The sequence below is a fragment of the Scopulibacillus daqui genome (genome assembly GCF_016908855.1).
GTDB classification, from domain to species: domain Bacteria; phylum Bacillota; class Bacilli; order Bacillales; family Sporolactobacillaceae; genus Scopulibacillus_A; species Scopulibacillus_A daqui.
Genome location: NZ_JAFBER010000017.1, coordinates 1 through 57,671, shown reverse-complemented (window position 1 = coordinate 57,671; position 57,671 = coordinate 1). Strand labels below are relative to the sequence as shown.

At 39.7% G+C, this 57,671-nt stretch carries 51 protein-coding genes, 2 rRNA genes and 4 pseudogenes (1 of these 57 running past the window's edge); 20 read left to right on the top strand and 37 right to left on the bottom strand.

Going from position 1 to position 57,671, the window contains the following annotated elements; translation table 11 throughout:
* The 7 genes from JOD45_RS11930 to JOD45_RS11900 form a co-directional block, all read right to left on the bottom strand.
* Nucleotides 1-277, bottom strand: the start of a protein-coding gene (locus JOD45_RS11930) for a purine-nucleoside phosphorylase (protein WP_380897285.1). The gene continues 533 nt to the left of window position 1, outside the view; only the first 277 of its 810 coding nucleotides appear in the window; the start codon lies at nt 275-277; the stop codon falls past the left edge of the window.
* 33 nt (nt 278-310) lie between these two features.
* Entirely contained in the window at nt 311-1,495 is a 1,185-nt protein-coding gene (gene deoB / locus JOD45_RS11925; protein ID WP_205004120.1) for a phosphopentomutase, read from the bottom strand.
* A 146-nt stretch (nt 1,496-1,641) separates the two neighbouring features.
* Nucleotides 1,642-2,532, bottom strand: a complete 891-nt coding sequence (gene xerD, locus JOD45_RS11920; RefSeq protein WP_205004119.1) for a site-specific tyrosine recombinase XerD — start codon at nt 2,530-2,532, stop codon at nt 1,642-1,644.
* A 4-nt stretch (nt 2,533-2,536) separates the two neighbouring features.
* The gene (locus JOD45_RS11915; RefSeq protein WP_205004118.1) at nt 2,537-2,767 is read right to left on the bottom strand and encodes a YqzK family protein; all 231 of its coding nucleotides are present in this window, start codon (nt 2,765-2,767) and stop codon (nt 2,537-2,539) included.
* A gap of 125 nt (nt 2,768-2,892) precedes the next feature.
* Nucleotides 2,893-3,345, bottom strand: a complete 453-nt coding sequence (fur, locus tag JOD45_RS11910) for a ferric iron uptake transcriptional regulator (RefSeq protein WP_205004117.1) — start codon at nt 3,343-3,345, stop codon at nt 2,893-2,895.
* Between the two features lie 113 nt (nt 3,346-3,458).
* Complete coding sequence (gene spoIIM, locus JOD45_RS11905) at nt 3,459-4,091, bottom strand: stage II sporulation protein M (RefSeq protein WP_205004116.1); 633 nt, start codon at nt 4,089-4,091, stop codon at nt 3,459-3,461.
* 94 nt (nt 4,092-4,185) lie between these two features.
* Nucleotides 4,186-5,355 carry an endonuclease Q family protein gene (locus JOD45_RS11900; RefSeq protein WP_205004115.1) on the bottom strand — a complete coding sequence of 390 codons (1,170 nt, stop codon included), beginning with the start codon at nt 5,353-5,355 and terminating at the stop codon, nt 4,186-4,188.
* A gap of 301 nt (nt 5,356-5,656) precedes the next feature.
* Between JOD45_RS11900 and JOD45_RS11895 the strand changes: the two genes are divergently transcribed.
* Nucleotides 5,657-6,664 (top strand): hypothetical protein, encoded by a 1,008-nt coding sequence (locus JOD45_RS11895; protein ID WP_205004114.1) that lies wholly within the window; start codon nt 5,657-5,659, stop codon nt 6,662-6,664.
* Between the two features lie 216 nt (nt 6,665-6,880).
* Here JOD45_RS11895 and JOD45_RS11890 read toward each other — a convergent pair whose 3' ends face one another.
* From JOD45_RS11890 to JOD45_RS11880, 3 genes are all read right to left on the bottom strand, one after another.
* Nucleotides 6,881-7,417, bottom strand: coding sequence for an NUDIX domain-containing protein (locus tag JOD45_RS11890; RefSeq protein ID WP_205004113.1), 537 nt, complete (start codon nt 7,415-7,417; stop codon nt 6,881-6,883).
* Nucleotides 7,418-7,585: 168 nt separating this feature from the next.
* A complete protein-coding gene (locus JOD45_RS11885; RefSeq protein WP_205004112.1) occupies nt 7,586-7,729 on the bottom strand; it encodes a hypothetical protein in 144 nt (47 codons plus the stop codon).
* Nucleotides 7,714-7,857 (bottom strand): hypothetical protein, encoded by a 144-nt coding sequence (locus tag JOD45_RS11880; protein ID WP_205004111.1) that lies wholly within the window; start codon nt 7,855-7,857, stop codon nt 7,714-7,716. The genes JOD45_RS11885 and JOD45_RS11880 overlap by 16 nt, the downstream gene beginning before the upstream one ends.
* 212 nt (nt 7,858-8,069) lie before the next feature.
* Between JOD45_RS11880 and rarD the strand changes: the two genes are divergently transcribed.
* Nucleotides 8,070-9,035 carry an EamA family transporter RarD gene (gene rarD / locus JOD45_RS11875; RefSeq protein WP_205004110.1) on the top strand — a complete coding sequence of 322 codons (966 nt, stop codon included), beginning with the start codon at nt 8,070-8,072 and terminating at the stop codon, nt 9,033-9,035.
* Between the two features lie 53 nt (nt 9,036-9,088).
* Here rarD and JOD45_RS11870 read toward each other — a convergent pair whose 3' ends face one another.
* Entirely contained in the window at nt 9,089-10,576 is a 1,488-nt protein-coding gene (locus tag JOD45_RS11870; protein ID WP_205004109.1) for a peptide MFS transporter, read from the bottom strand.
* Between the two features lie 243 nt (nt 10,577-10,819).
* Nucleotides 10,820-11,023 (bottom strand): annotated as a pseudogene (locus tag JOD45_RS16610) (antibiotic biosynthesis monooxygenase family protein); the annotation flags it as partial.
* Between the two features lie 513 nt (nt 11,024-11,536).
* On the opposite strand from JOD45_RS16610, the gene JOD45_RS11865 reads away from it, so the two are divergent.
* A complete protein-coding gene (locus tag JOD45_RS11865; RefSeq protein WP_205004108.1) occupies nt 11,537-12,448 on the top strand; it encodes an aldo/keto reductase in 912 nt (303 codons plus the stop codon).
* Nucleotides 12,449-12,534: 86 nt separating this feature from the next.
* On the opposite strand, the gene JOD45_RS11860 is transcribed toward JOD45_RS11865, so the two are convergent.
* Entirely contained in the window at nt 12,535-13,101 is a 567-nt protein-coding gene (locus JOD45_RS11860) for an MOSC domain-containing protein (protein ID WP_205004107.1), read from the bottom strand.
* A gap of 144 nt (nt 13,102-13,245) precedes the next feature.
* Between JOD45_RS11860 and JOD45_RS11855 the strand changes: the two genes are divergently transcribed.
* On the top strand, nt 13,246-13,827 hold the full coding sequence (locus tag JOD45_RS11855) for a GNAT family N-acetyltransferase (protein WP_205004106.1): 582 nt from the start codon (nt 13,246-13,248) through the stop codon (nt 13,825-13,827).
* A 310-nt stretch (nt 13,828-14,137) separates the two neighbouring features.
* Here the strand turns inward: JOD45_RS11855 and JOD45_RS11850 are convergent, their stop codons facing one another.
* Nucleotides 14,138-14,845: an ArsR/SmtB family transcription factor gene (locus JOD45_RS11850; protein WP_239549242.1), complete on the bottom strand. Its 708-nt coding sequence runs from the start codon at nt 14,843-14,845 to the stop codon at nt 14,138-14,140.
* Nucleotides 14,846-14,962: 117 nt separating this feature from the next.
* On the opposite strand from JOD45_RS11850, the gene JOD45_RS11845 reads away from it, so the two are divergent.
* On the top strand, nt 14,963-15,259 hold the full coding sequence (locus JOD45_RS11845) for an MFS transporter (RefSeq protein WP_205004105.1): 297 nt from the start codon (nt 14,963-14,965) through the stop codon (nt 15,257-15,259).
* A gap of 59 nt (nt 15,260-15,318) precedes the next feature.
* Nucleotides 15,319-16,146: an HAD family hydrolase gene (locus JOD45_RS11840; protein WP_205004104.1), complete on the top strand. Its 828-nt coding sequence runs from the start codon at nt 15,319-15,321 to the stop codon at nt 16,144-16,146.
* Nucleotides 16,147-16,245: 99 nt separating this feature from the next.
* On the opposite strand, the gene JOD45_RS11835 is transcribed toward JOD45_RS11840, so the two are convergent.
* The gene (locus tag JOD45_RS11835) at nt 16,246-17,607 is read right to left on the bottom strand and encodes an aspartate kinase (RefSeq protein WP_205004103.1); all 1,362 of its coding nucleotides are present in this window, start codon (nt 17,605-17,607) and stop codon (nt 16,246-16,248) included.
* 226 nt (nt 17,608-17,833) lie between these two features.
* Nucleotides 17,834-18,398, bottom strand: a pseudogene (locus JOD45_RS11830) (cysteine hydrolase family protein).
* Nucleotides 18,399-18,560: 162 nt separating this feature from the next.
* Between JOD45_RS11830 and JOD45_RS11825 the strand changes: the two are divergent.
* The 3 genes from JOD45_RS11825 (at nt 18,561) to JOD45_RS11815 (ending at nt 22,721) form a co-directional block, all read left to right on the top strand.
* The gene (locus JOD45_RS11825) at nt 18,561-19,553 is read left to right on the top strand and encodes a zinc-binding dehydrogenase (RefSeq protein ID WP_205004102.1); all 993 of its coding nucleotides are present in this window, start codon (nt 18,561-18,563) and stop codon (nt 19,551-19,553) included.
* Between the two features lie 755 nt (nt 19,554-20,308).
* A complete protein-coding gene (gene glpT / locus JOD45_RS11820) occupies nt 20,309-21,682 on the top strand; it encodes a glycerol-3-phosphate transporter (RefSeq protein ID WP_205004101.1) in 1,374 nt (457 codons plus the stop codon).
* Between the two features lie 103 nt (nt 21,683-21,785).
* The gene (locus JOD45_RS11815; protein WP_205004100.1) at nt 21,786-22,721 is read left to right on the top strand and encodes a glycerophosphodiester phosphodiesterase; all 936 of its coding nucleotides are present in this window, start codon (nt 21,786-21,788) and stop codon (nt 22,719-22,721) included.
* Nucleotides 22,722-22,811: 90 nt separating this feature from the next.
* Here JOD45_RS11815 and JOD45_RS11810 read toward each other — a convergent pair whose 3' ends face one another.
* Both JOD45_RS11810 and JOD45_RS16605 read right to left on the bottom strand, forming a co-directional pair.
* Entirely contained in the window at nt 22,812-23,267 is a 456-nt protein-coding gene (locus tag JOD45_RS11810) for a site-2 protease family protein (RefSeq protein ID WP_205004099.1), read from the bottom strand.
* Between the two features lie 229 nt (nt 23,268-23,496).
* The gene (locus JOD45_RS16605; RefSeq protein ID WP_380897259.1) at nt 23,497-23,613 is read right to left on the bottom strand and encodes an Imm70 family immunity protein; all 117 of its coding nucleotides are present in this window, start codon (nt 23,611-23,613) and stop codon (nt 23,497-23,499) included.
* A 1,625-nt stretch (nt 23,614-25,238) separates the two neighbouring features.
* Between JOD45_RS16605 and JOD45_RS11805 the strand changes: the two genes are divergently transcribed.
* On the top strand, nt 25,239-25,925 hold the full coding sequence (locus JOD45_RS11805; protein ID WP_205004098.1) for an MBL fold metallo-hydrolase: 687 nt from the start codon (nt 25,239-25,241) through the stop codon (nt 25,923-25,925).
* Between the two features lie 114 nt (nt 25,926-26,039).
* Here JOD45_RS11805 and JOD45_RS11800 read toward each other — a convergent pair whose 3' ends face one another.
* The 5 genes and pseudogenes from JOD45_RS11800 to JOD45_RS11780 form a co-directional block, all read right to left on the bottom strand.
* Nucleotides 26,040-26,408: a VOC family protein gene (locus tag JOD45_RS11800; protein ID WP_205004133.1), complete on the bottom strand. Its 369-nt coding sequence runs from the start codon at nt 26,406-26,408 to the stop codon at nt 26,040-26,042.
* A gap of 272 nt (nt 26,409-26,680) precedes the next feature.
* Entirely contained in the window at nt 26,681-27,343 is a 663-nt protein-coding gene (locus tag JOD45_RS11795; protein WP_205004097.1) for an MOSC domain-containing protein, read from the bottom strand.
* 26 nt (nt 27,344-27,369) lie between these two features.
* A pseudogene (locus JOD45_RS11790) lies at nt 27,370-27,887 on the bottom strand (alpha/beta fold hydrolase).
* A gap of 223 nt (nt 27,888-28,110) precedes the next feature.
* A complete protein-coding gene (locus tag JOD45_RS11785) occupies nt 28,111-29,502 on the bottom strand; it encodes an MFS transporter (RefSeq protein ID WP_205004096.1) in 1,392 nt (463 codons plus the stop codon).
* Between the two features lie 382 nt (nt 29,503-29,884).
* Nucleotides 29,885-30,223 (bottom strand): VOC family protein, encoded by a 339-nt coding sequence (locus tag JOD45_RS11780; RefSeq protein ID WP_205004095.1) that lies wholly within the window; start codon nt 30,221-30,223, stop codon nt 29,885-29,887.
* A 316-nt stretch (nt 30,224-30,539) separates the two neighbouring features.
* Between JOD45_RS11780 and JOD45_RS11775 the strand changes: the two genes are divergently transcribed.
* A complete protein-coding gene (locus JOD45_RS11775) occupies nt 30,540-31,451 on the top strand; it encodes a hydroxymethylglutaryl-CoA lyase (RefSeq protein WP_205004094.1) in 912 nt (303 codons plus the stop codon).
* Nucleotides 31,452-31,565: 114 nt separating this feature from the next.
* On the opposite strand, the gene JOD45_RS11770 is transcribed toward JOD45_RS11775, so the two are convergent.
* Nucleotides 31,566-31,892: an iron-sulfur cluster biosynthesis family protein gene (locus JOD45_RS11770; RefSeq protein WP_205004093.1), complete on the bottom strand. Its 327-nt coding sequence runs from the start codon at nt 31,890-31,892 to the stop codon at nt 31,566-31,568.
* A gap of 223 nt (nt 31,893-32,115) precedes the next feature.
* On the opposite strand from JOD45_RS11770, the gene JOD45_RS11765 reads away from it, so the two are divergent.
* From JOD45_RS11765 to deoD, 4 genes and pseudogenes are all read left to right on the top strand, one after another.
* Nucleotides 32,116-35,244, top strand: a complete 3,129-nt coding sequence (locus JOD45_RS11765; RefSeq protein WP_205004092.1) for an efflux RND transporter permease subunit — start codon at nt 32,116-32,118, stop codon at nt 35,242-35,244.
* A 90-nt stretch (nt 35,245-35,334) separates the two neighbouring features.
* On the top strand, nt 35,335-35,652 hold the full coding sequence (locus JOD45_RS11760) for a thioredoxin family protein (protein ID WP_205004091.1): 318 nt from the start codon (nt 35,335-35,337) through the stop codon (nt 35,650-35,652).
* A 426-nt stretch (nt 35,653-36,078) separates the two neighbouring features.
* Nucleotides 36,079-37,590, top strand: a complete 1,512-nt coding sequence (locus tag JOD45_RS11755) for a class I adenylate-forming enzyme family protein (protein WP_205004090.1) — start codon at nt 36,079-36,081, stop codon at nt 37,588-37,590.
* Nucleotides 37,591-37,747: 157 nt separating this feature from the next.
* Nucleotides 37,748-38,453 (top strand): annotated as a pseudogene (deoD, locus tag JOD45_RS11750) (purine-nucleoside phosphorylase).
* A 19-nt stretch (nt 38,454-38,472) separates the two neighbouring features.
* Here deoD and argH read toward each other — a convergent pair.
* From argH to JOD45_RS11705, 9 genes are all read right to left on the bottom strand, one after another.
* Nucleotides 38,473-39,966 (bottom strand): argininosuccinate lyase, encoded by a 1,494-nt coding sequence (gene argH, locus JOD45_RS11745; protein ID WP_205004089.1) that lies wholly within the window; start codon nt 39,964-39,966, stop codon nt 38,473-38,475.
* Between the two features lie 61 nt (nt 39,967-40,027).
* Nucleotides 40,028-40,855 carry a carbohydrate ABC transporter permease gene (locus JOD45_RS11740; RefSeq protein WP_205004088.1) on the bottom strand — a complete coding sequence of 276 codons (828 nt, stop codon included), beginning with the start codon at nt 40,853-40,855 and terminating at the stop codon, nt 40,028-40,030.
* 26 nt (nt 40,856-40,881) lie between these two features.
* Nucleotides 40,882-41,796 carry a carbohydrate ABC transporter permease gene (locus JOD45_RS11735; RefSeq protein ID WP_205004087.1) on the bottom strand — a complete coding sequence of 305 codons (915 nt, stop codon included), beginning with the start codon at nt 41,794-41,796 and terminating at the stop codon, nt 40,882-40,884.
* Between the two features lie 72 nt (nt 41,797-41,868).
* Nucleotides 41,869-43,167, bottom strand: a complete 1,299-nt coding sequence (locus tag JOD45_RS11730) for an extracellular solute-binding protein (RefSeq protein ID WP_205004086.1) — start codon at nt 43,165-43,167, stop codon at nt 41,869-41,871.
* A gap of 123 nt (nt 43,168-43,290) precedes the next feature.
* The gene (locus JOD45_RS11725; protein ID WP_205004085.1) at nt 43,291-44,085 is read right to left on the bottom strand and encodes a BadF/BadG/BcrA/BcrD ATPase family protein; all 795 of its coding nucleotides are present in this window, start codon (nt 44,083-44,085) and stop codon (nt 43,291-43,293) included.
* 293 nt (nt 44,086-44,378) lie between these two features.
* Nucleotides 44,379-45,530, bottom strand: coding sequence for a thiolase family protein (locus JOD45_RS11720; protein WP_205004084.1), 1,152 nt, complete (start codon nt 45,528-45,530; stop codon nt 44,379-44,381).
* Between the two features lie 354 nt (nt 45,531-45,884).
* On the bottom strand, nt 45,885-46,772 hold the full coding sequence (locus JOD45_RS11715) for a serine hydrolase (RefSeq protein ID WP_205004083.1): 888 nt from the start codon (nt 46,770-46,772) through the stop codon (nt 45,885-45,887).
* Nucleotides 46,773-46,892: 120 nt separating this feature from the next.
* Nucleotides 46,893-47,819, bottom strand: a complete 927-nt coding sequence (locus JOD45_RS11710) for a cation diffusion facilitator family transporter (RefSeq protein WP_205004082.1) — start codon at nt 47,817-47,819, stop codon at nt 46,893-46,895.
* A gap of 299 nt (nt 47,820-48,118) precedes the next feature.
* A complete protein-coding gene (locus JOD45_RS11705; RefSeq protein WP_380897282.1) occupies nt 48,119-49,051 on the bottom strand; it encodes an ABC transporter substrate-binding protein in 933 nt (310 codons plus the stop codon).
* Between the two features lie 231 nt (nt 49,052-49,282).
* On the opposite strand from JOD45_RS11705, the gene JOD45_RS11700 reads away from it, so the two are divergent.
* The 3 genes from JOD45_RS11700 to JOD45_RS11690 are packed head-to-tail and all read left to right on the top strand — an operon-like array spanning nt 49,283 to nt 52,184.
* Nucleotides 49,283-50,290: a FecCD family ABC transporter permease gene (locus tag JOD45_RS11700; RefSeq protein WP_205004080.1), complete on the top strand. Its 1,008-nt coding sequence runs from the start codon at nt 49,283-49,285 to the stop codon at nt 50,288-50,290.
* A complete protein-coding gene (locus tag JOD45_RS11695; RefSeq protein WP_205004079.1) occupies nt 50,287-51,339 on the top strand; it encodes a FecCD family ABC transporter permease in 1,053 nt (350 codons plus the stop codon). Before JOD45_RS11700 ends, JOD45_RS11695 begins: the two co-directional genes overlap by 4 nt.
* Before the next feature lie 14 nt (nt 51,340-51,353).
* Nucleotides 51,354-52,184, top strand: coding sequence for an ABC transporter ATP-binding protein (locus JOD45_RS11690; protein WP_205004078.1), 831 nt, complete (start codon nt 51,354-51,356; stop codon nt 52,182-52,184).
* 326 nt (nt 52,185-52,510) lie between these two features.
* Here JOD45_RS11690 and JOD45_RS11685 read toward each other — a convergent pair whose 3' ends face one another.
* The gene (locus JOD45_RS11685; RefSeq protein ID WP_205004077.1) at nt 52,511-53,614 is read right to left on the bottom strand and encodes an AI-2E family transporter; all 1,104 of its coding nucleotides are present in this window, start codon (nt 53,612-53,614) and stop codon (nt 52,511-52,513) included.
* Between the two features lie 267 nt (nt 53,615-53,881).
* On the opposite strand from JOD45_RS11685, the gene JOD45_RS11680 reads away from it, so the two are divergent.
* Nucleotides 53,882-54,640 (top strand): DeoR/GlpR family DNA-binding transcription regulator, encoded by a 759-nt coding sequence (locus tag JOD45_RS11680; RefSeq protein WP_205004076.1) that lies wholly within the window; start codon nt 53,882-53,884, stop codon nt 54,638-54,640.
* Between the two features lie 14 nt (nt 54,641-54,654).
* Nucleotides 54,655-55,704 (top strand): oxidoreductase, encoded by a 1,050-nt coding sequence (locus JOD45_RS11675; protein ID WP_205004075.1) that lies wholly within the window; start codon nt 54,655-54,657, stop codon nt 55,702-55,704.
* Between the two features lie 194 nt (nt 55,705-55,898).
* Here the strand turns inward: JOD45_RS11675 and spoIIP are convergent, their stop codons facing one another.
* The 3 genes from spoIIP to JOD45_RS11660 form a co-directional block, all read right to left on the bottom strand.
* The gene (spoIIP, locus tag JOD45_RS11670; RefSeq protein ID WP_205004074.1) at nt 55,899-57,038 is read right to left on the bottom strand and encodes a stage II sporulation protein P; all 1,140 of its coding nucleotides are present in this window, start codon (nt 57,036-57,038) and stop codon (nt 55,899-55,901) included.
* Nucleotides 57,039-57,296: 258 nt separating this feature from the next.
* A 5S ribosomal RNA gene (gene rrf, locus JOD45_RS11665) occupies nt 57,297-57,412 on the bottom strand.
* A 59-nt stretch (nt 57,413-57,471) separates the two neighbouring features.
* Nucleotides 57,472-57,671, bottom strand: a 23S ribosomal RNA gene (locus JOD45_RS11660); the annotation flags it as partial.

Below are 57,671 nucleotides of genomic sequence, written 5' to 3'. Positions count from 1 at the left end.
GGACAGGAAAAGTGACTTGTGTTAAGTCATACCCTTCATAAAAGTGGTAACGCCCTTGCATAGCAACTACCGGTACACCTTGAAGCTTGCCAAAAACGAATTGTCCCGCATGGCCTTCAACCGTTGATTCAGGAAAATAAGGAATCTTTTCATAAGGAATGGCAACAGATTCATCCAGTTCATCTGCTAATACACCTAAACCTGAGCCTAAAATCAAACCAATTTTGGGTTGTTCCTTCAATTGCGGCTTAATGACTTCAAGCGCTTTATTGATCATTGTTTCTACTGACATCTTTATTTCCCCCACTATTTATATTTCCTTTAAAAAGCTTGTCCCGTGTTCTGGCATCGGAATATCAAAATGATCGCTGATTGTAGCGCCGAGATCTGCGAAAGTATGGCGAAGAGGTATCTCATGGCCTTCTTTAATGCCATTATAATAAACAAATAAAGGCACAAATTCCCTCGTATGATCGGTTCCCGTATACGTTGGATCATTGCCGTGATCGGCAGTAATGATTAAACAGTCTTCGTCAGTTAATTTTTCGAGAATTTCTGGCATTCGGCGATCAAATGCTTCAAGCGCTTCACCGTAGCCGATTGGATCACGGCGGTGGCCATATTTGGCGTCAAAGTCAACAAGATTCAAGAAAGACAACCCGTGAAACGGTTTATCCATGACTTCAAGAAGCTTGTCTACACCATCCATATTATCTTTAGTTCTAATGGCTTCCGTTACACCCTCGCCATCATAGATATCGCTAATTTTTCCTAATGCAATCACATCGAAATGCTGATCCTCGAGTTCATTCATAACCGTATGGCCAAATGGTTTTAAAGCATAATCATGACGGTTGGCCGTTCTTTCAAATTGACCCGGTTTTCCGATAAACGGCCGGGCAATGACTCTGCCGACCATATATTTCTCGTCTTTTGTCAACTCACGTGCGATTTCACAAATGCGATATTGTTCATCAATTGGAATAATGTCTTCGTGTGCCGCAATTTGCAAAACTGAATCAGCGGATGTATAAACAATGAGAGCGCCTGTTTCCATATGTTCAGCACCAAGTTCTTTAATAATTTCCGTACCGGATGCCGGTTTATTTCCAATTACTTTTCTTCCTGTCTTTTCTTCAAGCTGTTTAATTAACTCATCTGGAAAACCTTCCGGAAAAGTAATAAATGGTTTTTCGATTTTAAGACCCATAATCTCCCAGTGTCCGGTCATGGTATCCTTGCCATTTGATGCTTCCTGCATGCGGCCGTAATGAGCTTTCGGATGTTGAACAGGGGAAACGCCTTTGATATCGCCTCTGATATTGCCAAGTCCAAATGACTCTAAATGAGGCAGCTTAAGGCCGTTCATCTTCTCGGCTATATGGCCGATAGTGTCTGCGCCCTTATCGCCAAACTTTTCGGCATCCGGCGCTTCACCGATCCCGACTGAATCTAATACGATTAAAAAAATACGTTTAAAAGCATTTTTTTTCATAACAATAACTCCATTCCTTGACTAATCTTTAAATCGTTTAGCACAGTTATGTTACGCTTTCATTTTATAAGGAGTTCCCATCAAGAGAAAAGCGGACAATGGCTTGCGGACTGTCCGCTTGGCCTGCCGATATCTAAATCATGCCGTTAAGCCCTGGGATGATAATTGGTATAAATTTCTTTTAAGCGCTGCTTTGTCACGTGTGTATAGATTTGCGTTGTTGATATATCTGCATGTCCAAGCATTTCTTGGACGGAGCGCAAATCAGCGCCGTTTTCAAGCAGATGAGTGGCAAAGGAATGTCTTAAGGTATGCGGTGTAATTGATTTTGTGATACCAGCATTTAATGATAGCTGTTTTAAAATTTTCCAAAAACCTTGTCTCGTTAAACGATTGCCATGATGATTCAGGAATAAAGCTTCCTGCTGCTTATTCCTTAACAGTTTCGGCCGCCCTTCCTCTATATACTGCTTCATAGCTTTTAAAGCCATGCGTCCAAGAGGAATAATTCTTTCTTTGCTTCCCTTGCCCATGCATCGAAGAAATCCCATTGTCAGATGGATATCTTCTATATTAAGCCCCATGAGTTCAGAAACACGAATGCCGGTTGCATACAGTGTTTCCAGCATGGCTTGATCTCTTAATCCTATAGGAGTATTAGCCTCTGGGGAAGAAAGCAAAGCCTCAACTTCACTGAGTGACAGAACCTTTGGCAGCCGCCGCTCTGCTTTGGGGACACCAACATGATGCGACGGGTCATGATTAACAATATTTTCTCTTAATAAAAACTGGTGAAAGCTGCGAATACTTGCGGTTTGCCGGGCTAAAGTAGCAGGCGCCTTTCCTTCGTCTTTCAGATTATATAAATATTTAGTAATCATTGTCCGGCTGACATCTTGCCAATGAGTGACTTTTTCTGCGTCCCGTATGTATGCTAAATATTGGTTAAGATCCCTTCGATACGATTGAATTGTGTTATTTGCCAAACCGCGTTCTACATGCAAATAATGAATAAAATCCTCTACTTGGTCTTTCATGATTTTATTCCCCATTTCTGAAAAACTCGATCAACCGCCCAGACCAATCCATTTTTTTATTGGAATCAATAGGTTCATAGACCTTCACAGCACGTCCGCTTGGCTCATCATACTTATGGTAACTTTCATAATTGTGATCAAGCCACTTCAAACCAAAATAAAAGGCTGCTGTACATATAGTAAATAATACAGTTACTTTTATTGTATCAAAAATCACTTTTAAAGGCTCTTTCATATGCACACCCCATTGTTGGCAAAAATCATGATTAGTACAAGATATGCCAAATTTAATAGGGTTTATACATTAAAAAACCTTCTCCCTTATGGAAAAGGCATTCTGTCAATGATTCATCTGCTTATTTATTTTTCTTTATGCGCATCTTGACAGCGGTGGCATATACCGTGAAAAGTTAATCTATGATCTTTTATCTTAAACTGCCATTCCTTCTCAACAACTTTCTCAACATCGCCTAATAAATCTTCTTGGATTTCATCAACCGCCCCGCATTCAATGCATACGAGATGATGATGAAAGTGCGCCGCTCCTTCTTTTCTTAAATCATAGCGCGAGACGCCGTCACCGAAGTTGATCTTATCCACGACCTTTAATTCCGTTAGCAGTTCAAGCGTTCGATATACTGTGGCTAATCCGATTTCAGGCGCTTTTTCTTTTACGAGGAGGTAAACATCTTCTGCACTGAGATGGTCTTCTTCATTTTCCAATAGTACCCTAACAGTTGCTTCACGTTGGGGTGTCAGTTTGTACTTTTGTGAATGCAATTGCTTTTTAATCCGGTCTATGCGACTTTCCATACCCTAACCTCCCTCGCATTCTTTACAAAAATTATTATAGACTTTACGAAAGAAGGTGTCAAATTAAAATAATTTTAATTTATTTTTTATAATAATTATAATCTGAGACCGGATCAGCCAATAATCCCGCGAATGAATACAGGCGAAAGATAAGCTTCGTAGACTGAAACGACAAACATCAGGATGCTTACAGCCAACATTAACAAAGCATAGCGTATAAACTGCGGCAGGAGCGGTTTTTTACGGGTTTTCATTAACAATTGCCGGAACATTTTAAGAGAAAAGCTGACGGAGACTGCCCCCATAATGATAAAAGCCGGAATAACAATAAGATTCTGCGGAAAAACACTGGCCATGGCCACCCAAAAACCGTGGAACCCCATTTGATTGACTAGAAACCCAACGGTAAATCCAATAACAATGCCTTTTAAAAATAAAAGAATAAAAATGACAGGCAAGCCGATTACTGATAAACCGAGCACCCACATAAATCCAAGATACTGGACATACTGCAAGAAACTTTCACTTAACATAGCAGAAGGACCTGCTATTTTCCCGCCTGATAGTTCCTTGAAAAACTGATTTAAATAATCAAATAAATTTTGCTTCACTTCATAAGGCAAACTGTTAACGATAACCGCCCCGAAAATAATGCCCGTGAAAAAAAGAACAATAACAAACGTATAGATTGAAAGGTTATCTTGAATATGTTTTGCCATCCATTTTTTAATTTCCCTGCTGTTCATGAGTAAAGCCCCCTCTCAATAGACTTATAAAGAGTCTATGAGAGAGGCCGAAATCTATGACAAAAATCTAGTAAAAATTAATATAACATCCGCGCTACCGCCCTTTCACCTTACCGTACCTTCCAGCTCCGCCTGTTTCTAGCGACAAGCGGCCTTCCCTTGCTTTAATAATCAAATCCGCCGTTTTTTCTCCTGCGGTCCTTTTTAATTCTTCTTCACTGGCCTGATGAATCACGGCCATTTCCGTTCCAAAACGGCGAAGCAGCTTTTCTAAAGTTTTCGGTCCAACGCTTGGAATAAATTCCAGCGGCACTTGATGAATATAAGGCGGCCGTTCCGGCGGATGACCTGCTTGTTTTAATTCCATCAGGCGATCATAAACACCTTTGATCACCCGTTTATCCCCGCAATCAGGGCAGCGTTCGCCTTGTTTGTGGTTATTAAGGACTGTATAACAATTGGCGCAGCAAGTGCGGTGATATTTGCCCAAACGGGGATCGAGCCCATAATTAGCTGCGATTTTGCGTCCGTTAATGCCCTTTAAAGCATAGGAGAACTCTTTAAATGTCGGTTCTTTTAATAGAAGTTTTTGATATTCCCTTGCTATTTTCTTTAATGAATGTGCATCTGAATTGGTTAAGAAAGGATAACGGTATAGTTCAGGAATTTGATCAGCCATAGACGTATCCGAACTCAAGCCCAATTCAACCGCATCAATCAAATCAGGATCGAACACTTCCGTTAAGGAATAGGAAACCCCGCATCCGTATAAGCTTTTAAATGGTGTAAAAATGTGTGCGGGAATAAATAAGCCGCCCAGCGATTTCACTTTTTTCTGCAAAACTTTTGCCGTTCCTGAAAAGCGTTGTGTGCTAAGCGATATATTAGTCATATAACGAGATAGCCAAGCGCTGAAAGCCCGCATTTGCTCAAGCGTCGGCATAAAGGCCAAAATATGAATAGGCCCTTTCGTTGTTTCATCATTAACTTCAATTTCCGATCCTAAAAGCAAAGTGGTTGACCCGTATTTAAGCCCGCCGTCCGCAAGCTCTTTCACTAATTGATTATCTATCATCTTCTCTAATTGATGAATAACTTCTGGAACATGCGAATCAATAACGCCGATGATATCGATCCCTTTCCGATTCGACGCTTCTTCTAAAATCCGGTCTATTGTTAATGTTTTTGCACCGGTAATTTTGACAGGCTTACCGCTTTCCGTCCTGCCGATATGAATATGTAAATCTGCAAAAAAATTCTTCATTCAAGTTCTTTCCTTATATAAAGTTCAATAAAAGACATATTTTCCTTTACTCCGCCCATCGAGTATTTTTTAACTTTAACGATTGCTTGTAATTATAGATTAACAAATTTTAAAACTTTTATACAAAAACGTTGATTTTTTATCATATTGGGATTGTCGGCTTTATTCCAGTTATACCCGAAATTTTGAAGAGAGTTTGACAAACGAGGTATATTTACGAAAATAACCCTGAAAAAGTATTGAGAAGTTAGTATTGGTAATGTAGGTTATTGTTGAAGCAGATATTAAGGAGGAGCATGAGTTGAAAAAGATCTCATTTAGTTTTATGGCTTTATTTTTTGTTATTATCTTGTCAGCTTGCGGGAGTGAGAAAGCAGAAGCTGATAGTAAAAAGGAAACAACAGCATCCAGGGTTAATGGGGATGACTCGGGTTCGCGCCCTTATGCTAAATTAGATCATGCAAATGTTGATATGGCATTGGCATCTGATATAAAAGAAAAAGCGAAAAAAGTCCCTTATCATCGGTTAGGCCATACTGCAGAAGGAACAAAAATAATCATCGAGGGAAAAGCTTATCCAATAAATATGAATAATTATAAAGATAATGTAGGAAAAGATGACCAATTCAAAGTACGCGATCGAGATGGCAACGAATATATTATTAAGAACGAAGACTTGTCATATATAAATACTCACCAATATAAACGGGTTCGCCTCTACGGAACATATGAAGGCCAAGAAAAAGAAATTAAAGCCGACCCTAATAAACAAACAAGTACACCTCCTAGAAGCTTACCAACGATTACTGCCTACATCATTGAAAACAAACCACGTACAGCTGAAGAAATAGCTAAAGATAAGGCTATTAAAGACAGAATACAAAAAGACTTTAAAATCAATTCTGTTATAGATGAGGTTTCCGAAGCTGTTCATAAACAGTTTGGGGATAAAAACACCTTTAATAATGAAGAAAGTATTATTGGCATTAGCTATAATAAGGATAACGAAATATCAATAAAAGTTTTTGGAAGAGATAATCCATCTAAAAACTTGATAAAAAAAGGCATGTGGAAGGATATAGCTGACACATTAGCGGATTTAAAAGATCATACGGATATTAACAATATAGCATTTAACATTGTTTTCCCTATGAAAGGCAAAAACGGAAACACCTCTAATGATATTGTTATGAAAGCATCATTTGATAGAGATACATTAGATCAGATTAACCGGGATAATCCCCCATCCGATAATATTCCAAACACAGCAGATGATTATTGGGAACACCCTTCATTTAAGAAGAATTAGCCACCATCATACAGGTGGCTTTTCTTTTTGAAATATCCATATGTAATAACAAATAACAGCAGCGGCTATTATTCCCAGACTGTTTTATTCTCCTTATTTTTTGTCATACAAATTATAAAAAAACTAAAGGCTTTGAAAAAGAACTGTCCAAAGGTTCGCTTCTTGCTTTGATTGCAAGCAAATAGCCTCCCCTAAGAAATCAAGGGATTTTAACGATTAACTGCTTATCAATTGCATATATTGAACGGCATAAACAGTCTTTGCATCAAATATGCGTTGATCCCTTATCATATCAACAGCTGCTTCTAAATCCACTTCTATATTTTCTAAAAACTCGTCTTCATCCAAGTGCTTCTGTCCTTCAATTAACGAATCTGTAAAATAAATGTGAACAAGTTCATTGGCGAAGCCGGGTGATGTATAAAAGGAAACAACATGGCTCATTTCCTTGCATTTATACCCCGTCTCCTCTTCAAGTTCCCGCAGAGCAGTTTGCTTCGGATCTTCGCCAGGTTCGAGTTTTCCTGCAGGAATTTCATAAATAACCTTTTCGAGCGGTTTTCTGAATTGTTTAACCAATAGAAGCTTTCCTTCTGAATTCAGAGCGATAACCGCCACTGCCCCCGGATGATCGACGATTTCTCTTTTGCTTGTTCCTCCATTTGGAAGGGTCACATCATCTACTCTGACCTTTATAATTTTCCCTTCATAAATTGTTTTAGAATGAATTGTTTTTTCATTTAATGTGTCCAAATAAAGACATTCCCTTCTTTAAAACTCTTTTTATATACTTTTACTGTTTTTAATGTGCTGCGAATGAAAGTATAAGCGCTACTAGGCCTCTGTCTTCGCCTTTCGGCTCGCCAATCGGCAAGTTTTCTTTATACGTTAGATTGATTTATTGGCTGACCGCGGGCTGGTTCACCGTTGTTGCCAATCTAAGGTTCTAAGTATAAGTGCAACTAAGCCTCTGTCTTCGCCTCCCGGCTCGCCAATCGGCAAGTTTTCTTTATACGTTAGTTTGGTCAATTGGCTGACCGCGGGCTGGTTCACCGTTGTTGCCAATTGAAGGTTCTAAGTATAAGCGCAACTACGCCTCTGTCTTCGCCTCTCGGCTCGCCAATCGGCAAGTTTTCTTTATACGTTAGTATGATCAATTGGCTAACCTGGAGCCTTCTCGACGTTGTAGCCAATTAAAGGAACTAAGTATAAGCGCAACTAAGCCTCTGTCTTCGCCGCCGGCTCGCCAATCGGCAAGTTTTCTTTATTGTAACATAATTAATGGTTTCGTTTGAAAAATAATTTCTCTGTGTATAATTTTGAATTCATTGAATTTTATCCTTGAAAATTTTGGTTTGCATCTCTAAAATTAATTTTATCATTAAAGAGAAATGGGGTTAGAATGATGAGATCTTCCCAATCAAACGAACTGATGCTTGGCTCATTGGCAGCTATTGGCGCCTATTTCTTATGGGGCATTTTGCCTGCCTATTGGAAATTAATCGATGGCGCTGGCGCCGAAGAAGTGCTTGCCCAAAGGATTATTTGGTCTTTTGTTTTTATGTTGATTATTATTTTAATAACTAAGAACACAGTTCATCTAATTAACGACATAAAACAATTGTTTGCCAAACCAATAAAATTGCTGACTATTATCGCAGCGTCTCTTCTCATTACATTAAACTGGTATATATTTATTTGGGCTGTAGAACACGGTCATGTCGTACAATCCAGTCTCGGTTATTACATTAATCCGCTAATCAGCGTTTTACTGGGGATTGTCTTTTTAAAAGAAAAACTTTCAATGTGGCAAATGGTGTCCTTTATCACCGCGCTTATCGGCGTTGTATTAATGACCGTTCAGACAGGGACTTTCCCTTGGATTTCGTTAGGCCTTGCCTTGACTTTTGGCTTATACGGCCTCCTTAAAAAAACTGTCCGCTTAAGAGCGATGACGGGATTAACCATTGAGACATTTATTGTCACACCCGTTGCCTTATTATATTTAGCCTTCTTCGATGCTCACGCGGACCGGTTATTTAGTTTTAGCGATCCAACCTTAACTTTGTTGCTAATAGGGGCTGGCGTTGTTACTGCTGTACCTTTATTGCTGTTTGCCGCTGGAGCTAATCGGATTTCACTAACAATGGTCGGATTTTTCCAATATATTGCACCGACACTTATGCTGATTCTTGGTACACTTTTCTATCATGAGCCGTTCGACCGTCATAACCTTTTATCATTTATTCTCATCTGGTTATCACTCATCCTTTACGCTTTCTCACGATCAAAATGGCTTGTCGGTATTGAAGACAAAATCTTTCATAGAAAGCACAGCCCTTATCCGAATGAAAAATGCAGAAGCCAATAAGACTTCTGCATTTTCATGCCTTTTAAAAGATTTATAGATTTCTCAGTGTACAATCAATCGACTCCGCTCATTAAGCTATGAATTTTCTTAGATAAGAAGAGAAGGATGATCCCAATCACAATAGACACAATGCCTATAACGGTAAAGTACAAGATTTCTGTATTGGCATTAAATAACTTTACTAATTGCGCATTAATGGCTTGTGCCGAAGCATTTGATAAATACCATACACTCATTGTCTGCGAAGCAAAGGCAGCCGGCGCAAGCTTAGTGGTTGCGGAGGCTCCTACAGGAGATAAGAAAAGTTCTCCTAAAGTCACAAACAAGAAGCTGACGACAAGCCAGAGCGGACTAATCTTATGATCGGTTCCAGACATAAAAGGAATGACCATGATCAAGAAAGATATACCGGCCAAGATAACACCGATGGAAAATTTCACAGGTGTAGAAGGCTGACGTTTGCCTAATTTTGTCCACACAACCGCAAACACAGGAGCTAAAATAACAATATATAACGGATTAATGGATTGGAACCAAGATGACTGGATATGCAGCCAGCCAAGATCAAGTTTCGTTTGAGAATCAGCCACTTGAGAAAAAATAGTTGAACCTTGCTCTTGAATGGACCAGAAACAGATGGCTGTAATAAATAACGGTATATAAGCGATAAGCCTTGATTTTTCAACTTGAGTCGTTTTTTTGCTTGTGTACATCACAATAAAATAAGCTAACGGAATAACAACTCCTAAACCACTGACAACATAAGTAAACCTATTAATGGTTAACAGTCCATTTGGAATTGTTGCAATTAACAAAATAATAATCACTATAGCCCCAATGCCGAAACGTATAAACACTTTCGATTTTTCTTCCGTCGTTAAAGGGTTAGGAACATATCGGCCAGCTTGCCCCAAAGTTTTTCTTGATGTTAAGATGTACCAAATAAGGCCTATGATCATGCCAACGGCCGCAATAGCAAACCCAAGGTGGAAGCTGTAAACTTGTCCGACAGTTCCAACAATAAGCGGTGCCAATAGCGAACCTGCGTTGGCTCCGGCATAAAAAATACTGAAACCGGCATCTCGGCGATAGTCGGTTTTGGAATACAAATCACCTACGATATTGGATAGATTAGGTTTTAAAATCCCGGAGCCTAAAATGATAAGTGCCATCGAAACATATAATGCCGGCACACTTCCTGGAATCGATAAAACCAAATGTCCAAATGCAATCAGCAGGCCGCCAAATATAATTGTCGATCTGCTGCCTAAAATCCGGTCGGCCAGCCAGCCGCCGATAATGCTTGACATATATACCAGTGATCCGTAAATAGACATAATAGATGCTGCGGTCGCTTTATCAAGACCCAAACCGCCTTTAGTTGTTGAATAATAAATATAAAATAATAGAATGGCGCGCATGCCGTAATAAGAAAAGCGTTCCCAAAACTCAATTGAAAACAGGGTTGCGAGACCTCTAGGATGACCAAAAAAACCGGTCTGAGGTATGGTCTCCAGCCTTTTTTGTTTATCATCTGCCATATCAGTTGCTCCTTTTTCACGAGAAATTCTATGATGTTGTTTTTATCACTCAACAGATAATAGTGTGAAAATTCTCGATACACCCCCTGATAATCTACCTTCTCTATTTTGCCATTTCTCTATATTAACTTTCAAGAGAATGGAATAAATTTGTTAAATAAGGAAAATAACGAAAACAAGAATTATTAAAAAAGAATCGTAACTCAGATAGTTGCGATTCTTTAATAATTATAAATTTCCTTTTTATTTTTCGGTGAATGCATGCTCCCTTTCGATTTTGCATATCCGTATGACGCAGTGTTCATACCAGTCACTTTTCCCCTTTTCCTGAGCGGCCTTATGCATCACATGTTCTTTCCATTGATGAATAGCCTCCAAAGATTCCCAATATGAAACAGTTATCCCGAGGCCTGTTTCGTCTCTAACACTTTCAACATCTATAAATCCATTAGGTTTTCATATATTAACCTCTCAATCATTCAAAAATGTAAAAGGTAATGAAAATATTCGTTATCTTTTATTATTCATAGAGGTGCTGGGTAAGTCCTAAGGCTGGTAATTCCCGTTTTGTTCTCCTTCAGCCCCTTAAGAAAGTGCCTGCCTTCTGGTCTATTGGATGACGGGTGTAAAAAACTCTGTACTTATCAAAGACCGGCGTAATGAGATCAAGATCTTTGACTCCCGCTCTAATGGCTTTTTTATATGGTTCTATATAGCATCAAGATATATTATCCAATTTTCCCTACAACGTGAATGTCGATCGTTCGACTTTTCATTCTATATCCTTATATAATAAAATCAAGGATTAACAGTGGGATTTTGTTCTTTCCTACTGGTGATGACTTGAACTTATCGGTATCTTTACTGTCCGATAGCATAATCTTTCGTTTTCAGACAGGAGTCTGGCGGACAGCTGCACGGCTAAGAAGTATAAAAAAGTGATGGACAGGAGGAAAAAGCATGAAGAAAAATCAGCTAGGCACCTCTGACCTTTATGTCAGTGAAATTGGTTATGGCACAATGTCTCTTCCAAAAAGCGAACGGAATGCTGTTTACCTTGTAAATAAAGCGATTGATGAAGGCGTTAATTTTTTTGATACTGCGGACTTATACGATTATGGGCGGATTGAAGAAGTTTTAGGCAAAGCCATAAAAGGAAAAAGGGATCAGATCATTCTTGCTACAAAAGCCGGCAACCATTGGGAACCCGGAAAAGAAGGATGGTTTTGGGACCCTTCTAAAGCTTACATAAAAGAAGCTGTTAAAAAAAGCTGTCAACGGTTAAACACTGATTATATTGATCTCTTTCAGCTGCACGGCGGTACGATTGAAGATCCTATCGACGAAACCATTGAAGCTTTCGAAGAATTAGTTCAAGAAGGCATTATACGTTATTACGGTATCAGCTCCATCCGGCCAAATGTAATACGCGAATACGTAAAGAAATCTTCAATTGTCAGTGTCATGATGCAATACAGTATCTTAGACCGGCGGCCCGAAGAAGAAATGCTGGACTTTCTAAAAGAGAATAATGTCAGTGTTATAGCCCGCGGCCCTGTCGGCAAAGGGATTTTATCTGATAATGGCTTAAACAAAATACCGGAAAAAGGTTATCTTGATTATACAAGCGAAGAATGCCGGACGCTGGTGGCCCAACTCAAAGAGAAAACAAACAGCGCACGTCTTCTGTCTCATACAGCTATTCGATATGTATTAGCCCATCCGGCGGTAGCTGCGACCATACCTGGAGCAAGTCGTGAAGAGCAATTGATCAGTAACCTTCAAGCCGCCGATTCTCCAGATTTATCTGACCAAGAAATCCAAATGATTAAAGAGCTGTCAAAGGCAAATCAATATAAACAGCACCGATAGGCAGATGGCGTATTCGTGTAAGCCGCAAAGAAAGGCTCCTTTCCTTGCGGCTTATTGATATTGAAATAGAGTGATGCAAGTCTTAACTATTGCATTGGATTTGAAAAGTCATTAACTAGTATTTTGACTCGGTCCCCTTGCTGAATTTTCCCAGGCCTTTCTACAGCACAAACGATGCCTCTGCGTTTGAAGGCTGCGCTGACAAATTGAGCGGCGAGCTTAGGACGGCTGCCGTGAATGTTTTGAATCACTTTACCGGGTAAAACGCATGGCTGGTTTTCTCCCATGCAAATTAACCCTGTCCCATTTGGAAATAGAATTCGCGATCCCATAGGCAGTTGAGTCAATTCGGCATAACCGCTGAGCAATAGATTAGCCCCCAGCCATTCAGGCAGTATATTTTCTAATGACAACTTTTCAGCTATTAATAAACATTCTTCAGCTGATAATATTGAGATCTGCCTTCGGTTTAAGATTTCTGTCCCTTTCGGATACATTGGCTGACGAGAGTTTGAAGCGATCGTCATTCCGAAATGCCTGTCGCCTGGAATGCCGCCAAATTCAAGGGTGGCTTCTTCAAGCCGGCGCGTGATGAATGATTCTGGATGATCGCCTATAAGTACAGCTTCAACAACAGCCTCTAATGTTTTCATTTTGGTCCTCCATGGTAACTTATGGCTTTATTTATATTTTAACTTAATTATTTTTGACAAAAAAGAATTGATTGCATTTTCAGATAACAAATAATATACTTTTAAATAAAAGCGTTCGTAGTTTAAAAGAAGGAGCAAAAGTCATTGGTTAACAATCAAGTTAATATTCAAGGCAATAAAGTGATTTTACGAGATTTAACTGAAGATGACGTGAAACACATTTATTACTGGATTTATGAAGCCGAAGACCGAGAGCATATGAAATGGAACGGTCCTTACATACCCGTTGAACCGAAAACATATGAAACGTTTTATAATGATTACAAAGATGATCTGAAGATTGCCGGTACAAAAGACCCCCGTTCGACATTAGTCATAGAAGCTGATCAGAAGCTCATAGGCACCGTGGGATGGTATTGGGTCAGCAAACATACAAATTGGCTGGAAAACGGCATTGTCATTTATGATTCAACTTATTGGTCCGGCGGTTATGGAACGGATGCTTTTAGTCTATGGACAGATTATATTTTCGAAAATATGGATGTTGTTCGGGTCGGCATAACGACTTGGTCAGGAAACGAACGAATGATCAGGCTGGCTGAGAAAGTGGGTATGATTGAAGAAGGGCGCATTAGAAAGGCGAGAATTGTAGATGGCAAGTATTACGACTCGGTAAAAATGGGAATTTTACGAGTAGAATGGAAATCAAGGAAAAGCAGCCGCTAAATACAAGGCTGCTGACCATCACCTTACCATTCTATTTTCCGATTATCCCCACAAACCCCCAGAAGCAATGGTTTAATTTGCATTTTCCTGCCAACATGTTCAATAGTTTATTCAATAAATGATTCTTGATCTTTTTAATTAATGTTTCTTCGTTTTTATGAGTTTTCATTTATAGATATCTCTTTTTCTCCCTCATTTTTCGCCTTTTTACATGACGTTTCCTTATGAAATATGAAATATAACAAAAGATACTTAATTGCAATTCTCAATATTCTATATTTTTCTCCACACCAATATGAAAGCATTATTGTTAGAAGTTTTTTTGCTGTAAAGCGTCTGTGTCTATGCCAAAAGTTTCAAGCATTTTGGTGTGTCCAATTTCTGTAATCTGTACTGATCTTTGAATAGATCCCCTCTTAATCCACCCAAGTTCAAACAGCCGTTCAGTGATGGCCAGCGCCAGCGGCCCTGCGATATGGTGTTTTCTGACTGTCCAATCAATGTGATGCGGAACAGCATTGAAATCTATGTTTTTCGGTAAAGGATCAATGCCGAATTGACGCAGCCATTGCTTTCCCTCTCCAGTCACTTCGTAAACTTCTCCCAAATCCCGAAAATAGCCATGCTTAAGCAACGCATTTGTTAGAGCTACCCCCAGCTTCCCGGCAAGATGGCCGTAGCAAGTGCGTGCAAAACTAAGGGCTTTCTTGCGGCTTGATTCTCTTAACGACCTCACTTGCAGCGGCGGTGAAATAGCGGCTACAGCTTCAATTGCATGCGCAACCTCCTGGCTGGCAAGGCTGTAATAACGATGCCTTCCTTGCGTCTCAACAGTGATAAGCGACCCTTGCACCAATTTTGAAAGATGCGCGCTCGCCGTCTGCGGCGTTACTTTTGCCATTTTCGCAAGTTCGCTTGCCGTTAACGCCCGTCCATCAGCCAATGATATCAATATAGACAAACGGGTCGGATCACCAATTAACGAAGCTGTATCAGAAATACCAGAGTACATTTCCATTCCGCTCACCCCCAAAGAAATATCTTATATAAAAGTATACCATCACAATATTTCGATGCCACGTGAAATATCAAGGATATACAATGATGACAGTAAACGAAATGGAGTGATTCGAACATGAAGGAGACCTTGAAGCGAAATATATCCGATCAAATGATTATTTTTACGGCGAGCATCGGTTTGTTTCTGTCTACCTTAGATACTGGTATTATTAATGTTGTCCTGCCGGCGCTTGTAAAAAGCTTTCATTCTCCAATTTCAGTTATGGCTTGGACAGTTACACTGTATACCCTGACATTGACCAGCACCATCATTTTATTTGGACGATTAAGCGATAACATCGGCCGCTTAAGAATTTATTCCTTTTTGAATACTCATATGATTTCCGCCTTTTTATCGATGGTGTCTTTCTGATATGATAATAGAATAATAGGCGATTTCAGATAACTCACAATTATACGAGGGGTGGACAGATGAAAGCCGTTTTCTTTGATCTTGATGATACTTTGCTTTGGGATTCCAAATGCATTAAAGAAGCTTTTGAAACAACTTGTACCATAGCCGCCGATAAAATTGGGATCGATCCAGAGACAATCGAAAAACATGTAAGAAATAAAGCGAGAACCATATATGCCGAGTATGATGTATATCCTTTTACAAAAATGATCGGGATTAATCCCTTTGAGGGGTTATGGGGAACCTTTCACGACGGAACATTAGAATTCCCTGAATTGGAACGAATAGCACCTGAATATCAAATCCGTGTTTGGACAGAGAGTCTTCAGGAACTTGGTATGAATGATGGGCATCTTGGCAAAACACTAGCCGGTATTTTTAAGGAAACGAGACAACAGCTTGCCTATCTTTATCCGGATACATTAGATGTATTGAGACATTTAAAAGAAGAATACCGGCTTGTTCTGATTACGAACGGCGCTCCGACACTGCAAAATCAGAAACTAACATCTGCGCATGAGCTCCCGCCATTCTTTGAAAAAATTGTGATTTCCGGTGATTTTGGAAAAGGAAAGCCAGATCCAGCTTTATTTGAATATGTCCTTTCTGAAACCGGTCTTAATCATAAAGAAGCGGTGATGGTTGGCGATAATTTAAACGCTGATATAAAAGGGGCCAACGCCGTCGGCATGAAGTCCATTTGGATTAATCATCATGGTGCAGCCGCCCCCGGCGACAACCAGCCGACATACGAAGTCAAGCGGTTGAAAGATGTTCTTTCTATCCTTCGGCACCTTAAGGATACTTCCCATAGATCATCTATGTCGCCTGAACAGGAATATTGAAAACGTAAAATCATAAGCAGAACCCTTCATCACTATGGGTTCTGCTTAAAATGCCAATATACAGCGTCTAGGGCCGGGCGTTAGACAAGTTTTAGATGATTAAACCGGAACACTTGCAAAAAACTCCTCATATAGCGCTTGAACAGCCCGATATTCATCCACTTCCTTAACGCCGAACATCATGCTTACTTCTGAAGAGCCTTGATTAATCATTTCAATGTTAACGCCTTCTCGCGCCAGCGCATTTGATGCTCTGGCAGCTGTGCCGACATTTCGCCTCATCCCCTCGCCTACGACCATAATAATGGCTAAATCATATTCAACTTTTACATCATCTGCTTGAAGTTCATCCTTAATCCGCATCATAATATGCTCTTCTTGTTTACGGTCTATTTGATCTTGCCTTAAAATAATTGAAATGTCGTCAATTCCTGAAGGCATATGCTCGAAAGATAAGTTAAAGTCCTCTAAAATATGTAAAAGCCTGCGCCCAAATCCAATTTCCCTATTGAGCAGATATTTACTGACATATATGCTGCAAAAGCCGTTGTCACTGGCAATGCCAATAACAGGCGTATCTGTATGCTCACGCTCATTCACAATTTTCGTCCCTGTTTTGGATGGATCATTCGTATTTTTGATATTGACGGGTATGCCGGCACGGAAAGCAGGCATGAGCGCCTCATCATGGAAGACAGAAAAACCTGCATAGGATAATTCCCGCATTTCCCGATAAGTTAGTTCCCGAAGTTCTTTAGGATTGGCAATGATAGCAGGATTAACAGAATATACAGCATCGACATCGGTGAAGTTTTCATAAAGATCGGCTTTGGTTCCGTTGGCCAATATAGAGCCTGTAATATCCGAACCGCTTCTGGAAAATGTAACGACTTCCCCCTTCTTGTTGTAACCGAAAAAACCTGGAAAAATAAGAACCCCTGAACGTTCGCGCAGTTTATACAAAGACTTGTAAGATTCAGGCAGCACTTGTGCACAACCCGGCTCATCGCTGACAATCAGCCCAGCTTCTTTCGGATTCACATAGTGAGCCTCGATGCCTCTTTGTTTAAAGTAGGTGCTAATAAGCTTTGCGTTGTTATCCTCACCGCTCGCTTTAACGGCATCTAAGTATTTTTCAGGGCGGCTTTTATCACTGTTTAATAAAGTCAATAAATCATCATGAATGTTTCTTATGATTTCATCAGAAAGGCTCAGTTCCCTTGCAATAAGATCGTATCTTTCTATAACCGCTTCAAAGGAAGACTTCGCTTCCCCGAATTGCAAATATCCTTTGGCACAATCAATTAACAAATCTGTGACTTTAGCATCTTGAGCGTGCCGCTTTCCAGGTGCTGAAACAACGACGATCTTTCGTTCAGGATCCGATGTGACAATATTAAAAACTTTTTCGATCTGCTCTCCGGTTGCTAATGAGCTGCCGCCAAACTTTACAATTTTCATTTTTATCCCCCGCTGTTCAAAACATTCAGATAAACTTTAATTACTATTATTGCTTATGATAAGGAAAGAATCAAGAGAAAATCCGCCTCAAGTGAACATTTGGCCTTTCAGGGGATACAAATCAATTAGCTTCTTAAAGCGCCTTTTCTAAAACTTTTTCAGTGTTTTTTATTTGAATCGAGCGTTTTACCCATGTTTCCCCTCTTTTTCCCATAATAGTAAAACCTTACCGTCTGATAAATGATAAGTGTTTAAGCAAAGTTTCAGTATCTGTTACCGTCGCAAATTCATTATGCAGACTTGCTAAATTGACTTTGTGGACCTCTTCAGCCGGGTACCGGGCGCCGTCAAAGCCGACCTTATCAAATGTTGCCGTTGCATCGGAAATGACATAAACATTAAAGCCAAGATTTCTTGCCATTCTGGCTGTTGTTGATACACAATGGTCTGTTGTCAGGCCGGCAATGACTATCGTATGATATGGCGTTTTCTTTTAAATAATATTCCAAATCCGTACCGATAAAGGCGCTGTTGACGCACTTTTGAAAGATTGGCTCTCCATGTTTCGGCTTTGCATGATCTTTGAACTCGCTTCCGGAAGAATCTGAATCGGGATTCTTTGATAAATGCTGAATGTGAATAACAGGATGACCGGGTTCTCTAAATGTGTTTAGAATGCTTTCAATGTTCATCTCTGCATCAGGATTATTTCTTTCTCCCCATGAAGGATCATCAAACCCTTTTTGCACATCAATCATTAATAGCGCCGTATTTTCAGGCAGTTTTTGCATATGATGGCCTCCTTAAAGAACGATATCCGATTATATTTGTTCTTCTATTGCCCTATTATTTTAACTATTCTACTAAATAAATGAGTTCTTTACTAGACTTTTAGAATTTTACTTTGTAAAGTGTATATTAAACCAATCTAAAACATTTTCTGGAGGCATTCGATGAAAGCTATCATACATCATGATAAGACCGGTATAGAGGGGCTCAAATACGCTGATGCGATGGACAGAAATCCTGGTTATGGCGAAGTTAAAGTAAAATTGAAAGTTGCTGGACTAAATCATCGCGATTTGTTTGTTATTAATAATAGAAAGAAAGGCGATCCTGCCTTTATTCCAGGTTCTGACGGCGCCGGCATTATAACGGAGGTTGGAGAAGGCGTATCAGAGCTGACGGTGGGTGCAGAAATTATCATCAATCCCAGCATCGATTGGGATTTCACCGATTCCGTTCCAAAGAATCCAAAAATTTTAGGCGGTCCCTCCGATGGTACATTTGCGGAATATGTGATTATTCCCGCCAAAAATGCTGTAAAAAAACCCTCATACCTGTCATGGGAAGAGGCCGGCATTTTGCCTTTATCTGCGCTGACTGCTTATCGGGCACTATTTACCAAGGGAGGGCTGAGGAAAGGCGAACACATTTTAATCCCAGGCGTCGGCAGCGGTGTGGCGACCTTTGCCTTATTAATGGCTAAAGCTGCGGGAGCAACAGTCAGTGTTACATCCCGGAGCGAGGATAAAAGAAACAAAGCATTGGCATACGGTGCTGACTATGCGTTTGACAGTCACAGTGATTGGACAAAAAGTATTCAGGAAAATAAAATTGATATCGTTCTCGACAGCATCGGACCAGCAACTTTCCAAAAATACTTTGAAATCTTGAGACCAAATGGCCGGATCGTAAATTTTGGAGCGAGTTCAGGAGATAAAATAGAAATCCCTTTACGTTCCCTTTTTTATCCGCAAATAAGCATTATCGGAACCTCAATGGGAAGCGGTGAAGAATTTGGCAAAATGATGGACTTTATGAAGCGCCATGCCCTTAAGCCAATCATCGACAAAAGCTATCCTTTATCCGAAGCAATTGAAGCTTTTAAAAGGATGGCACATGCTGCTCAATTTGGGAAAATAGCTTTGCTTATCGATGAATAAAAAATCAAGAAAAATCATCAGGAATGAATCCGAAGTTCTCTTTAAAAAATAAAAAATGAAGAAAAACAGTGTATTCACCTGTACATATTCATTCGGAAATGAATATGATAAAACAAGCCGTATGCCATAAGTCAGGGCCTCATTAGTGGGGCCCTTTTTTTAATATGGCATTTTCCCGCTCCAGATCACGTATACGTTTTGTCCTAGACCTTATGTTGTTGATCTTCCGGCAGTGACGGCAAGTAAAATAATAAATATTTTGGAAGGATTATACCCCCTGAAAAAAGTGACGCTAAATAGAAGACTGAAAGAGAGACAAAAGGAAAAGAAATAAAAAAGCATATATTTTGTTCATCAAATCTATCGAAACTGGTTGATTATTGCCAAATTCTTTTATATTATATCTTTACAAGTTAATTTTTGTGAATGAGATTTGGGAGATCACAATGCATTCCTTGCCTGATGGTAAGGATAACTTGTGGTCTCTTTTATTTTTGGAAGGGGTGATTGATGAGAATAGGAAAAGAATAGCAGAAGTCTCTTAAGTATTCTATCAGGAAGCAGTTGCCAAATTCCGTTAAATTTCAGCAGGGATTTTAGGGTGTACGGATAATTATTTAATAAAAAGTCATTTGCCTCTGGCTAAATCATTTGATTGCTAGATCTTTTTAAAGTTTTAGTATTCTTGAATTTTTGGAAATGTAAGCCCTTAACCTTCAAATCATATTTCAACTATCAAAGGAGGTATAGAATCTATGAAAAATCCGTTTCATATTTATAAACCCGCCCCTCATATTGAGAGGCTGCCAGACAATCAAATTGATCCAACATACAAAAAGCTTAGATTACAAGTATTTCTGGGGATATTTATCGGGTATGCCGGCTATTATCTAGTGAGAAAAAACTTTTCGCTGGCGATGCCTTATCTATTAGATAAAGGATTTTCAACCGGCGAGCTTGGTTTGATCGCATCAGCGCTGTCAATAGCTTACGGGATCAGTAAATTTGTTATGGCAACAGTATCTGACCGAACGAATCCAAGGCTTTTCTTGCCAACAGGTTTGATATTGTCTGCAGTAGTCAACCTTATCTTCGGATTTATTCCAGCTGTTACAACAAGCTTTGCGTTCATGTTCGCCTTAATGTTTATCAATGGCTGGGCACAAGGCATGGGATGGCCTCCCAGCGGCAGAGTGATGGCTCATTGGTTCTCTGTCAATGAAAGAGGAAGAAAGATGTCCATTTGGAATGTCGCGCATAATGTTGGCGGCGGAGTTATTGCTCCATTAGCAACTTTGGGGATTGCTATCTTTCTCACTTGGAAAAGTATCTTTTTCTTCCCTGCATTAATAGCCATCGCCGTTGCCATTTTTGCTTTTCTTACCATACGAGATACGCCGCAATCTGAAGGTTTGCCTCCTATCGAGGAATACCGGAACGATTACCCTACTGATGACAAAAAAAGCTACGAAACGGAATTATCAACGAAAGAGATTTTGCTGAAATATGTCTTGAATAATAAGTTTATTTGGTATATTGCCATTGCCAATATTTTTGTTTACTTTGTCCGTTACGGCGTTATTGATTGGGCGCCGACTTATTTAACAGAAGTGAAAGGTTTCACGAATTCCAGTTCCAGGTGGTCTTTTTTTCTATATGAATATGCCGGAATTCCGGGTACACTGCTTTGCGGCTGGATCAGCGACAAACTGTTCAAAGGGCGCCGCGCACCAGCAGGAGTCATTTTTATGTTTGGCGTAGCCATTGCTGTCCTTGTTTACTGGGTTGTTCCTCCAGGATATGTATGGATTAATAACATTGCACTCATAATGATTGGATTTCTGATCTATGGCCCCGTCATGCTTATCGGATTGCATGCATTAGATTTAGCTCCAAAAAAAGCTGCAGGTACGGCTGCGGGATTAACTGGATTATTCGGTTATTTAGGAGGAGCTGTACTTTCCAATGCCGCAATGGGTTACATCGTTCAGTTTTTCAGCTGGAATGGCGGATTCTTAATGATTCTTATTTCTTGCGTTTTAGCAATGTTTTTTATGGGATTAACTTGGAATACCGGTAAAAAAGAAATGAAAATACATAACCAAAACAAGAAAACGCCATCCATGTGATCATAATCATTCAAAATCTATTAATCTATTAAATTGCAAAGTTTTTAGGCTTTTCACGGATGAACATTTCAATATTTAAAACGAGAAAGGGGTTGTGTTTTTTATGAAGGGAAACGTTTTTTTGAGGAAACTGACAGTGATGTTGTTGATGATTGGCTTAGTTATCACAGGTTCTGCAGGATCTATAGCATCTGCTAAAGAAAATAATGGGCACTCCGCTCTGCCTCACGGAAAATTTTTGGTCATTGGTCATCGCGGCGCTTCGGGATATGCACCGGAAGAAACCATCCCGTCATTCCAACTCGCAAAAAAATTAAAAGCCGACTACCTCGAGATGGATGTACAGATGACCAAAGACGGCCACCTTATTGTTATGCATGATACATCGTTGAAACGTACGACGAATGCTGAAAAGGTTTATCCTGACAGAGCGCCTTGGCAAATCAAGGATTTTACGCTAAAAGAGATTAAGAAACTTGACGCCGGTTCATGGTTTAATAAAGAATACCCAGAATATGCGAAACCTTCTTATCGGGGACTTAAGGTACCGACTTTAGAAGAAGTGATAAAAAAATTCGGCCGGAACGCCAATTACTATATTGAAACAAAAAATCCTGAGCTTTACCCTGGGGTTGAGAAAAAATTACTCAACGTCTTAAGACAATATCATTTGCTGGGGCCGAATGCCCAGTCTGGAAAAGTTATTATCCAATCCTTTAGCAAAGACAGCCTGTTAAAAATTCATAAGATGGATCCGAACATTCCGCTGGTTCAGCTGCTTTCTTATGATCAACCCGCACATATGACTAATCATGAAATAAAGGACATCAAAAAATATGCAGTCGGTGCAGGAATGAACTTCGATATGATTGATAAAGCATATGTACAAAAATTAAGGAAAAATGGACTGCTCGTTCACCCTTATACGGTAAACAACGAAGATGATATGAGAAGACTATTAAGCTGGGGAGCAACAGGAATGTTTACCAACTATGCAGACCGTTTGAACAAAGTATTAAAAACATATCATGGCTCATAATAGCCAGCGAATATGGGGGGCACAGCCCCCATATTTTATAAGAATTGTTTTAAGTTCACTTAAATTCATCATTACGAATCCTATGTTTTGTTAAGCAGAATCTTTTTTAATTATTTCAAGTAATCGTTTGCCGTCACTTGGTGTATTGTCAAAATAATTAATTGGGATTAAACAAGTCATGATCATAACGAAATTTATGATATTTAAATTTCCTATATAGTCAGAATGCACATTGAAAACAACACGTAATACGTACAAAAAAAATAGGAACAAAAAATTAAATAAAACACCACCTATATGAAAAAGGAATTTTGAAATCCTATTATTATCCGGCAATATAACCCTGCAATATCCCCAAAAAAAATAGAACTTATTTATATTGAAAATTCCCAATTTAAAAAGGCTAGGACCGTATCCTAATGATATTTCTACTACTTTACCACCAAACATCTTTCCAAAAAAAGCGTGTCCTAATTCATGTATCAGACTAGTTAATGGAAGCAGCAATAAAATAATGATAAAATTATCTATTAAAAACTTAATCAAACAAAATCCTCCATCCTATTTTAAGCTGTATTAGCGTGATAAAGTTCATCTGCATCCCAATGACACTCAATAATATAAAAAGTACAAAACTTGCACCAATTGCGCCCCAGGAATCTTTGTCTTTCTACATATAAATCATTTGCTTAGCCGCTCATATTTAATATCATTTTTATTTTATTATCTTATCTATATTTTCTATTTTTGGCTTAAAACACGAAATCATTGTCTGCTAGTCGTTCAACGTTAGTGGCTTTGAGTAGCTATCCCCCCAACCATTCGGCTCTAAATGATAGCTTATTGTAGAGAAAAATGAATATAAAAATCGCCATGACTTATTTGGCAGCAATAATATTTCACTTTAAACCCTACGGCCATTTTCTCACTCTCAATCATTTGTTTTAAAATCTTATATCTACACCGCCTTTGTCTTTTTCATCATTCTTTTCGTGTAACTCATCTTTCATCAGATATCTTTTGACCTCTTATATCGAATATAACGGACTGTTTAGTATCACTAGCCAAATCTGTTTCATTCGTCCTTCCGTTTCCCCTCACTTCGGTGTTTTTTCGCAATGACATGAAGCGGACATTTTGGATGACTGGAAAGGCTGTTTTTTTGACGGCAATTATGTATTTTTATGCTCCCAAACGATTGTACTTTTAACCTGCTGTATCACCTGCTGCCCCTTTATTTCTTTTGACTTTTTGAAGGTCTTGGTTTAAGTTTTTTCGACTTGTATTCAAATATTAACTATCCTTCTTAATATTAGTAAATATTAAGGCTATCAAAAATGATATAACAAAAAGGACAAATGCTATTAGAAAAAAATGAGGTTTGAATGAAAACGAAAAAGAAGTATCTTTAGATACAACAACAGATAAACTATTAAATAATAAATGATCTGTTGATCTGCCCATAAAAATATAATAAAAGATGATGCCCACAGAAAAAATTGGATAAATAATAAGACTAATTAAAGATGCAACTGCAATTGCCGGTTTGAAAACCATATTTATCCTCCTAGTTTATTTAAAGTGCATTGCTTTGAATGAATTTTAAACATTTTTAAATCTCCATTTAAATGAAATATAAAAGATAAAGGCATGTAAAATTTCTCCTAGAAAAAAACTATCCACTTTGTAATCTTTTGGTACAGTTATCAGCGCCTGATTTAAAATAAAGGTTAAAGGCAAAGTAAAAATAACCATCTTCTAATCCAGGTAAAATCATGTTAAAATGCATATACACGCAACTCCTATTCTTTTCTTGTTTCTCGTCAATTCAAGTGTAAAGGATTAAGGAGCTTGCGTGTATTTTTTGTTTTAATTTTTCTCATACCCCAACAAATATTGTAGAGCCTATATTTCTTAGATAAATGATGTATGGCTAACATGTAATATCCCCCTTGGGAAGGTTGCATTATAACAATTCTGATAATACCAGAGCTGTATTAGTTAAAGGGGTGGTGACAATGCAGTCCCTATTATGTATTAGGATAATATATGGCTACTGCCCTAACCGAAAATTGATCATCATTCGCAATTTATCAAATACAGACAAAAATATCATATATTGTTATACAAGGTATATTTATGTAATATCCCCACAAACAATGGTATATTTATACTATTATACAATCAATGATAAATAAGTCCTATTTTCAAACCCAGACTAGTCTTTAAGCACTATTTTTATGTGATAATCTCCCTAGATAGTAGAGATTTATAAGCTTTGTATCGTTCTTATCATCTCTAAACAAATGACATGCCATTATCGAACTGCCATTTTCAATTCTTTTTTTATTAGGGAAAATTCCATTTGTATTTTTCATTATTGCAGGAAGATGCTTCGTTCGATTTTCATCTTGCTCTACCACTAAAGTATTATCGACATATTTTTCTCCTCCTTAGAGTCATTGATAATAGATTGGTAGATTAATTTTGGTATAGTAAATATAAGGAGGACGGAAAATGAAGATAATAGATCTGCCTATTGAATTTGCATATAATGGACAAAAAAATATCATTTATCCTAGCTTGATTATACTGAACAATGAGCTAACCTTAGTCGATACTGGGTATACAAATTTTATCACTTTAATAGAAAATGAAATTTTAAAACATGGTTACGAAATGAAACAGTTAAAACATATCATCATTACTCACTATGATGATGATCATATAGGTTCTTTATATGATTTCAAAAACAAGTATCCATGGATTAACATTATAGCCAGTGAAACTGAATCAAAATATATAAGCGGTGAAATGAAGGCAGAGCGACTGGTACAAGCCGAAGATATGCTGGGAAAATTGCCGAATGAAGCAATCGAATTCGGCAACCGTTTCATACAGCAATTAAAAAATTTGAAGCATGTTCCCGTTGACACAAAAGTCAATGATGGTGATATGATTTTGGAAAACCAATGCAGAGTCATCGCTACACCAGGGCATACTTCAGGGCATATATCATTATATTTTCCAAGTTTGCAAAGTGTCATTACAGGCGATGCAGCTGTTAATGAGAATCAAGAGTTGGTCATTGCCAATCCGCACTATTGTTTAAATATTAAGAAAGCAGAACAATCTTTAAGAAAGATAAAAAATCTTAAAGCTGATGCCTATTATTGCTATCATGGCGGGACGCTCACTCTATAGCCGCGCGTTAATCGCATTTCTTGGGCCGGCAAAAAACCCATTATATTTCCGGCTCCCTTATGTTCCCCAAACAAGTTCAGCCAGAGATTTCTCTGAACAATTCTGGGGTTTTTCTTATAGCCATTCCAATAATTCAAGACGGTTTCCAAATGGATCCGAGATATAAAACCGCTGTGCCCCGGGAAGGTTATTGTCTTCAATTACATCGACACCGTTTGTCGTTAAATGCTTTTTCAGCTCTTCCAGATTTTCTACTTCAAAAGCAGGATGCGCCTTTTTAGCCGGTAAAAATGGTTCTTCAATCCCTATATGTAATTGATGATTTCCAAATCTAAACCAAACACCGCCATTTTTCTTAAGCGCTTCAGGCTTTTCTATTTCATCAAATCCTAAAATATCCTTAAAAAACTTTCTGGCAGTGTCTTCACTGCCTTTTGGGGCAGCGAGCTGAATATGATCAATGGCTTTAAAAGCAAAGGTCATTTTACCCGCCCTTTCTCGGTTCGTTATTGTAATGTCAAATTTCCCATTTTCATGTTTTCTTGTATCCAATCCTTTAAATCGGCTGGGGATCAGTGCAAGAATGGAACGCGAAACAGTCTGCCAAACGCTATATATAGCGCTCGGTATGAAAAATGCTCGCTGGCTATGGCAATGCCCAAACCGAGAATGTTGCATAGCCAAAACTATTTATCATAAGTGATTTGGCTTTCAAATTACTGCTGCTTGATGATAAAGGTTCTAGATTTTGAGAGTTAGAAAACTGATAATTTCTCTATCCTTTTCAGTAATTTTTGACGCCAGACACTTGCCAACGCCTCGACGGCTATGATTTTTTTCATACCTTCAATATCGTTTTGGCTGTGAAAATAAATTTGGTTCGCAAATAATACAGTCACTTGTTTCGAGTGGCGTTTCAGCAATCTTATGGACGAATCCCTTCTCACTGTTCCTTCTTCTATGACTCTGCAAAGATAGCCTGTATACCCTTCTTCAATTATCCTGTCGAGGAGACTCGGCAGATTCATTCTTTTTGAGATTGTACTACATGGCATTCTTCCTTGTGTGACTTGAATAACGGCATCTCCAACTTGATAGGTATCCCCGATGCAGACATCACGTTCCAACATGTTGGCTACAGTTAAGTTTTCGCCAAATGCTGAGGGAGGCAATTGAACATTGAATGCCTTTTCCCATAGAGAATAATGTTCATACGGATAGATGCAAACGGCACGATCGGGACCGCCATGATGCTTTAAATTCGCAACCCCGTCTCCTTTAAATCCTTCCTTTGATAGAAAAGCTTCATTGACAGTTTTCTTGCATATTCCTGTTTCCATTTGTTTACTATCGGCATATGTCATCATTTTAGGCCGTCCAATGCTTAAATTAATTAATTGAATGTTTCGATTAGACATTGTCTTTTCTCCCAGTTTCATTTTTCTTATATCTTATCGATTTTAAAAAAGTCTTCGACCACTTTATTGAATAATTGAGGCTCCTCTAAAAATGGATAATGGCTGCTGTCCTCGAAGACATAAAGGCGTGCACCAGCAATACATTCACTTATTTCAATTGAAAAATTAAGCGGACACTGAACATCATGTTTTCCGCAAATAATCAGAGTTTTTACGGAAATTCTTGATAATTGTTTGGTAATATCGTATAAAAATAATGCCCTGCTAAAAAAATCCATTCTAATGGCAGACATTTTTTTATGTATGTGAGGCGAAAATAGGTCTTCAAATTTATTTGGATGATGTAAAGATAGTTTTGTTCGCTCTTTCGCAAGTTTTCGCCTCTCTGCCTCGGTCAAATCCGGGTTTTTTAATAAAAATGATCGCCGCTGCTGTTAAATTCAGAGTAATGGTGAGTGACGCAAATCGGCCTTCCCCTGCCTTTAAAGAACACTTCAAATGTTCCGCGAGAAGTATTGACCATCTTTCTTTTCCATTTATCCATAAGGTTATCCTTTCCCTATAGCTTATCCTGCACCATTAAATTCGACAGCCATGGACGATATCCTTTATATCGATCTTTTTTCCTCATGGATGTGCATCAATCATTCATTCCGGCAAATAGATTTAAACACATAAAAAATTGGGAGGTGATCCCCCGCTTTAACTCCGTTTTTAGACACATAGAAACTTATAGTCTCTTAGTCTCTCTCCTTTTTACATAACGATCAATAAGGCACTGAAGCGTTGTCGTTCCGGGAACTTGACGGGGACATTTGATTGACTTCTTCTAAAGATCTCGACGTTGTATTCGGTGCAAAAATGCCTATATCAAGCATGATGATGACCATAGTCACAGCCACAACAGTGAATAAAGCCGTCGATCCGCTATTGTTTAATAACGGCACCAATATAAAAGGCATTGCCCCGCTGCTCAATCTGCTTAAACTGTATCCAACTCCCGCGCCGGTTGCTCTCAAGGAAGTAGGATAAATTTCAACTTGAAAAATATGATAGGCGTTGGAAAAAATATTACTGACAAGCGTATATAAAAATCCAAAAACAATGATTAGACCGCTGGAAGTCGATATACCGAAAAGGATGCCAAATAATGCCATAAAAAAGGCAGCTAAAACGATCAGCCATTTACGTTGTATTCGTTCCACAATCGGCAGTGAGATAAGAGAACCAAGCGGGTATCCCAAAAAAGTTAAAGCGGTAAATGTCAATGTATCAGTGACATTATAACCTTTGGCAGCCAAAACAAGCGGAACAAGAGTGCCAAAACTATAATATCCGACTGATTGAAATATTTGAAAAACCCATAACATGGCTGTACGCCCGCGGTAGTCCTTATTGAATAGCGTGGAAACAGGCAGTTTTTCTTGCAGTATCTTCGGTTCAGCCGAAGCAGCCTTCTCAATGCTGTGTCTTTCGAAGCCGGATTGACTCTCGAACCGCTGCATAACTTGCTCTGCTTCCTGTTTGCGCCCGATCGCCTCTAACCAGCGGGGAGATTCCGGCAGATTTTGCTGCAATGCCCAGGCAATCATTGCGCCTAAAGATCCAATAATAAATAGCCACCGCCAGCCGTCGATTCCTATATGCAATGGAACAAGACAACGGGCCAGAAGCCCTTCAATTGGAAACGCACAAAATTGCAATGTATAAGCCCAAGCCATAATCCGTCCGCGATTGCAGACCGGCAATAATTCGCTTAAGTAAGTATCGCACAGAGGAGGCAATGCCCCGATTCCGATACCAGCTAAGAAGCGGCAAATAACCAGCATGGCAGCATTAGGACTGAAAGCAGCCGCAAAAGTAAATACGGAGTAGATGAGAAGGTTCACCATAAATGCTTTCTTACGGCCGATTTTATCAGCCATCCCATTTAACAAAACTGCCCCTAAGAACATACCAAAAAATGCAGAGCTTAGTAATAGTGATAATGATGAAGCAGTAATATGAAACTCTTTGCCAATAACTGAGCTAAGGACACCAGATAATTCGAGGTCAAAAAACTCGAAAAACAAGCCGGCTCCGATAATAAATGTTGCCTTTCGGTGTATAGAACCGAGCGGGAGGTTATTCAACCGGGCGGCAACTGAAACATCTGACACCTTAACCACCTCCGAAAGAATCAATTAACATCGTGAACCTTTGGCAAATGTGTGTCTCATCACAAAGCAAAATCATAAGCCATTCATCGTTATATCACCCCCTTTTCTTTAGCAGAAAATATCTGTTCATCGCTCCAGCCTATAAAGATTTCAATATTGATTCCGTATCGCAGCCAATTGGTTTTCCCGTATGCTCCACTCTTCCGGGATGATGATGTAATTTCGGTACAACACCCGGCATCCACACTTGACCCAATTTTTTAACAAGAAGAACGCCAACCTATCTATTTTTCAGCTGTCCAAATGGTCCAGCGGTCTTTTTCAATATATTCATTCTGATTTTTAATATATGGACATCGCTTGCTCTTAAATATCAGGAATTTCAACAGAGAACCTCGACTGTAAATTCGCCGGGCGCTTTAACATAGAAGGTATAAGCGTGCAAATGCTGCGGAGGTTTGACGTCAAATCCGCCTTCTTTCAAATGCTGATTAATCTTGTTTACTTGGTCTTCGTTTTCTTGCGGAAATCCAACATGAAAGGTCTTTGGGTAATAAACTTCTCTTCCTTTCATTAAAGTCAGAATGAAACCATCGTCATCCAGCATAACCGCAAAGCCATCTCCTTTACTGGTTTTGCATGTCATGCCAAAATAAGTTTCTAAAAAATCCCGAGCAGCCGGAACATCTGTAACAGTTAGATTGAGATGTTTAACTTTCATTTTTACACCCTTTCTTTTAATCAGTGGCTTCAATGATATTAATGTTATGACAACCCAAGCAAACTTTCAAAATCATATGATTCAATGTAGGGCTAGCTAGATTTTCGGAATCGAAAAAGCGAATGTTTGCAAGACTTGAATGAAGCATATAGAAAAATAACTTGCTTTATCTATACACCCTTAAAGTTTACATAATAATATTATTTAATCCTTTTGTTTATTTTTTGTTTTTACTAAAAATACAAACAATTGAGTTGTTCATTTCAATATTGATGTATACAATGAAATTAGAATATTTAGAACAGGGGTGTATATCATGTCTCTGCCTGATAAAGTCACGATCATTGAAGTCGGTCCCCGTGATGGTTTGCAAAATGAAAAAAACACGATCCCGACCGAAACAAAGATTCAATTTATAAAAGCCCTTAAGCAAGCCAATATTCAAGAAATGGAACTAACCTCCTTTGTGTCGCCAAAATGGGTGCCGCAAATGAAAGATGCTGATGATGTCATAGAACAATGTCTAGATAACACCCGTAATTTTGTTCTTGCGCCAAATCAAAAGGGCGTTGAACGTTTTTACCAATCCGGCGCCAATGACATTGCCGTATTCGTAGGCGTCAGCAATACTTTTAACAAGAAAAATATAAATAAATCGACTGATGAAAGTTTAGAAGAATTAAAACCATTAATTGCCGATTTAAAGCAAAACGGCAAATTTGTACGGGCTTGTGTGTCTACCGCTTTTTATTGTCCGTATGAAGGAAAAGTGCCTGCAGAAAAAACAATAAAGTTATGCGAAGCGTTTGCGCATTGCGGCGTGAATGAATTAAGCGTAGCTGATACGGTGGGCATGGCTACGCCTAAAGAAGTTTATCAGTTATTTAACAGCTTAAAATCAATTCAGCCGAAGAACATACTCATAACCGGCCATTTTCATAATACACGAGGGACAGCGCTTGCTAATATTTATGCGAGCCTTGAGGCGGGGGTTGATCGGTTTGACAGTTCTGCCGGCGGTTTAGGCGGATGCCCTTTTGCCCCTGGTGCAACAGGCAACGTAGCGACCGAAGACGTTCTTTATATGCTCCATGGCATGGGTATTGACACTGGTGTCGATATAGAAAAAGTTATTCATGCTGTCGATGTTGTTGCCCCTTTCATGACACGAACATTAGATAGCAAACTCTATCATCTGCAGAAAGCAACAGCATCAACAGAGGCTTAGCTGCACTTATACTTAGTGATTGCTTTTCAAACGCTCTGATCTGCACTGAATAAAAGGCTGATAGTACAAACAAAAGGCTGACATTTTAACGTCAGCCTTCACTCTCCCAGCCTTTTAGCTTTTGACCCATTTCATTCTCGGGTTCATGATTTGATTCGGGCTTTTTAATTGAAAACATTGATATTTATCCAAATAATCGATAGTCATTTCTTCATTATAATAAATTTCAAATTGCGCCTGTATATATACTGGCCATTCATTCGTATCGACTCTTATATCATCAGGCTCTATTTCAGAAACATAGGCAAGATGTATCACGCCATCATTAACGCAGCCGCATCCAACGGTATCATAAATCAACTTTAAAAAGCCGCTGGCTGTGTTTTCTTTTAGTTTCCCTTTAATAATTTCTTTAGCTTTATTAGTAAATTTAATGTCCATGTTTCTCCCCTTCTTCTTTCCATTGATCTTTGTACCGCCCGCCATTTATATGTGATGAGCCTGAGTTTAGCCGAGAATATTCGCCTTTGAATTTTTCGTTTCGACTCATTAAATATTCTCTAAAAATATTTTATCGCACTGATCTTTATCATTCCTATATTGTAATTTTTTAAACTTTCGATATACTGAATCATGTGTGATATCTACAGAAAGGATAGTGAAAATGAATGCGATAACCCGTTTCAGCCTAAAAAATCCTGTAGCGATTGTTCTGATTGCTGTTTTGCTTCTCATCGGCGGCGTCTATTCCTTTTCATCTTTAAAAATGGATTTGCTGCCGGATGCCACCTTTCCGCAGTTATCTATTCAAGCGACTTATCCCGGAGCTTCACCAGAAGACGTCGACGATAAAGTCATCACACCGCTTGAGGATAAGTTTAAAGGTTTAAGCCATTTAAAAACAATGCAAAGCTCGAGTTACGAAAATACAGGTATCATCAACTTAACATTCCCTTTTAATACCGATATGGATAAAATGGAGCGTGAAGTCAATAAACTCATAGACAGCGCTCATTTGCCGGATAACGCTACAACTGAAGTTAACCAATTTTCCTTTGGCGCATTGCCGATATACAGTATTTCTTTATTTGCAAAAGGCAATGAAAACATTAATAAATTGGTCAATGATGATATTGTACCAGATTTAGAAAGAATACCGGGAGTAAGCAGCGTCTCTGCCGGCGGAGATAAGGAACGCTACTTAAATGTGATTGTTGATAAAGACAAAGCTCGACAGGCAGGTATATCGCTGAACGCCATCGAGAATGCGATAAAAGACAAATTTGTTTCTTTGCCGGCCGGAACAGTTACGAAAGGCCATACCGAAATTCCTGTTAAAGTTGATGAAAAGTTAAAAGACATTAACGCGCTGAAAAATCTGCAAATACAACCCGGAGGCGGACCAGCTCCATCAAACATGCAAAATCCGCAAGCCGGCTCACCGGGCAAAAGCGTCTCCCCAAGCATGGGTTCACAAGCTGTAAATCCAGGATCGCAGACACCAGCTGTTAAGCTCGGCGACATTGCTGAAATAAAAGAAGTAAAAGACCAAACCGAATATACCCGATACAATCTAAAACCGGCGATTTCAATAGCCGTGTCAAAGCAGCAATCAGCCAACACTGTTGATGTTTCAAACAAAGTCATGGATGTCCTGCATAAATACAATGATCAAGTCAATTATGCTGTTGGTTTTGGTCAAGCCGAAGGCATTAAAGCATCAGTAAAGAGCCTTGTTCGCGAGGGATTGCTCGGCGCCCTATTTGCTTCGATTGCTGTACTGATTTTCTTAAAAAACATCCGTGCAACACTCATTGCCATTATCTCAATCCCGCTGTCTTTGCTCGTCTCTTCGATTTGTCTAAAGGGCATGGACATTACCTTAAATGTTATGACATTAGGCGGCATGGCGGTAGCGGTTGGGCGTGTCGTTGATGACAGCATTGTCGTCATAGAAAATATCTATCGAAGGATCAAAAAGAGCGGCAAGAAAAAACCGTCCAATCACTTAATCAGCGAATCTACAAAAGAAATTTTGCGAGCCATTACATCTTCAACCATTACAACAATTGTCGTATTCTTACCACTTGGATTTGTCGGCGGCATTACGGGAAAGTTTTTCCTGCCATTCGCTTTGACAATCGTATTTTCTTTACTTGCTTCCTTGTTTGTTGCTGTGACAATTGTTCCGATATTCGCAAAACTTTCGTTTAAACATGAAGGTCAAAAGGAAGAAAGATGGGATTGGCTCAGACCGATACGAAAAGCTTATCTTTGGCTGGTACAAAAAGCGCTTAACCATAAGATTATTGTCATAATTGTTTCGTTGCTGCTGCTTATCGGTTCATTTGCGGCGGTGCCAAGCCTTGGTTTTACATTTTTGCCAAATGACGAACAGAAAATAGCCGTTGCGACGATTAATCTGCCTGCAGCAACTTCTTTGGATAAAACGAATGATGTTTCATTGGATATTGAAAAATATCTTAAGCATAGGAAAACAATAAAAGACATCTCGTCGGAAGTTGGCAGCCGCGACTTTCAAACTGGCGTGAAAAGCGATAATGTCATTAATTACTTCCTTACCTTAAAGAAGAGTGTCGATGTTGAAGATGAAGTCAAAGCGCTCACAAAAAAATTAAATCACATGGCTAAAGAAAAAGCTCCCGGATCGGAAATCAATGTTCAAGACATGTCATCCCAGACTGGACCGTCCAATAATAATGTCAATATTGATCTTTACTCAAAAGATATAAACGCACTGGAAAAAGCTGCTTCTGATGTTGAACATTATATGAAAAAGCGAAGCGACCTAAAATCAGTAAAAAACAATTTAACAGAAAAGAGAACAGAATGGGTTGTACAAGTGGATCCCAAAAAAGCGTCGGAATACGGTGTTTCCAGCGCAGCAATCTTAGGCGCTGTTAACGATCAAACACAGCCGGTAACCATTGATGACGTTTCACTCAAAAGCTCAAATTCAATTAAACTATCCTATAACAAAGACATTCACTCGGAAAAACAAATAAAGGATACGCCTATTTTTACGCAAAAAGGGATTGTACCGCTCTCTGAAATCGCTGATGTTAAACAAACAAAAGCTTTAACTGCTATTCAAAAATTGGACGGCAAAATATACGCGCGCGTATCAGCTGATATAACGAGCGATAACATTGCCAAAGCAACCGCCGATGTCACCAAGGGTGTTAAAAACCATGTTGACTTGCCGAATCATGTCACCTTTAAAACCGGCGGGGGCAGCGACGATACAGCGAAAGCCTTTAAAGACATTATCATCGCAATAGTTATTGCCATAGGTCTTGTATATCTCACCATGTTAATCACTTTTGGCAAAGCGAGAACACCGTTTGTTGTCTTAAGTTCCCTTGTCTTTGTCCCTTTTGGCGCTATTCTTGGACTTCTAATAACAAAAGAGCCGCTGTCGATCAGCGTAATGATTGGCGTCCTGATGCTTATCGGCATTGTCACGACTAACGCCATTGTCTTTATTGACCGGATTGGACAAAACAGAAACCAAAAAGGCATGACGGTCCGAGAAGCTGTTCTTGAAGCCGGGCAAACCCGTTTGCGGCCGATCCTTATGACCGCTTTTGCGACTATCACAGCCTTGATTCCGCTTGCGTTATCTACTTCTGAAGGCACGTTAATTTCTAAAGGGCTGGCCGTTGTCGTTATCGGCGGACTAACCTCTTCAACCCTTTTAACGCTCATCTTGCTGCCGGTGCTGTATGAGTTATTCTTTAGGAAAACAGCCAAAAAGGAACAACAAGACTAGACCATTTTTTAAAGCAAAAAATTATTATATCTCACAACTTTTTGGTATGCTAAGGGTAATTAATGATTTTTTGAAAGGAAGTTGAAAGATATGAAACCTATTGAAACCACTGAATCCTTCAATCAAACGATCAATAGCAATGAACCAGTCGTTGTTAAATTCGAAGCCGATTGGTGCCCTGATTGCAAGCGCCTTAACATGTTTATAGATGACATTATCAAGGACTACAACTTTGACTGGTATGAAGTTAACAGAGACCAGCTTCCTGAACTTGCCGATAAATATGAAGTGATGGGAATTCCAAGCCTGCTTGTCTTCCAAAACGGCGAAAAGATAGCTCATCTTCACAGCGCTAATGCCAAAACACCGGAATCAGTACGCAACTTTTTGGATAGCGTAGAAAAATAAAGAAAAAATATGATGCCTCATGTCAAATAAAATGACATGGGGCTTTTATTTGGGCTCTATAATATTTATCGGGGCACGAGAAGACCGAATAGGACATCATCAAAATCAATCAGTGAGATTCAGGCGCAGGAGAAATTAATTCTAGAATCTTTTTTGAACTTATTTTAATGACTTATTGGACAGCTCTCGTTATTTTTTTCATAATAATCACATTTAAATAAATATAGCGACTCTTCGTTTTTCTTCAGCATCAATCCTTTTTAATTGAATTTCTCTCACTAGAGTAGCAAAATAATATAGAAAGGTTTACTAGTGTAAACTAATTTTCTTCCAGCATTTCACCGCTATATAACACATTAAAAAATTGATAATCAGCTCAATATCCAGCAAAAATAACATTAACGATCATTATTGGAGTGATAACAGATGGGAACAATTCAAGCCTTTTTGAAAGACCGAGCAGATCAAACACCTCAAATAGAAGGATTAGTCGGCGGCAGCGAACGGCTGTCTTTTAAGGAATATAATGAAAAGGTTAACCAGCTTGCTCATTATTTATTGAAACAAAACGTCCAAAGGGGCGATCGCATAGCTATTGTTTGCAAAAACAACTATCCATTCCCTATCATCATGATGGCAGCAATTAAAATCGGAGCAATTGCGGTGCCTTTAAACCGGCAAATGACAGCCTATGAAATGGAAGGTGTCATAAAAAAATGTCAGCCTAAGGTATTATTTTATGATGAAGAATATATGGAAAACCTCTCATCTGTTAACGAAAAGCAAATGATTCCTTCAATGATTTTAACCGGCATCGGTATGGAGACTGTCCCTGCTTTTAATGATTTACTCGCCGGACAGCCAACAGATGAACCGACTGTGAGCATCGATAGTGAAGATCCGGCTATTATTTTATTTACTTCCGGAACCACCGGCAATTCTAAAGGCTGTGTCATTACCCATCAAAATCTTTACGCATGGTTTACTGAAACCGGCTCCTTAAGGGACACTAAGCCAGGTATGCGTTATCTCGGCGTTCATCCTTTTTACCATATGAGTTCATGCCTTAATATTTTGAATGGCGTTTATTATGGCATCACAGTGGTTTGTCTCTCTGATGCTGACCCTGAGGCTATATGGGATATGATCGACAAAGAAAAAATTAACACGATGATGGGCTTTCCTTCAACATACACTTACATGTTAGAGGAATTAAAAAAGCAAAATAGAACGTTTGAATCTTTTAAAACAGCTTCGTGCGGCGGTACAAAAGTCCCTGCAAGCTTAATTAGGGATTATGCTAAATACGGCATTTCTTTAACACAAGGTTACGGCAGTACAGAAGCATGGGCTGTCAGCGTATGGCATCCGGATATGGGGTACGATAAAATCGATTCCGTCGGCAAACCAATACAAAATGTCGAGGTTAAAATTGTTGATCCGGAAAGCCATCAAGAACTCCCTGCAGGAGAAGTCGGGGAAATCATTGTTAAAAGCCCTTATGTTTTCAAAGGCTACTGGAAAGATCCTGAAGCAACAAAAGAAGTGCTTCAAAATGGCTGGTTCTATATGGGTGATGCCGGCAAATTTGATGAGGACGGTTTCTTATATATTATGGACCGCTACAAAGATGTTATTGTCTATGGAGGCGAAAATATCTTTTCCGGTGAAGTAGAAAAAGTCATTCATGACATCGATGGCGTTCTAGAAGCAGCTGTTGTCGGCATACCTGATGACTTTTGGGGAGAGGTGCCGCGGGCCTATATCGTTAAGGAATCAGGCAGCCCTCTTACTGAAGAAGATATTTTAAACTACTGCAAGGAAAGGCTTTCCGAATATAAAATTCCAGAAGTTGAATTTGTCGATCGTCTTCCTAAGAACAGTTTAGGCAAAATTTTAAAACGAGAACTCAAGGAACTCGCTCTGCAAAAACAATAAGGATGCAAAGAACCCTGTTACAGGGTTCTTTTTCATATTAATCATTTGTTCTTTATTGTAACCGCTATAAATTTAAAATAAAATGAAGATATATTTGTTTTTTTCAGATGATGGGAGGTGAAGACCGTATCTTAATCATCTAGGATACGGCATTAAAATGAGTGTACATATTGAAGCAAAGAAAGGCGACATCGCGGATACTATTCTTCTGCCTGGCGACCCGCTTCGCGCCAAATATATCGCAGAAACTTTTTTTAGAAGACGCTGTCTGTTACAACGAGGTTCGCGGTATGCTAGGGTATACCGGCACATATAAAGGGAAGCGTATTTCTGTTCAAGGTTCAGGTATGGGCATTCCCTCTATTTCAATTTATGTTAACGAACTAATTCGCGAATATGGTGTCAAACGTTTGATTCGCGTCGGTACATGCGGCGGCATCCAGCCTGATGTTAAAATTCGTGACGTTATTATTGCCATGACTTCATGTACTGATTCACATATGAATAATCAAACCTTTCCCGGATTTGACTACTCGCCTTGTGCGAATTTTGATTTGCTCAAAAAAGCTTACGATACCGCTGTTGAAAAAGGATTAAATGTCAAGGTCGGCAACATCTTGTCATCTGATATTTTCTATCGCGATAACATGGATATAATGAAAAAATTAGGGGACTACGGTGTTCTTGCCGTTGAGATGGAAACAACAGCCCTCTATACATTGGCTGCTAAATATGGCGCAAGTGCTTTAACCGTTTTAACAGTCAGCGACCATCTCTTTACAGGTGAGGAAACATCAGCGGAAGAACGGCAAACAACATTTAACGATATGATAAATATCTCATTGGAAACAGCCATAAAATAAGGGGGACAATCCTCCCCCTCTATTTCATATATAATGTGACACAATTTCGCAAAAGACCTTCTGCGTTCATTAACGCTTTTTTTGTTTCAATATACCTGTTCACCCTCTTATTAATTTTTAAGCGGCGGTTATCAATCATTCGCTTTACTTCAGATGGACAAGGCCCGCCGCGAATAGACCGTCTCTTAACGAAAACGCTGGGATCAATAATGCCCTGCCATTCTTCTTTTGATAATTTAACCCCGTCCAGAATCTCATTAATGTCATCTGCTTGCCACTCGTACAGCTCTTTATGCTCTTCTGCTGATTTTTTAGCAATTTTGCTGGCGATGCCGTGAGCTTTACGAAAAGGCAGACCATGATCACGAGTTAACACATCAGCCAATTCTGTAATCGTGATTAAATGATTCCCAGCTTCTTTAGCCGCATGGTCAACGTCAATAGACATCGTTTGTACGACAGCGTTCATTAAACGCAAAGTCCGCGATGCCTTATGACAGCTTTTGTAAAGATGCGGCTGCAAATCATCTTCCGAATCGACGATATCCCCGTACGGTGTATTATGCAGCATTTGAATCACCGCCATGGCTTCACCGACAGCGCTGCTTGCCAGTGCCCGGGAATGCTCGACTGATACCGGGTTGCGCTTTTGCGGCATGATGCTCGAAATTTGCACGTAGGGATCCGCTACATGCAATAAACCGGCCTCTTTTGTTGAAAATCTGAGGAACTCCTGAATCCAGCGGCCTGTGTTAATCATGAGACAAGCGATAGATATAGCTGCTTCTATTAAATAATCGCCTGTTGCTATGGCGTCAAAAGAATTTTCGACGAGTCCTTTAAAGCCCAGCAGTTCCGCCACTCGTTCGCGGCTGATTGGAAATCCTGTCGTTGTCATCGCAGCGGCGCCCAACGGCGACTGGTTAACCGTTTGATAAGCGGCCCATAAACGCTTTTCGTCTCTATGTAAATGATCAAAAACAGCGACTAAATAATGCCCAAATGTTGTCGGCTGAGCCGGCTGTGTATGAGTGTGAGCAGGCATAACGGTTTCAATGTGTTTTTCAGCCTGATCAAGAAGAGATTCACTTAAACGGTTAACATCCCGGATCAAGGCTAATAGATATTTTCTGGCAACCAATCGATACATGCCTTCGCCCATATCGTTGCGGCTTCGGGCCATATGCATTTTTCCTGCTAAATCGCCGCCGATCAGCTCGCCAAGCTTCGCTTCCATCATAAAAAATAAGTCCTCATAATTCGGATCATATTCGACCGCTTGCCAGTTCACGGATGTTAATTTTTCGAGGCCGCCCAAAATATCTCTAGTATCCGATGCCGATAATAATTGTTGCTCCCTTAACATCACAACATGAGCTCTGTGCAGCGAAAACATAGCGTCGGTTAAATGATTTCTTTGATCATAAAAAATAGGTTTTAATAATTCATCGATATAAGTGCGCCCAGGGAATGCGGAGCCCTCTGTTTTGATAAAATCATCAGGATTTAACATTGACCTTAACACTCCTTTGTTTTATAGCCTCGCCAATGTCATTTGAACAGAATATTCCATATTATCCTTTTACCCCAGTCAAAGAAATGCCTTCAACAATCTTTTTCTGGAAAATCAAGAAGACTATCATCATAGGAATCACAGCCAATGTACTCATCCCCATAATCACATGCCATTGGATGCCCCCTGCATCAGCAGTCGAATACAATGAAATACCGACAGGCAGTGTTCGCATGTTTGCGGTTGAGGTTGCAATGACCGGCCATAGATAGGCGTTCCAATTGCCAAGAAAAGTAATAATCCCCATGGCCGCCATCGCCTGTCTGACTTGAGGCAGTGCAATCCGCCACCAAATCCTTAGTTCGCCCATGCCGTCAATTCGTGCTGCATCTAAAATATCGTCGGGGATACTCATCATAAATTGGCGCATTAAGAAAACACCGAATGCTTCAATCATCCCCGGCAGCATTAAGCCCCAATAAGTATTCACCCAATGCAGCTTGCTGCCCGCCACATACCAAGGTATAACCAACAATTCCGTCGGTATCATCAATGTGCTGAGAATCACGATAAATATCGCCTTTGCCCCTGGAAATCTATACTTTGCCAGTACGTATCCAATTAATGAATTAAATATGAGACAACTGATCGTCACGACAACAGCAACAACGATGCTGTTCAGATACCAGCGTAAATAATCCGTTTCTTCAAAGATATACTTATAGCCTGACCAGTTAAGTTTATCCGGCAAAAACGAGAAATGATAAAAATCCGGCAGACTTTTAAAAGAAGATAAGATCATCCATACAAACGGAAAAACCACAATGATAAGTCCCGCCCATAAGAAGATGTGAACCAAAAGACCGCCGATATCTATGCGTTTCTTCATCCCCAGTCACCTCCTAGGCGCTTAAATTAATCTTCGAAGTTTTTGCTTAGAACTTTCAACTGAATGAAAGTAACAATAAGTATGAGAATAAAAAGTGCAACGGTTATTGCAGAAGCATAAACCATATTAAAGTCGTTAAATGCTGAATTGTACATGTAAATAACTATGCTCGATGTGCTGTTTAAAGGGCCGCCGGCATCCCCGCTGCTGCTTGCTGTTAAGTTTTGAATCTGAGTGAATGTTTGGAGCGCTGTAATCACGCCTGTGACCGCCAGAAATATTATAGTCGGGTTTAATAAGGGGAACGTGATGCTCCAAAACATCCGCCATTTCCCGGCCCCGTCAATTTGCGCTGCCTCGTAAAACTGTTTTGGAATAGCCTTCAGTCCGGCCAAAAATATTAACATACAAAAACCCATCGCTTGCCAAATCATCATCATGCTGACGGAAATGAGCGCTTCCGACGGATCAGTTAACCAACCTTGGGGAGGAATGTGGAACCAACTTAACATTTCATTGATAAACCCTGTGTTCGGATCATACATAAGCCGCCATACCCAGCTGACTGCAACAATGGATGTCATATAAGGTATAAAATAGACTATCCGATAAAACCCCTGAAGCCGATGAACCTTGTTAATCGCCAAAGCCAGAATCATTCCAATTGCTATTTGAACTGGAACAGTAATAGCGACATAAAGAAGCGTATTGACGGCTGAACGCCAAAACACTTTATCATGGATGAGATGAATATAGTTATCGAGCGTAAAACCCGATCTATTTTCCGGTGAAAACGATAGCGAAAACGCATATAAAGTCGGAAAAATCCGGATACATAAAAAGAACAATAATGGCACCGTCAAGAATGAATAAGCAATCAAAGTCTTTCTTGTCTTTAATTTCATTGTTTTGCGTACATGGCCTTTTTTAATATCCGACATGGCCGTTCTTCCTTTCAAGTCAATTGAACGCCCAATGATTCAAATCATCAAGCGTTCATTAAAAGCGATTGACTATCGGTTATTAAAATAGCTGTCGCGAATAGCCTGTTGGCTTTTTACTAACTGATTAAAGGTTTTTTCGATTGGCGCATGCTTAAGCAAAATCGTTTGAACAGCATCATTAATATCTGTCCGCTCTTTCTCCTCGTCAACAAAGAAAGTGGCATGGGCATCTTTAAGTCCTTTAACAAACGGACCGTAAACCGGATCGCTCGTCATTGACTTGTCATTGGCTAATGAAGCTGAAGCTGGAAGTTCACCGACTTTATTTAACCATTCTTTTTGGGTTTGTTCAGAAATTAAGAATTTCAAAAACCTTTCGCATGCCTTTCGTTTCTTTCCGCTGACACCTTTGGCAATGCTGTTCGTCCAATAGGATCCGAAGTTTGATTTGACGCCTCCTTCTTTTCGAACCGGCAGGGTTGTGACCCCCCACTTAAAATTCGCTGCCGATCTGACCGAGGCGATATCAAAAGATCCATCTATCATCATGCCTGCTTTTCCCGCTTGAAAAGCCGTATTATAGTTTTGAAGAAAGTTCTGATCGCCAATGTGATGCTTTTTGGTCATGTTGATCCAATAATTAAAAGCCTTTAAACCATTCGGAGAATCATTCCATTGGACTTTTTTCCCATCTTCACTAAATGGCGTCACCCCCCACTGGCGAAGAAGCACTTCTTCGAAAGTATGATAGCCTTGGCCTTCGACATCCCAAGCAAAACCTTCTTGTTCATATTGCCCGTTAGCCTTTCGTTTCGTCATCTTTTTAGCATCTCGGATCAGTTCATCCCACGTCTTGGGGGGGTTATTCGGATCCAAACCTGCTTTTTCAAATAAACCCTTGTTCCAGAACAGTGCAAGTGAACGAACGGCAGTAGGCAGCCCATCATAATGGCCGTGAATTTTTGATGATCTTACCATAGGAATAAAAGTTTTATCGATTTGTTTTGTGCTCATGAAATCTTCCGGAATAGGCTGAATGTATCCTTTTTTTTCGTATTGGGGCAGCCAGCCGTAATATAGGTTCATCATGTCGGGTCCTTTGCCCGCATTCATCGCTGCAGCAATTTTCTGGTTGTACTTTTCATATGGAAAGTCTTGAGCAACGACTTTAATATCCGGATTTTCCTTCTCAAATTTCTGTATCAGCGCATTCATCTCTTTGACTTTAGATGGAAAAGTGTACTGCCAATAAGTAATCGTTATTTTGCCTTTAGAATCAGAACCAGAACGGCTGCTGCTGCATCCAGCTGCCATAAGAAGCAAAACTGTCAGGGAAATGGCTAATAATTTGTATACATGCTTTCTCATAAGGTCACCCTTTCAGTTTTCTGATACAAGGTCAGACATCGCCTTTAAACTACTTTCATGTTTTAGATTCCAAACGCAATATGTCCTTTTGGCAGCGGGTCATCGCGTCATTATTGCAGCCGTTCAAACATCGCAAACCATAAAGCAAGGCGCAATAAAGCGGGTCATCGCGTCATTATTGCAGCCGTTCAAACATCGCAAACCATAAAGCAAGGCGCAATAAATGGGTTCTGATTCAAGTTGGCGAACAGTAAAATCCTTGTAATTTTCTTTAATGGCATGGAGCATAGCTTCAAGCACCAAAGCATCTTTTTGCAAAACACTGCCCACAGCAATCAATTCAAAATGATCTTCATCAAGATGACATTTTTGTATGGCAGTTATACAAGCATGAGCCAAATGCTGCCCTGCTTTTTGTAAAATGCCGTTTGCAGCCGGATCTCTTTCATGAGCTAATTTGAAAATGCTTGGCGTTATTGAAGCTACTTTCTCCACTGAATAAGCTGTGCCGTTGATCCATGTTAAAAGATCATCAGTGGTTGAGAGTTGGAGCGTTTCTAAAACAACTTGACGAATACCAGAAGGCGGATCCTGCCCGTCTATCGAGCGAAAAATATGCCTCAGCGCTTCGAGGCCGATAAAATATCCGCTGCCGTCATCACTGATTCGATGTCCCCATCCGCCTACTCGCAGACTGGCGCCGCCTTTTGCCTTTCCCCAAACAATTGACCCGGTTCCAGAAACCGCAAGAACCCCCGGTCGATGACCTAATATCCCATACAAAGTGATATGGCCATCATTTTCTAAAACCATATCATTAACCTCAATACCCGATAATTGAAATGAATCTCTAACGATCTTAGAAACGGCCGTATAATCACTTCGCGTGTCCAGCCCGGCAGCTTGTTCCTCCTCCATCAATCGCAAGTATAGGAACAGTTAACATAGATCGGGAATTCCTTTTTGCAAAAATGTTTGATTGTTATATTTTGAAAACATAGGAAGCCCCCTTTAAATTTAAAAATATTTATCCAAGAGGCAACATAGTAATGTTTATTATTTTCAGTCAAAAATTATACTTAAAGGTCCTCTGCCCTTTATAAAACAAATGGCCTGCCCCTTCTAAAAAGGGAACAAGCCGCTTCGTACAAAACCTCTTAACCGCTGACAAATATAGACAGCGAGACTTGCTTAGATGCCAGTCAAGCCTTCTAGGGCAATCGTTCAATGATTGTAGCGTTCGCTGTACCGTGGCCTTCACACATTGTTTGCAAACCATAGCGGCCGCCGGTTCTTTCAAGTTCATAGATTAGCGTAGTCATTAACCTGGCGCCGCTTGCTCCAAGTGGATGACCGATAGCTATTGCCCCTCCATTCGGATTTAAGCTATTGGGATCAGCTCCCGTTTCTGCCAGCCATGCCAGAGGCACCGAGGCAAAGGCTTCATTGACTTCAAATAAATCAATGGCGTTAATAGTGAGCCCGGCTTTGTCCAGCGCTTTTTTAGTTGCAGGGATTGGACCGGTAAGCATCAGTGTCGGATCAGAGCCAACAACAGTGCGGGTCAGCACGCGAAAACGCGGTTTTAAGCCAAGGGATTCAGCTTTATCACGAGACATTAATAACACAGCCGCCGCCCCGTCGCTGATTTGACTTGAATTTCCGGCATGAATAGCTCCGTCCTCCCGAAACGCCGGTTTGAGGCTTGCTAATTTATCTAAGTTACTATCCGGCCGCGGACCCTCATCGTCCTTTATAATCGTTTTTGTACCATTTGGAAGCGTGACTTCTAACGGCATGATTTCTCGGTCAAAGCGGCCCTCTTTTTGTGCCGCTATTGCCTTTTCATGGCTTGCAAGAGAAAATTCATCCATTTGTTTGCGGCTAAAACCCCACTTTTCTGCTATGCGTTCTGCAGACAAGCCTTGGTGAATGATTTCATAACGGGATGTTAGTTCGCCGCTTAAGCCGGCACCCTTTCTATTTGATCCTATTGGAACCCGCGACATACTTTCTATGCCGCCGGCGACAACCGCATCCATATCGCCGCTGGCTATGGCTTGCGCCGCAAAATGGATAGCTTGCTGACTTGATCCGCATTGCCGATCAACAGTTGTTCCGGGCACTTCGACCGGGTAGTCAGCAATAAGAGCCGCCATTCTTGCAATATTGAATGCTTGTTCGCCTACTTGAGATACGCAGCCGTATATCACATCATCAATCACTTCTGGTTCAATTTCTGTTCTTCTTACTATTTCTTTTAACGGCTGAGCGGCCAAATCTTCGGCCCTGATCCCGCTGAGTGAGCCGTTTCTTTTTCCTACCGGTGTTCTTACAGCTTCAACAATAACAACCTCTCGCATGATGATTCTCCCTTTCTTTTTTTAATTTTTATTCTATGACTAAGCAGCGTGAGGCTGATGCTTCTCCGCTTAGGCCGTTTCTCCTGTTTGTTTCTTGATCTCCATTTCAAGCTCTGTATGCTGGACGGACTATCTCACATACATCTGGAATTTCAATATATAAAACATTTTGTATAATCTTCACAAGCCATACAATATCCACTGTATAAGGTTTCAGTTAAAATCATATATCTGAAATTTCTAATTATAAAAATTAGAGTCCGGTGTTTAGGAAGCGGTCTGAATCCCCTCTAATAGATGAAGTCAGCTTTCTATTAAACTTTAATACATCCCCTGTGAACAGCAGAAATGTGATCAAGATGCCGCAAACCATTCATAGGCGGTTTTTGCTATTCGGGCAATGGCTTGTTCGCCTTCGCTGTGGGATGCATTATCTCTAGAAAATACTGTTATCACAAACCTTCCTTTATTTTTCGGCATATAAATGATACCCGCATCGTTAATGACGCCGCCAATGGAACCGGTTTTGGTGGCGGTAATGGCATCATCAGGCAGCAAATAGGGAATCCGGTGACCAAATTGTTGACTTTTTAAAATATCAATCATTTGTTCACAAGCCCGTTTGGAAATAATCTTTTTATCAGCAATTTTTTCTAGCAAAATATTTGTTTCTATCGGTGTGGAAACATTGTTCTGTTGACTCATATCAAAGATTGCACTATCCGTTTTCTTCACGGGAGATTCGATCGCCTCATCAAGCTTCTTGTAATGATCGATGTTTTTTGAAGCGAAAGGTAAGCCGGCATATAAGCTTAACAACTCCCAAATGGAATGTGCCAAATAAGTATGGTGCAGAGCAAGTGACGTCGTAAATTGGTTAACTTTTTCTTTTCCCATTAATTCTAAAATTTTATCGGTTGCCAAATTATCGCTTACGATAATCATCATTGTCGCCAAATCTTTTACGCTGACCTCTAAGCCGCTGTCAAATTTCTGCAGCACCCCGGAACCTGGGACAAGGTCATTCGCCGTTATCTTTACCCTTTCCTCAAGTTTGAGATTGCCCTTCTCTGCTTCGGAAAACAGTGCAGCGAGAATCGCAATCTTGCAAGCACTGGCAGTCTGGAATAATTCATGACCGTTAATCTGCGCTTCTTCGCCTGTATCTAAATGCTTTACCGCTATACCGAAAGTTCCCGAAACCCCTTTCAAAGCATTTTTCAACTTTGATTGCAGAGACATCGCCTTCCCCCTTCCATTAAATAAAGAATAGTTCACTTAATATTAACATAATTCATTAAAAAATTCAGAAAATCATCCGCCGTCCACAGGAGCGATCCCCGTGAACAGCGGATGATGTCACTATTGATGCTGTTGTTCATTAGAGCAGTTGTTAAAGTCTTGGCCTTCAATTTGTATCGTTGCATGCTTTACGGAAAAATGTTCGGTTAATATATGGTTTGCATCCATTAAAACTTTATCACGGTCTGCGTTATTTTCGACAACAAGATGACAGCTTAAAGCCGGGAAACCTGAGGTTATGGTCCAAACATGCAAATCATGAAGAGCAGAAACCCCCGGAATATTTATTAAGTGATTCTTAACTTCATCCAAATGAATATCTTTAGGCTTGCCTTCCATTAAAATGTGAATCGCATCATTGGTTATCTGCCAGCCGCTTTTTAATATGAGAATGGATACGATGATGCTGGCAATCGGATCCGCATAGCCCCAATTGAAAAGTATAATGAGCAAACCTGCAACGATTGCTCCAACAGATCCAAGCAAATCGCCTATCACATGAACTAAGGCACTCTTAATATTAAGGTTTTCACTTGAGTCGCCTTTCATAAGAATCCAGGCCACAAAAATATTAACAAGCAGACCTATGCAGGCAATCACTAGCATATCAACGCCGGCGACATTCTCCGGATGATAGAATCGAAGAAAAGCTTCTATTAAAATATATAGAGAAATCACAAGTAACGCGACGCCATTAAAAAGTGCGGCAAGAATTTCGAAACGCTTGTAACCGTAAGTCTTCTCGATGCTTGCGCCCTTTGCGCCATAAACAACCGCAACAAGACTTAACCCTAATGACAACGCGTCACTAAACATATGACCGGCATCAGACAATAAAGTCAAACTATGGCTTAAAAAACCGCCGATCACTTCAACGATCATAAAGGTGGCAATAAATAGAAAACTGATGAACAAAGCCTTTTTATTTGCCGAATGTGCATGATGGTGGTGGTCATGATGATGATCATGATGATGGGAATGGCCCATGATTTTCCTCGCCCCTCTCAAAAATGCCGTGACTTTAGTATTTTTCGGATATCACAATCTATCCATTTTCAAACACATGAATATATGTTCATATTTATGATATTCAGAAATACATGTCCGTGTCAAGGTTTTTTAATGAGCTTATCAATTTAATTCAATAAGATCTATCAAAGCGATGATATCATGATCTATAAGCGAGCGGCTGCAGCGTTCTTTGAATGACTAGTACGGACCGCATCGCTATATGAGAGCAAACAAATAGACCCATCAGTTTTGATGCTAATGGGTCCTTTAAACAATTATTTTCCTTTATGAAGAATATATTTTTCAATATCATCTAGAACTAAATTGGCTGAAATCACACCGCCTGAAGTATTCCAAACCGAATCGTCAACTTTATGCGCATTCCCTTTTTTTACAACGCTTAAGTTTTTCCATAATGGCGTGTTTGTAAATTCTTTCTCAGCTTTAGCACCGCTATTATCGCCAGCCGGCTGATAAGTGTAATAGAATAAGTAATCCGCGTTCATTTTTGGAATCATTTCTTTGCTTACATGCTGTGCAGCAAAGTCATTTTTGTCTTGATCTTTTGGACGTTTAAAACCAAGCTGCTCAAGGATGTTGCCGGCAAATGTATCTTTATGCAATATACGGATATCTTGCGGCACAAACCTTACGAGAGAGACTGTTCTATTAACTTTATCTCCAAGTTTGCCGTGCAAACTTTTCACGCGCTTATCATATTTTTCGATCACTTCTTTACCCTTTTCTTGCTTATCCAATGCTTTTGCATATAACTTAAAATTCTTTTTCCAATCGGATTTTAAAGTTTCTGAAAAAACGGTCGGCGCGATTTCGCTTAACTGCTTATAAATCTTTTCTTGCCTCACTTTATTGCCAATGATTAAATCAGGGTGCAATTTAGCGATGGCTTCTAAATTCACATCGGACTCGGTTCCTACAACCTTAACGCCTTTCATTTTATCCTTAATTTGCGAATACCAAGGATCGCCTGTCCATGACTGAACCGCCCCAACAGGTTTAACACCCATAGCCAGAAGCGCTTCAGTGCCTTCATTCGTTAATATCACAACCCTTTTAGGCTGTCCTTTAATTTTAGCCGTCCCCATCGCATGCTTAACAGTATATGTATCTTTTGATGACTGGCCATCTTGGGTTGAAGCAGTATCCTTAGAACCCGAATTGCATCCGGCGAGCGCTAATATAATCATCAGTGAAAGTGACACGTATAAAAGCTTCTTCTTCAAATGCATAACCCCCCAAACAGATTAATTGATAATCATTCTCACTGAAATTGATCATAACCCTTCTTAGCCATGTTGTCAATATATCATTGTCAATGATTTTGAATTTCATTGACAATGATTCTCATTTAAAATAATATTAAATTATTCATTCTATAACATCACTGATTTTCTGAAATATGAGAGAGGCTGAACAATATGCAGGGGGTCATAAAAAAACGTTTTGCTAAAGGAACCGGCCTCATTATCATTGCCTTGTTTATCATCGTATGCATGATTGGCAGCATAGCATTAGGAGTCACCAGTATCAGCATTGACACATTCATCCATGCCTATACCCATTTTAACGGTTCTAATAACCAAGTCATTATAAGGGACGAAAGGGTGCCTAGAGCCTTAATTGCTGTCTGCGTGGGGTCAAGTCTTGCTATTGCAGGCGCTTTAATGCAAGGCTTAACCAGAAATCCGTTGGCATCTCCCGAAATTCTTGGGGTAAACTCAGGTGCAAGCCTGATGATAGTCACAGCTGTCACCTTATTTGGCGCATCATCTCCGTCTGCATTTACATGGCTGGCATTTACGGGAGCTGCGGCCGGTTCTATTATTGTATATTTACTGGGTTCTCTCGGCCGCGAGGGATTAACGCCGATTAAGCTTACTTTAGCCGGCGCAGCAATGGCCGCATTGTTTTCATCATTAACACAAGGACTGCTGACATCAAATGAACAATCATTGGATGCCGTTATTTTTTGGTTAGTGGGCTCAATACAAGGAAAAGATCTACATAATCTCAGCGCCGTTTTACCGTATTTTATCATTGGCTGGCTTCTCAGTTTGCTGATTGGTTCTAAAATCAATACATTGATGCTTGGGGAAAATGTTGCTAAAAGCCTTGGTCAAAACACATTTATTGTAAAACTCGCAACAGGTATCATTATCGTTCTCTTAGCGGGCGGATCTGTTGCCATCGCAGGCCCAATCAGCTTCATCGGCATTGTCGTTCCCCATGCTGCCAGATGGATGGTCGGCAATGACTACCGCTGGCTGATACCCTACAGCGGAATGCTTGGGGCTGTGTTATTGCTTCTTGCTGACATCTTAGCCCGCTATGTGATCATGCCGAGTGAAGTTCCAGTTGGTGTTGCAACCGCTGTTATCGGAACACCCTCCTTCATTTATCTGGCTCGGAAGGGGGATTTTAAATGAAACACAATATTGCTTTTCGAGTCAAAGGCATGTCATTTCTTATTAATAAAAAAGGGCTTTATGTCTTTTCGGCTGCTTTGATCATTCTGATAGCTGTTATCATAGCCAGTACTGCTCTCGGCGATATGAACATGAGCATGATCGAAGCTGCCAAATCGATTTTTGGCGGCGGCACCAGCCTTCACAATTTGGTGGTGAGAAGTTTCAGATTGCCGAGAATCTTGCTTGCTGCATTTGCAGGCATGGCCTTAGCTGTTTCGGGAGCGATTTTGCAAGGCATTGTACGAAACCCATTAGCTTCTCCCGATATTATCGGCATTACAGGGGGCGCTTCATTTACAACTGTTTGCTTTTTAGCCTTGTTCAATATAAATGATAAGGGAGTCAGCATAAGTATTGCCTGGCTGCCATTAGCATCCTTCGCCGGAGCGATTTTATCAGGATTGCTTGTCTATTTTTTGGCACACAAAAAAAGCATTCTGTCACCATTTAGATTGGTGTTAATCGGTATCGGCCTTTCTGCCGGCACAGAGGCTTTAACCAAATTTGTGATGCTTATCGGGCCTGTATATCTGGCTTCCAAAGCCAATACATGGATGACCGGGAGCGTTAACGGCGCTTCATGGCCGCAGGTGACCGCATTAGCCATTTGGTTTACAGTATTTTTTATCATAACGTTCATATTGGCGCGAAGATTAAACATTCTTGAATTAGGAGAGGCTGTCCCAGTTAGTCTTGGAAGTTCCTCAAATAAAGACAAAAAAATCTTGTTAATCATAAGTGCGGCACTGACTGGAGGTGCTGTAGCTTTCGCCGGAGGAATTGGTTTTGTCGGCTTAATGGCCCCTCATATGGCGAGAAAGCTTGTCGGTTCCGCATACGGTGCTTTAATTCCGGTTTCCGCTCTTATCGGCGGCATATTAGTCATCATTTCAGATACCATTGGCAGAACTGTTTTCTTGCCGCTTGAAGTGCCTGCCGGTGTGCTGACATCAGCAATAGGAGCACCTTATTTTGTATATTTGCTTTATAAAAGCCGAAATCATTAAGGAGCGTGAGTGTGATGCGCGGGCTGAAGGCAAAATCTTTGTCTGTGTCTTATGGCGATAGAACCATTATTGAGCAATTAAATCTGGAGATTCCAAAAGGTAAAATCACCGTCTTTATCGGTAAAAACGGCTGCGGCAAATCAACTTTACTTTCAACTTTCGCGCGCCTGATTAAACCTTCGCAAGGATCTATTGTCTTAGACGGGAAAAGCATTGCAAAAATGTCAACAAAAAAAGTCGCAAAGGACCTGGCGCTGCTGCCTCAATCTCCTGCCGCACCGGAGGGTTTAACAGTTTTACAGCTAGTTAAACAAGGCCGCTACCCATACCAAAGCTGGTTAAAGCAATGGTCAGCAGATGATGAAAGAGCCGTTATGAGAGCCCTGAAAGTGACCGGCATTAAAGACTTAACCGACCGGCCGGTTGAATCGCTTTCGGGCGGACAAAGACAACGGGTATGGATCGCTATGGTTTTAGCCCAAGAAACGGATATTATTTTGCTTGATGAACCAACGACTTATCTTGATTTATCCCATCAAATTGAAATTTTGGATCTGCTCTACGAACTTAACCAATTGGAAAACCGCACAATTGTCATGGTTCTTCATGATTTAAATCTCGCCTGCCGTTATGCGGACCATATTGTCGCTGTCAGCAGCAAAAACATTTATGCCCAAGGGCCGCCTGAGGAGACGATCACATGCGAGCTTGTCAAAAATGTTTTCAATATGGATGTTGATATTATCGAGGATCCGCTGTTTGGCACACCGATGTGCATTCCTCATGGCAAGGGCAGATATGTTAAAAAGAAAATGCTGAAGGCTGAGAAAGTGTCAGCATTCTAAGGTTCGCCAAATTTTAAGAAAATCTATTTTATGAAGAAGCGGCTGTTTCTGCTATTGATCAATGATGACGTCCGCTGAAAAAGTTGAGATAAAGACAAAATAAAATCTTTATAAAGAGCTGTAAAGCAAATTTAAAAGGGCTCAGAAATTCAAATATTTTTCTAAGCCCTTCAATGCTCTCTTCTTATTTATTTTAAACATCCGGAATTCTATTTTCTAAAAACCCTTCATCTTCTTAACCTTTCTATTTCTCTCCCCATTGCCCCATATCATTCTAACCTTATTGAAGCAATAAATGCGTTTACTATAACAAATTCATATAGAAATTAAACATCAGCCCTATGCTCAGTCGCCTTTTTATGCAATCTGTACAGACGATAAGACCTTGTGACAATCACTTTTAAAACAGCATAAACCGGGATTGCCAAAAGAAGTCCGACAAAACCGCCGATATTCCCTGCAACAAGCAATATCAGAATAATGGTTAAAGGATGAACATCCAGCTTCTTCCCCATGACTTGCGGAGAAACAAGATTGCTTTCAATCTGTTGAATGATTATCATACCAATCACGACATAGACAGCCATCATCGGTTCCTGAATAAATCCGACAATGACACCGGGAGCAGTGCCGATAACTGGTCCTATAAAAGGAATGACATTGGTAAACACAGCAATTAACGCCAATATGAGGGGATAATCTAAACCAATAATCCGATACCAAACATAAATGCAAATGCCATCAAAGCAGCTGATCAGGATTTGTCCCTGGATATAGCCGCTCAGCGCCTGGTCCATGTCTTTAAGGATCATGGCTCCTTCTTTTCTATGCTCAGCGGGGATCAGTTTTAATACTGTACGCGGAAGTTTGCTCCCGTCTTTAAGCATGTAAAAAAGAATGAACGGCACGGTTACCATCACAATAATAAAACCTGTTATTGAGGTTATAATATCGATAATATTTGTTCCAATGGATGCCGTAATTTTCGTTAATGTTTTTGTCACATGATCAATGATATTTGATAACGAAAACGATGTGCCTTCTTGAAATCGCTCCAAAATTTTACTATTCTGCCATGCTACAAGCTGTTTGCTTAATTTTTTAATGAGATCAGGTGCGCTGTTCACTAGTGATATCAATTGCTGCTGCAAGATAGGACCGATAGTTATGACAAGCGTTGCAATTAAGCATATAAATATTAAATAAATCAATAAAATAGCCGCTGCCTTAGGCACTTTAAACTTGCATAACAAATGAACAATCGGCCTTAACATATAATAAAGAACCCCTGCAATAATTATCGGCGCTGATAAGGTTGTAATTAAAATCCCAATTGGCCTGAACACAAAAGAGATATGCGAGCCAAGAAGAATAATAGCAAAAATTAAAAGTATCCATATTCCTAATCGAAAGTATTTTGATTGCGGCATGTTAGCTCTCCTTACTTTTGCTTATCCATATTATCCAAAGTTTCCCTCAATGTGAAATAAGTATTAACTTTATTATAGCAAAAATCATGTATATTCCTACCGTTATGGAAAGCACGCAAATTTCTAAATAAAGAGAAAACGGACACCATGCCAATATTTTAAGCAAAAACATTATATTTGATAATATTTTTAAGTTTTTTGCTTGAACCAGGCTTATCATTATATTAATCTTATACTATCTTCTCAATTAAACCTTGGGGTGGATCGATGAATCAAAAGCAGCGTCTGGAACAAATAAAAAAATGGCTGAGCATTTATTATAAAATGAGTCTCGAGGAAATCATGAATCAATTTCAAGTCTCGCGTGATACGGCTAGACGAGATCTCGTAAAACTTGAAGAAGATGGCGAAATCGTCCGGGTCAAAGGAGGCGCTATTCTCCCTGCACATCGTTACCAAATCACACACTATCATGAAAGAGACATGTCACGATTAAAAGAAAAAATCGCCCATAAAGCCTGCTCTTTCATTCACGATCAAGAAACACTTCTCTTGGATACTTCAACAACGGTAGAGCTTACAGCCCGCTATATTGAGAACAGCGGACTAAAAGTTGTAACAAACTCCGTAGATATCATAAATGTTTTAAGCGGGAGATCCGATATTGCCCTCTTTCTAGCCGGAGGAAAATTTAATCCTTACAACCGTAATTTCACCGGACCCCAGACGGCAGAAAGCATAAGCAAGTATAGCGTTGACAAATTATTTATTGGGGCATGCGGCATTGGTTTGGAAGGGTTAACGTCTCCTGATGAAGATGAAGCCTATGTCAAAAAAGCAATGATCAAAGCTGCTCGCCAAGTCATATTGCTCACTGATCATACAAAATTTCAAAAGAACTTTTTTCATCTTGTATGCGGTCTGCCGGACATTGACGTCATCATAACAGATCGGGCACCAGCCGAAACATTGTACCGAAAGCTTAAAGAGCTCGATATTGAGGTCATTATAGCTGATAAAGATTAAAAGGAGTGTATGAAATGGAAAAAATTAAAGTAGGATTAATTGGTTATGGATTTTCCGGAGCAACCTTCCATGCACCATTTCTGGAAGCATTAGAGGAGTACGACGTGGTCAAAGTCATGTCTTCAAGCAAAGAAAAAGTCCAAAAAGATTTAGGACAGGTTGAAGTCGCAGAAAATCTTGAAGACATACTCAATGATCAGGATATTGAACTTGTCGTCATTACAACACCGAATACTCTCCATTACGACATGGCAAAACAAAGTCTTCTCGCTAAAAAACATGTCATTGTTGAAAAACCAATGGTGATTAACCCTAGCGAAGCAGAAGAACTTATTCAATTAGCCAACGACAATAACCTTATGTTAAGCGTCTATCAAAATAGAAGATGGGATAATGACTTTTTGACAATCAAACAATTAATAACTGATGATGCATTAGGCGAAATTAACACATATGAGGCGCATTTTGACCGCTTTCGTCCCGAAGTAAGAAACAGATGGAGAGAACAGGCAGGCGAAGGATCCGGCATGCTTTATGACCTGGGCTCGCATCTTATCGACCAAGCCTTACACTTATTTGGCGATCCGAAGTTTATCATGGCTGATGTATTTGCCCAAAGAAAAAATGCTGTAACAGATGACTACTTCCACATTATTATGGGTTACGATAACCTCAGAGTTCTTTTGCATTCCGGCTCAATTGTAAAAGGGCACGGACCAAAATACGAAGTTCACGGCAGCAAAGGCAGCTTTATCAAATATGGCACTGACGGACAAGAAGCCGCACTGAAAATGGGTAAGAAACCGACAGAAAAAGACTGGGGAAAAGACAAACCGGAATGGTACGGTCGTTTATTTATAAGTGAAAACGGACAAGACGTTGAAAAAACGATTGAAACCGTTCCTGGATCGTATATTTCCTATTATAAACAAGTTTATCGGCACATTCGCGAAGGCGAGCCTTGTCCAGTTACCGCAGAAGAAGGATTAAAAACAATTAAAATGATTCAGGCGGCCATTAAAAGCAGTCAAGAAAAGCGGGCTGTTTTTCTTGACGAAAACTAATGCATTGATTTTCAGGCAATGGTATTCCGATTTCTGGGTCCATTGCCCTTCTATTTATTATGATCATTTCTAGCGGACTTCCAATCGATCATATAAGTTAACTAGTCATTAATGATCAAAAAAATAAAGCGTATGGTTTTATATGCGTTAAACGAATCCAAAACCATACGCTTATGATAATAAAATCAACTCAGTCAGTCCTTAGGCTTTGATGCCGGCTCTTTGTCATTATTTTTATTGAAATAATCATTAATCATATTAGCCAATGCTTGAACCGTCCTTTTGAGTTCTTGTTCATTATTATCTACGCCGCCTATTTCTATCAAGATGGCATGCGGTGACAGATCTTGGTTATAGACGCCGTTATTTCCGGCACCTTTCTTGCCAAACACTCCCCGTGATAATCCCGGATAGTTCTTCACAAGGTATTGGTTTAAATTTTTAGCCATTTCTAGGTTTTTCTCATAGTTTGGATTTTCTTCGCCAATAACAAAAGTCATTCGAGCGTATTTTTTATTATTAATGGTTACAGTTGTTAAATTTCCTCTTGAAGAATCCCGATGAACATCGATAAATAGCTTATAATCTTTCCCGCTGCTTACAGCTTTTTGCAATATTGGCCTCGATGCTTGATAAGACTGAGGATACCCCCAACCTTTTTGCTTCAATATATTTCCAATATTTGTTTTATCTATAACCGTTTTAATCCCTTTTTTCTGAAGGTCTTCCTGAAGCCAGCCATCTACATTATGAACATTTTTATCTGGACTGGCAGCTTTGTTAATATCCGGATCTCCTGTTAACCCAAGCAGCGGTAAATAAGATTCCCAACTATGCGTTGAGTAAATAAACACTTGTCCATTTTTTTCATTTTGGTCATCATTGTTTTCTGTTTTCTTGCCGCTGTCCTTCATAATATATTCCGGCGGCGGCGGAGATTCCTGCGGTACATTCGAGAAGTTTGTTCCTTCACCGGCAACAAATATGTTTGTATCATAAATTGAGAAACCTGGCAATTCATTTCCTAATAGACTTCTTGGATCATTCAACTCAATATGAGTCAGTCTTTCAAATGACAGCTTCGATAAATTAATAGGCTCATAATTTTTGGGCAAAACTGTTTTTATATAAGGACTTTCCTGGCTCATCCAATCCAAAAAAACCTCTGATTTAATCGGTGATAACGCTTGCTTGATCTGCGGAAATGATAAATAAACTTGCGCGTGTTCCGTCGTTAACAGAGAAATTAAAATAAATATAATTAAAATTCGAATTGGCAGATACATTAGAAACCTTTTTAAATTGAAGTCTTTTTTCAATAGTTTATTTATCATAACATCATCCTCATAGCCTTTTATATTATCTATATAAAAAAAGCTATGAAATATGATTAGAAATCTTTTATCTTCCACTTTCATTTGCATTTTACAAGTGCATTTTACAAGATTAATGATTAATTGATAAAAGAAGCAAACCATTGATAGTTTTTGCAATGGTTTTTTATCCTGTCAATATATATCAGAATGGATTTTTATGTAAACTTCGGCAAAAATAAAAAGATCAGATATCAATATCCGATCTTTTTAATTGATGCCTGGCGGCGTCCTACTCTCACAGGGGGAAGCCCCCAATTACCATCGGCGCTGAAGAGCTTAACGACCGTGTTCGGGATGGGAACGGGTGTGACCTCTTCGCCATTGCCGCCAGACATGTTATGCAGTTGAAGATTGAACCTTCAAAACCAGTAGCGAATATAGACATATCCATTTGGTTAAGTCCTCGACCGATTAGTATCTGTCAGCTCCACGTGTCACCACGCTTCCACCTCAGACCTATCAACCTCATCATCTATAAGGGGTCTTACTGATTTTACATCATGGGAAATCTCATCTTGAGGGGGGCTTCATGCTTAGATGCTTTCAGCACTTATCCCGTCCACACATAGCTACCCAGCGGTGCTCCTGGCG

Excerpts from the sequence above, each read along its gene's own strand:
- deoB (WP_205004120.1), bottom strand. The coding sequence starts at position 1,495 with ATGAAAAAAAATGCTTTTAAACGTATTTTTTTAATCGTATTAGATTCA.
- xerD (WP_205004119.1), bottom strand. The coding sequence starts at position 2,532 with ATGAAAGACCAAGTAGAGGATTTTATTCATTATTTGCATGTAGAACGC.
- JOD45_RS11915 (WP_205004118.1), bottom strand. The coding sequence starts at position 2,767 with ATGAAAGAGCCTTTAAAAGTGATTTTTGATACAATAAAAGTAACTGTA.
- fur (WP_205004117.1), bottom strand. The coding sequence starts at position 3,345 with ATGGAAAGTCGCATAGACCGGATTAAAAAGCAATTGCATTCACAAAAG.
- spoIIM (WP_205004116.1), bottom strand. The coding sequence starts at position 4,091 with ATGAACAGCAGGGAAATTAAAAAATGGATGGCAAAACATATTCAAGAT.
- JOD45_RS11900 (WP_205004115.1), bottom strand. The coding sequence starts at position 5,355 with ATGAAGAATTTTTTTGCAGATTTACATATTCATATCGGCAGGACGGAA.
- rarD (WP_205004110.1), top strand. The coding sequence starts at position 8,070 with ATGAGATCTTCCCAATCAAACGAACTGATGCTTGGCTCATTGGCAGCT.
- JOD45_RS11870 (WP_205004109.1), bottom strand. The coding sequence starts at position 10,576 with ATGGCAGATGATAAACAAAAAAGGCTGGAGACCATACCTCAGACCGGT.
- JOD45_RS11865 (WP_205004108.1), top strand. The coding sequence starts at position 11,537 with ATGAAGAAAAATCAGCTAGGCACCTCTGACCTTTATGTCAGTGAAATT.
- JOD45_RS11860 (WP_205004107.1), bottom strand. The coding sequence starts at position 13,101 with ATGAAAACATTAGAGGCTGTTGTTGAAGCTGTACTTATAGGCGATCAT.
- JOD45_RS11850 (WP_239549242.1), bottom strand. The coding sequence starts at position 14,845 with ATGGAAATGTACTCTGGTATTTCTGATACAGCTTCGTTAATTGGTGAT.
- JOD45_RS11845 (WP_205004105.1), top strand. The coding sequence starts at position 14,963 with ATGAAGGAGACCTTGAAGCGAAATATATCCGATCAAATGATTATTTTT.
- JOD45_RS11840 (WP_205004104.1), top strand. The coding sequence starts at position 15,319 with ATGAAAGCCGTTTTCTTTGATCTTGATGATACTTTGCTTTGGGATTCC.
- JOD45_RS11835 (WP_205004103.1), bottom strand. The coding sequence starts at position 17,607 with ATGAAAATTGTAAAGTTTGGCGGCAGCTCATTAGCAACCGGAGAGCAG.
- JOD45_RS11825 (WP_205004102.1), top strand. The coding sequence starts at position 18,561 with ATGAAAGCTATCATACATCATGATAAGACCGGTATAGAGGGGCTCAAA.
- glpT (WP_205004101.1), top strand. The coding sequence starts at position 20,309 with ATGAAAAATCCGTTTCATATTTATAAACCCGCCCCTCATATTGAGAGG.
- JOD45_RS11815 (WP_205004100.1), top strand. The coding sequence starts at position 21,786 with ATGAAGGGAAACGTTTTTTTGAGGAAACTGACAGTGATGTTGTTGATG.
- JOD45_RS11805 (WP_205004098.1), top strand. The coding sequence starts at position 25,239 with ATGAAGATAATAGATCTGCCTATTGAATTTGCATATAATGGACAAAAA.
- JOD45_RS11800 (WP_205004133.1), bottom strand. The coding sequence starts at position 26,408 with ATGACCTTTGCTTTTAAAGCCATTGATCATATTCAGCTCGCTGCCCCA.
- JOD45_RS11795 (WP_205004097.1), bottom strand. The coding sequence starts at position 27,343 with ATGTCTAATCGAAACATTCAATTAATTAATTTAAGCATTGGACGGCCT.
- JOD45_RS11780 (WP_205004095.1), bottom strand. The coding sequence starts at position 30,223 with ATGAAAGTTAAACATCTCAATCTAACTGTTACAGATGTTCCGGCTGCT.
- JOD45_RS11775 (WP_205004094.1), top strand. The coding sequence starts at position 30,540 with ATGTCTCTGCCTGATAAAGTCACGATCATTGAAGTCGGTCCCCGTGAT.
- JOD45_RS11770 (WP_205004093.1), bottom strand. The coding sequence starts at position 31,892 with ATGGACATTAAATTTACTAATAAAGCTAAAGAAATTATTAAAGGGAAA.
- JOD45_RS11765 (WP_205004092.1), top strand. The coding sequence starts at position 32,116 with ATGAATGCGATAACCCGTTTCAGCCTAAAAAATCCTGTAGCGATTGTT.
- JOD45_RS11760 (WP_205004091.1), top strand. The coding sequence starts at position 35,335 with ATGAAACCTATTGAAACCACTGAATCCTTCAATCAAACGATCAATAGC.
- JOD45_RS11755 (WP_205004090.1), top strand. The coding sequence starts at position 36,079 with ATGGGAACAATTCAAGCCTTTTTGAAAGACCGAGCAGATCAAACACCT.
- argH (WP_205004089.1), bottom strand. The coding sequence starts at position 39,966 with ATGTTAAATCCTGATGATTTTATCAAAACAGAGGGCTCCGCATTCCCT.
- JOD45_RS11740 (WP_205004088.1), bottom strand. The coding sequence starts at position 40,855 with ATGAAGAAACGCATAGATATCGGCGGTCTTTTGGTTCACATCTTCTTA.
- JOD45_RS11735 (WP_205004087.1), bottom strand. The coding sequence starts at position 41,796 with ATGTCGGATATTAAAAAAGGCCATGTACGCAAAACAATGAAATTAAAG.
- JOD45_RS11730 (WP_205004086.1), bottom strand. The coding sequence starts at position 43,167 with ATGAGAAAGCATGTATACAAATTATTAGCCATTTCCCTGACAGTTTTG.
- JOD45_RS11725 (WP_205004085.1), bottom strand. The coding sequence starts at position 44,085 with ATGGAGGAGGAACAAGCTGCCGGGCTGGACACGCGAAGTGATTATACG.
- JOD45_RS11720 (WP_205004084.1), bottom strand. The coding sequence starts at position 45,530 with ATGCGAGAGGTTGTTATTGTTGAAGCTGTAAGAACACCGGTAGGAAAA.
- JOD45_RS11715 (WP_205004083.1), bottom strand. The coding sequence starts at position 46,772 with ATGTCTCTGCAATCAAAGTTGAAAAATGCTTTGAAAGGGGTTTCGGGA.
- JOD45_RS11710 (WP_205004082.1), bottom strand. The coding sequence starts at position 47,819 with ATGGGCCATTCCCATCATCATGATCATCATCATGACCACCACCATCAT.
- JOD45_RS11705 (WP_380897282.1), bottom strand. The coding sequence starts at position 49,051 with ATGATTATATTAGCGCTCGCCGGATGCAATTCGGGTTCTAAGGATACT.
- JOD45_RS11700 (WP_205004080.1), top strand. The coding sequence starts at position 49,283 with ATGCAGGGGGTCATAAAAAAACGTTTTGCTAAAGGAACCGGCCTCATT.
- JOD45_RS11695 (WP_205004079.1), top strand. The coding sequence starts at position 50,287 with ATGAAACACAATATTGCTTTTCGAGTCAAAGGCATGTCATTTCTTATT.
- JOD45_RS11690 (WP_205004078.1), top strand. The coding sequence starts at position 51,354 with ATGCGCGGGCTGAAGGCAAAATCTTTGTCTGTGTCTTATGGCGATAGA.
- JOD45_RS11685 (WP_205004077.1), bottom strand. The coding sequence starts at position 53,614 with ATGCCGCAATCAAAATACTTTCGATTAGGAATATGGATACTTTTAATT.
- JOD45_RS11680 (WP_205004076.1), top strand. The coding sequence starts at position 53,882 with ATGAATCAAAAGCAGCGTCTGGAACAAATAAAAAAATGGCTGAGCATT.
- JOD45_RS11675 (WP_205004075.1), top strand. The coding sequence starts at position 54,655 with ATGGAAAAAATTAAAGTAGGATTAATTGGTTATGGATTTTCCGGAGCA.
- spoIIP (WP_205004074.1), bottom strand. The coding sequence starts at position 57,038 with ATGATAAATAAACTATTGAAAAAAGACTTCAATTTAAAAAGGTTTCTA.